At 46.8% G+C, this 57,671-nt stretch carries 52 protein-coding genes and 1 other annotated feature (1 of these 53 running past the window's edge); of the genes, 42 read left to right on the top strand and 10 right to left on the bottom strand.

What is annotated here, in order from left to right:
• Positions 1 to 529 precede the first annotated feature (529 nt).
• Positions 530 to 1,402 carry a LysR family transcriptional regulator gene (locus ACTNEN_RS00005; protein WP_441204013.1) on the bottom strand — a complete coding sequence of 291 codons (873 nt, stop codon included), beginning with the start codon at positions 1,400 to 1,402 and terminating at the stop codon, positions 530 to 532.
• Between the two features lie 122 nt (positions 1,403 to 1,524).
• Here ACTNEN_RS00005 and ACTNEN_RS00010 point away from each other — a divergent pair, with 122 nt between their 5' ends.
• The 5 genes from ACTNEN_RS00010 to ACTNEN_RS00030 are packed head-to-tail and all read left to right on the top strand — an operon-like array spanning position 1,525 to position 4,505.
• Positions 1,525 to 1,740, top strand: coding sequence for a hypothetical protein (locus tag ACTNEN_RS00010; protein WP_024865572.1), 216 nt, complete (start codon positions 1,525 to 1,527; stop codon positions 1,738 to 1,740).
• 20 nt (positions 1,741 to 1,760) lie between these two features.
• A complete protein-coding gene (locus ACTNEN_RS00015) occupies positions 1,761 to 2,762 on the top strand; it encodes an alpha/beta hydrolase (protein WP_441204014.1) in 1,002 nt (333 codons plus the stop codon).
• Positions 2,763 to 2,764: 2 nt separating this feature from the next.
• Positions 2,765 to 3,352, top strand: a complete 588-nt coding sequence (locus tag ACTNEN_RS00020; RefSeq protein ID WP_441204399.1) for a sugar O-acetyltransferase — start codon at positions 2,765 to 2,767, stop codon at positions 3,350 to 3,352.
• Positions 3,353 to 3,365: 13 nt separating this feature from the next.
• On the top strand, positions 3,366 to 3,908 hold the full coding sequence (locus tag ACTNEN_RS00025; RefSeq protein ID WP_441204015.1) for a flavodoxin family protein: 543 nt from the start codon (positions 3,366 to 3,368) through the stop codon (positions 3,906 to 3,908).
• A 12-nt stretch (positions 3,909 to 3,920) separates the two neighbouring features.
• Entirely contained in the window at positions 3,921 to 4,505 is a 585-nt protein-coding gene (locus ACTNEN_RS00030; protein WP_441204016.1) for a cyclophilin-like fold protein, read from the top strand.
• A gap of 59 nt (positions 4,506 to 4,564) precedes the next feature.
• On the opposite strand, the gene ACTNEN_RS00035 is transcribed toward ACTNEN_RS00030, so the two are convergent.
• Both ACTNEN_RS00035 and ACTNEN_RS00040 read right to left on the bottom strand, forming a co-directional pair.
• The gene (locus ACTNEN_RS00035; RefSeq protein WP_441204017.1) at positions 4,565 to 4,780 is read right to left on the bottom strand and encodes a helix-turn-helix transcriptional regulator; all 216 of its coding nucleotides are present in this window, start codon (positions 4,778 to 4,780) and stop codon (positions 4,565 to 4,567) included.
• A gap of 45 nt (positions 4,781 to 4,825) precedes the next feature.
• A complete protein-coding gene (locus ACTNEN_RS00040; RefSeq protein ID WP_441204018.1) occupies positions 4,826 to 5,560 on the bottom strand; it encodes a S24 family peptidase in 735 nt (244 codons plus the stop codon).
• Positions 5,561 to 5,788: 228 nt separating this feature from the next.
• Here ACTNEN_RS00040 and dinB point away from each other — a divergent pair, with 228 nt between their 5' ends.
• Both dinB and ACTNEN_RS00050 read left to right on the top strand, forming a co-directional pair.
• The gene (gene dinB, locus ACTNEN_RS00045; RefSeq protein WP_441204019.1) at positions 5,789 to 7,177 is read left to right on the top strand and encodes a DNA polymerase IV; all 1,389 of its coding nucleotides are present in this window, start codon (positions 5,789 to 5,791) and stop codon (positions 7,175 to 7,177) included.
• Between the two features lie 5 nt (positions 7,178 to 7,182).
• Positions 7,183 to 7,536 carry a hypothetical protein gene (locus tag ACTNEN_RS00050; protein WP_441204020.1) on the top strand — a complete coding sequence of 118 codons (354 nt, stop codon included), beginning with the start codon at positions 7,183 to 7,185 and terminating at the stop codon, positions 7,534 to 7,536.
• Between the two features lie 44 nt (positions 7,537 to 7,580).
• On the opposite strand, the gene ACTNEN_RS00055 is transcribed toward ACTNEN_RS00050, so the two are convergent.
• Positions 7,581 to 8,429 (bottom strand): alpha/beta hydrolase family protein, encoded by an 849-nt coding sequence (locus ACTNEN_RS00055; RefSeq protein ID WP_441204021.1) that lies wholly within the window; start codon positions 8,427 to 8,429, stop codon positions 7,581 to 7,583.
• A 2-nt stretch (positions 8,430 to 8,431) separates the two neighbouring features.
• Positions 8,432 to 9,685 (bottom strand): dicarboxylate/amino acid:cation symporter, encoded by a 1,254-nt coding sequence (locus ACTNEN_RS00060; RefSeq protein WP_441204022.1) that lies wholly within the window; start codon positions 9,683 to 9,685, stop codon positions 8,432 to 8,434.
• A gap of 361 nt (positions 9,686 to 10,046) precedes the next feature.
• Between ACTNEN_RS00060 and ACTNEN_RS00065 the strand changes: the two genes are divergently transcribed.
• From ACTNEN_RS00065 to yaaA, 6 genes are all read left to right on the top strand, one after another.
• Positions 10,047 to 11,096: an aldo/keto reductase gene (locus tag ACTNEN_RS00065; protein WP_441204023.1), complete on the top strand. Its 1,050-nt coding sequence runs from the start codon at positions 10,047 to 10,049 to the stop codon at positions 11,094 to 11,096.
• Between the two features lie 128 nt (positions 11,097 to 11,224).
• A complete protein-coding gene (locus ACTNEN_RS00070) occupies positions 11,225 to 11,833 on the top strand; it encodes an SOS response-associated peptidase (protein WP_441204024.1) in 609 nt (202 codons plus the stop codon).
• 36 nt (positions 11,834 to 11,869) lie between these two features.
• Complete coding sequence (locus tag ACTNEN_RS00075; protein ID WP_441204025.1) at positions 11,870 to 12,046, top strand: winged helix-turn-helix transcriptional regulator; 177 nt, start codon at positions 11,870 to 11,872, stop codon at positions 12,044 to 12,046.
• A 109-nt stretch (positions 12,047 to 12,155) separates the two neighbouring features.
• Positions 12,156 to 12,842, top strand: coding sequence for a DNA alkylation repair protein (locus ACTNEN_RS00080; RefSeq protein WP_441204026.1), 687 nt, complete (start codon positions 12,156 to 12,158; stop codon positions 12,840 to 12,842).
• Positions 12,843 to 12,910: 68 nt separating this feature from the next.
• On the top strand, positions 12,911 to 13,366 hold the full coding sequence (gene bcp, locus ACTNEN_RS00085) for a thioredoxin-dependent thiol peroxidase (protein ID WP_441204027.1): 456 nt from the start codon (positions 12,911 to 12,913) through the stop codon (positions 13,364 to 13,366).
• Complete coding sequence (gene yaaA / locus ACTNEN_RS00090; RefSeq protein ID WP_441204028.1) at positions 13,363 to 14,103, top strand: peroxide stress protein YaaA; 741 nt, start codon at positions 13,363 to 13,365, stop codon at positions 14,101 to 14,103. The genes bcp and yaaA overlap by 4 nt, the downstream gene beginning before the upstream one ends.
• Before the next feature lie 33 nt (positions 14,104 to 14,136).
• On the opposite strand, the gene ACTNEN_RS00095 is transcribed toward yaaA, so the two are convergent.
• Entirely contained in the window at positions 14,137 to 15,486 is a 1,350-nt protein-coding gene (locus ACTNEN_RS00095) for an MATE family efflux transporter (protein ID WP_441204029.1), read from the bottom strand.
• A gap of 174 nt (positions 15,487 to 15,660) precedes the next feature.
• On the opposite strand from ACTNEN_RS00095, the gene ACTNEN_RS00100 reads away from it, so the two are divergent.
• The 11 genes from ACTNEN_RS00100 (at position 15,661) to ACTNEN_RS00150 (ending at position 26,320) form a co-directional block, all read left to right on the top strand.
• A complete protein-coding gene (locus tag ACTNEN_RS00100) occupies positions 15,661 to 16,284 on the top strand; it encodes an esterase (RefSeq protein WP_441204030.1) in 624 nt (207 codons plus the stop codon).
• A 258-nt stretch (positions 16,285 to 16,542) separates the two neighbouring features.
• Positions 16,543 to 17,724 (top strand): GGDEF domain-containing protein, encoded by a 1,182-nt coding sequence (locus ACTNEN_RS00105; RefSeq protein ID WP_441204031.1) that lies wholly within the window; start codon positions 16,543 to 16,545, stop codon positions 17,722 to 17,724.
• Positions 17,725 to 17,876: 152 nt separating this feature from the next.
• Positions 17,877 to 18,653, top strand: a complete 777-nt coding sequence (locus ACTNEN_RS00110) for an ABC transporter permease (RefSeq protein ID WP_441204032.1) — start codon at positions 17,877 to 17,879, stop codon at positions 18,651 to 18,653.
• Positions 18,632 to 19,420, top strand: a complete 789-nt coding sequence (locus ACTNEN_RS00115; RefSeq protein WP_441204033.1) for an ABC transporter ATP-binding protein — start codon at positions 18,632 to 18,634, stop codon at positions 19,418 to 19,420. The genes ACTNEN_RS00110 and ACTNEN_RS00115 overlap by 22 nt, the downstream gene beginning before the upstream one ends.
• Before the next feature lie 54 nt (positions 19,421 to 19,474).
• Complete coding sequence (locus ACTNEN_RS00120; RefSeq protein ID WP_441204034.1) at positions 19,475 to 20,608, top strand: ABC transporter substrate-binding protein; 1,134 nt, start codon at positions 19,475 to 19,477, stop codon at positions 20,606 to 20,608.
• Positions 20,609 to 20,789: 181 nt separating this feature from the next.
• Entirely contained in the window at positions 20,790 to 22,286 is a 1,497-nt protein-coding gene (locus ACTNEN_RS00125; protein ID WP_441204035.1) for an ATP-binding protein, read from the top strand.
• 101 nt (positions 22,287 to 22,387) lie between these two features.
• Positions 22,388 to 23,089 (top strand): response regulator, encoded by a 702-nt coding sequence (locus tag ACTNEN_RS00130; protein ID WP_441204036.1) that lies wholly within the window; start codon positions 22,388 to 22,390, stop codon positions 23,087 to 23,089.
• Between the two features lie 4 nt (positions 23,090 to 23,093).
• Entirely contained in the window at positions 23,094 to 23,918 is an 825-nt protein-coding gene (locus ACTNEN_RS00135; protein ID WP_441204037.1) for a glucosamine-6-phosphate isomerase, read from the top strand.
• 24 nt (positions 23,919 to 23,942) lie between these two features.
• A complete protein-coding gene (gene nagA, locus ACTNEN_RS00140; protein WP_441204038.1) occupies positions 23,943 to 25,088 on the top strand; it encodes an N-acetylglucosamine-6-phosphate deacetylase in 1,146 nt (381 codons plus the stop codon).
• 78 nt (positions 25,089 to 25,166) lie between these two features.
• Positions 25,167 to 25,745, top strand: a complete 579-nt coding sequence (locus tag ACTNEN_RS00145; protein WP_441204039.1) for a chromate transporter — start codon at positions 25,167 to 25,169, stop codon at positions 25,743 to 25,745.
• The gene (locus tag ACTNEN_RS00150) at positions 25,742 to 26,320 is read left to right on the top strand and encodes a chromate transporter (protein WP_441204040.1); all 579 of its coding nucleotides are present in this window, start codon (positions 25,742 to 25,744) and stop codon (positions 26,318 to 26,320) included. Before ACTNEN_RS00145 ends, ACTNEN_RS00150 begins: the two co-directional genes overlap by 4 nt.
• An 87-nt stretch (positions 26,321 to 26,407) precedes the next feature.
• On the opposite strand, the gene ACTNEN_RS00155 is transcribed toward ACTNEN_RS00150, so the two are convergent.
• On the bottom strand, positions 26,408 to 27,601 hold the full coding sequence (locus ACTNEN_RS00155; RefSeq protein WP_441204041.1) for an ROK family transcriptional regulator: 1,194 nt from the start codon (positions 27,599 to 27,601) through the stop codon (positions 26,408 to 26,410).
• Positions 27,602 to 28,037: 436 nt separating this feature from the next.
• Between ACTNEN_RS00155 and ACTNEN_RS00160 the strand changes: the two genes are divergently transcribed.
• The 10 genes from ACTNEN_RS00160 (at position 28,038) to ACTNEN_RS00205 (ending at position 40,877) form a co-directional block, all read left to right on the top strand.
• Entirely contained in the window at positions 28,038 to 29,294 is a 1,257-nt protein-coding gene (locus tag ACTNEN_RS00160) for a glucose-6-phosphate isomerase (RefSeq protein WP_441204042.1), read from the top strand.
• A gap of 79 nt (positions 29,295 to 29,373) precedes the next feature.
• A complete protein-coding gene (locus tag ACTNEN_RS00165) occupies positions 29,374 to 30,537 on the top strand; it encodes a 6-phosphofructokinase (protein ID WP_441204043.1) in 1,164 nt (387 codons plus the stop codon).
• Positions 30,538 to 30,555: 18 nt separating this feature from the next.
• The gene (locus ACTNEN_RS00170) at positions 30,556 to 31,710 is read left to right on the top strand and encodes a class II fructose-bisphosphate aldolase (RefSeq protein WP_441204044.1); all 1,155 of its coding nucleotides are present in this window, start codon (positions 30,556 to 30,558) and stop codon (positions 31,708 to 31,710) included.
• Between the two features lie 121 nt (positions 31,711 to 31,831).
• Positions 31,832 to 33,358 carry a lactate racemase domain-containing protein gene (locus ACTNEN_RS00175; protein ID WP_441204045.1) on the top strand — a complete coding sequence of 509 codons (1,527 nt, stop codon included), beginning with the start codon at positions 31,832 to 31,834 and terminating at the stop codon, positions 33,356 to 33,358.
• A complete protein-coding gene (locus ACTNEN_RS00180; protein WP_441204046.1) occupies positions 33,358 to 34,203 on the top strand; it encodes a triose-phosphate isomerase in 846 nt (281 codons plus the stop codon). The genes ACTNEN_RS00175 and ACTNEN_RS00180 overlap by 1 nt, the downstream gene beginning before the upstream one ends.
• A 196-nt stretch (positions 34,204 to 34,399) precedes the next feature.
• Positions 34,400 to 37,237 carry an EAL domain-containing protein gene (locus ACTNEN_RS00185; RefSeq protein WP_441204047.1) on the top strand — a complete coding sequence of 946 codons (2,838 nt, stop codon included), beginning with the start codon at positions 34,400 to 34,402 and terminating at the stop codon, positions 37,235 to 37,237.
• Between the two features lie 401 nt (positions 37,238 to 37,638).
• The gene (locus ACTNEN_RS00190; RefSeq protein WP_441204048.1) at positions 37,639 to 38,298 is read left to right on the top strand and encodes an amino acid ABC transporter permease; all 660 of its coding nucleotides are present in this window, start codon (positions 37,639 to 37,641) and stop codon (positions 38,296 to 38,298) included.
• Positions 38,279 to 38,980 carry an amino acid ABC transporter permease gene (locus ACTNEN_RS00195; RefSeq protein ID WP_441204049.1) on the top strand — a complete coding sequence of 234 codons (702 nt, stop codon included), beginning with the start codon at positions 38,279 to 38,281 and terminating at the stop codon, positions 38,978 to 38,980. The genes ACTNEN_RS00190 and ACTNEN_RS00195 overlap by 20 nt, the downstream gene beginning before the upstream one ends.
• 14 nt (positions 38,981 to 38,994) lie before the next feature.
• Positions 38,995 to 39,765, top strand: coding sequence for an amino acid ABC transporter ATP-binding protein (locus ACTNEN_RS00200; protein ID WP_441204050.1), 771 nt, complete (start codon positions 38,995 to 38,997; stop codon positions 39,763 to 39,765).
• A 146-nt stretch (positions 39,766 to 39,911) separates the two neighbouring features.
• Positions 39,912 to 40,877, top strand: coding sequence for a cysteine ABC transporter substrate-binding protein (locus ACTNEN_RS00205; RefSeq protein ID WP_441204051.1), 966 nt, complete (start codon positions 39,912 to 39,914; stop codon positions 40,875 to 40,877).
• 211 nt (positions 40,878 to 41,088) lie between these two features.
• Here the strand turns inward: ACTNEN_RS00205 and ACTNEN_RS00210 are convergent, their stop codons facing one another.
• Positions 41,089 to 44,097: an EAL domain-containing protein gene (locus ACTNEN_RS00210; protein ID WP_441204052.1), complete on the bottom strand. Its 3,009-nt coding sequence runs from the start codon at positions 44,095 to 44,097 to the stop codon at positions 41,089 to 41,091.
• Positions 44,098 to 44,341: 244 nt separating this feature from the next.
• Positions 44,342 to 44,541 (top strand) — a binding site (T-box leader).
• A 100-nt stretch (positions 44,542 to 44,641) separates the two neighbouring features.
• Here ACTNEN_RS00210 and ACTNEN_RS00215 point away from each other — a divergent pair.
• The 3 genes from ACTNEN_RS00215 (at position 44,642) to pepF (ending at position 49,881) form a co-directional block, all read left to right on the top strand.
• The gene (locus ACTNEN_RS00215) at positions 44,642 to 46,528 is read left to right on the top strand and encodes a threonine--tRNA ligase (RefSeq protein ID WP_441204053.1); all 1,887 of its coding nucleotides are present in this window, start codon (positions 44,642 to 44,644) and stop codon (positions 46,526 to 46,528) included.
• Between the two features lie 274 nt (positions 46,529 to 46,802).
• Positions 46,803 to 48,071: an HlyC/CorC family transporter gene (locus ACTNEN_RS00220; RefSeq protein ID WP_441204054.1), complete on the top strand. Its 1,269-nt coding sequence runs from the start codon at positions 46,803 to 46,805 to the stop codon at positions 48,069 to 48,071.
• 28 nt (positions 48,072 to 48,099) lie between these two features.
• Positions 48,100 to 49,881: an oligoendopeptidase F gene (gene pepF, locus ACTNEN_RS00225; protein ID WP_441204055.1), complete on the top strand. Its 1,782-nt coding sequence runs from the start codon at positions 48,100 to 48,102 to the stop codon at positions 49,879 to 49,881.
• Between the two features lie 76 nt (positions 49,882 to 49,957).
• Here pepF and ACTNEN_RS00230 read toward each other — a convergent pair whose 3' ends face one another.
• Entirely contained in the window at positions 49,958 to 50,407 is a 450-nt protein-coding gene (locus ACTNEN_RS00230) for an Lrp/AsnC family transcriptional regulator (RefSeq protein WP_441204056.1), read from the bottom strand.
• Positions 50,408 to 50,550: 143 nt separating this feature from the next.
• Between ACTNEN_RS00230 and ACTNEN_RS00235 the strand changes: the two genes are divergently transcribed.
• The 4 genes from ACTNEN_RS00235 (at position 50,551) to ACTNEN_RS00250 (ending at position 55,227) form a co-directional block, all read left to right on the top strand.
• Positions 50,551 to 51,975: an aspartate ammonia-lyase gene (locus ACTNEN_RS00235; protein ID WP_441204057.1), complete on the top strand. Its 1,425-nt coding sequence runs from the start codon at positions 50,551 to 50,553 to the stop codon at positions 51,973 to 51,975.
• A gap of 186 nt (positions 51,976 to 52,161) precedes the next feature.
• A complete protein-coding gene (locus ACTNEN_RS00240; RefSeq protein WP_441204058.1) occupies positions 52,162 to 52,875 on the top strand; it encodes a VTT domain-containing protein in 714 nt (237 codons plus the stop codon).
• A gap of 174 nt (positions 52,876 to 53,049) precedes the next feature.
• Positions 53,050 to 54,333 carry a precorrin-6Y C5,15-methyltransferase (decarboxylating) subunit CbiT gene (gene cbiT, locus ACTNEN_RS00245; RefSeq protein WP_441204059.1) on the top strand — a complete coding sequence of 428 codons (1,284 nt, stop codon included), beginning with the start codon at positions 53,050 to 53,052 and terminating at the stop codon, positions 54,331 to 54,333.
• 3 nt (positions 54,334 to 54,336) lie between these two features.
• A complete protein-coding gene (locus ACTNEN_RS00250) occupies positions 54,337 to 55,227 on the top strand; it encodes a hypothetical protein (RefSeq protein ID WP_441204060.1) in 891 nt (296 codons plus the stop codon).
• Here ACTNEN_RS00250 and ACTNEN_RS00255 read toward each other — a convergent pair.
• Complete coding sequence (locus tag ACTNEN_RS00255; protein WP_441204061.1) at positions 55,206 to 56,159, bottom strand: carbohydrate kinase family protein; 954 nt, start codon at positions 56,157 to 56,159, stop codon at positions 55,206 to 55,208. The two genes, ACTNEN_RS00250 and ACTNEN_RS00255, sit on opposite strands and share 22 nt — an antisense overlap.
• 212 nt (positions 56,160 to 56,371) lie before the next feature.
• Between ACTNEN_RS00255 and ACTNEN_RS00260 the strand changes: the two genes are divergently transcribed.
• Positions 56,372 to 57,671: the 5' portion of an amidohydrolase gene (locus ACTNEN_RS00260; protein WP_441204062.1), read on the top strand. It continues 29 nt past the right edge of the window; only the first 1,300 of its 1,329 coding nucleotides appear in the window; its start codon is at positions 56,372 to 56,374; its stop codon lies beyond the right edge, outside the window.

The raw sequence follows: 57,671 nt of genomic DNA on the forward strand, positions 1-57,671 counted from the left end.
GCATATCGGCATCTATCCGGGACCTGGGGCAGTGGAGCATTTTGCGGACCAATTCACGAAACGCGGCCTGAAATTCAGCAAGGGCGCGGTTCAGGTTCCATATGGGGAGAACCTTCCTCTTGATCTGATTGCAGAAATCGCGCACTGGTGCGGAGAACATCATTCTGATTGATCATGCAGCTATAAAATAATGGAAATTCTAGTCATGCTGACCATCGTGGTGAATAAGTAAGAAAAGGATGTGTCTATGGAAATGACAACAAAGCGTCTCATTTTCAGATCCTGGGAGGAGAATGACGCCGCCGATTTATACGCACTTGCGAGTGATCCGCAGATCGGATCGGGCCGGCAGCGGGCTGGCCGCCACACAAATCGGTGAAAGACAGTCTGCAGATTATCCGTAATGTCTTGCAGCTGCTGAGGTGCAGGTATGGATTGATGTGGCTACAGATTTGTTACGTGACGTATAAGATTAGAACACTATACTATAGCAGGTCATAGCTTTATTATGCTGTGACCTGCTTGAAAATTACTTGAAAGTCTTTTTTATCTGCTCCAGAAACTTACCAGCAATAGGAGTAAAGGTCTGATATTTATTCCATATGAGATATAGTTCTGACTTCAGTTCAGGTGAAAGTGGTCTGAATACCATGTCAGTTCCTTCGGTATTTATCAGATCCTTAAATGTAAGAAGTATTCCAAGGTTTTCTCTTGCAAATACAGAGCCGTTATAGGACAGTCTGAAAGAGCCTTCAAGCTTAAGTTCCTGATATCTGTCTTTCGCCCACACTTTGATCTCATTGTTCCAGCTTTGCTCAGAGACAAACAGAGGCTGTCCTATCAGGTCAGAGACATGGATGGATTTTTTCTTTGCAAGGGGATGAGATGAAGATATGATTGCTCCCCATACATCGGCTTCCGGAAACTTAACATATTCATATTTATTGCTGTCAGGTGTTTCACATAGTACAGCAAAGTCTAAAATGCCTTTATCAAGCTTTTCAGTAACCTGTTCAGTATCTCCGCTGGTTATATGATAAGTGAAGTTGGGGTATTTTTCTTTTAACTTATAGATCTCTCTGGCAAGGTATCTGATCTGATAGCTTTCTGCCAGTCCAAAATAAATATCCCCACCTGTTATATCATTCAGGGAACTAAATTCCTGTTCTATCTTATCTGACATAGCCACAAGATCCTGAGCACGGTCACGTAGAAGCATCCCTTCATCAGTGAGTGAAATACTGAAGCTGTGCCTTACAAACAGTTTCTTCCCAAGTTCTTCCTCTAATGATTTTAATGTCTTTGAAAGAGTAGGCTGTGATACATGAAGCTGCTCAGCAGCCTTTGACATATTTTCTTCCCTTGCAACTGCACGAAAATATCTGAGATTTTTAATTTCCATGAAAGCCTCAATGAAGTTGACAATTAAAGTGTTATTCCAAAAACGAATATCATGATATTTATTTTATTCATTAGCGAAAACCTGGTCAAGGATTTACTATGAAATCAGAAGGAGCAAAAAAGATGGATACCAAAAAGATTCTTGAAAGCCTTACTGACATGGGCTGTGATGAGAAAGAAATAAGCTTTATGAAAAAAATGTATGAAGAAGGGGATACAGATACGCTTCTTCGAGATCTTAGAAAATGCCGGTGCCATCTGATGGACGAACTTCATGACAGTCAGAAGAAAGTTGATAACATGGATTTTTTGATAAGACAGATCCAAAAAGAAAAGTAATTAAAACGGAGGAATGTAAAATGATCAGAAAAGAAGAACTGAACCTTGTAACGGAATGGGATAAAACCTTTAAGAAAAGTGATAAAGTAGACCACAGCAAAGTTACATTTGTAAACAGATATGGAATCACTCTTGCGGCAGATATGTATGTTCCAAAGAATGCGGAAGGAAAGCTCCCTGCAATTGCTGTATGCGGGCCATTCGGTGCAGTTAAAGAGCAGTGCTCAGGTCTTTATGCTCAGACAATGGCAGAAAGAGGATTCTTAACAATCGCTTTTGATCCTTCTTTTACAGGTGAGTCCGGAGGAAATGTAAGATACATGGCATCTCCTGATATCAACACAGAAGATTTCATGGCTGCAGTTGATTTCCTTTCACTTAATGAAAAAGTAGATCCTGACAGGATTGGAATCATCGGTATCTGTGGATGGGGTGGCATGGCTGTAAATACAGCAGCTCTTGATACAAGGATCAAAGCTACAGCTGCAGTGACAATGTATGACATGACAAGAGTAAATGCCAAGGGATATTTTGACTCCGAGGACAGCGAGGAAGCAAGGTATCAGAAGAGGGCTGCCATGTGCGCTCAGAGACTTGAAGACCTTAAGGCAGGTGAGTATAAGCTTGGCGGCGGTGTAGTAGATCCACTTCCGGAGGATGCACCTTTCTTTGTGAAAGACTATTATGATTACTACAAGACTGACAGAGGTTATCACAAGAGAAGCCTTAATTCCAATGGAGGCTGGAATGTGATCGGTTGTGAGTCTTTCGTTAATCAGCCAATCCTTAAGTACAGCAATGAGATCAGAAGTGCAGTATTACTTGTCCATGGAGAAAAGGCACATTCATGTTATTTCTCAAAGGATGCTTATGCAGATATGATCAAAGACAGCAAGTATGCTGATAATAAAGAACTTATGATAATCCCTGATGCGGTGCATACAGATCTATATGATGGCGGAGATAAGGATTATATTCCTTTTGACAAGATGGAGAGCTTCTTTAAGGAGAATCTGAAATAATGATAACGGTTGAGGAAATACTGGAATATCTTAATTCGGACAGAGTAGAAGATATGACAGAAGAGATGCATGAATGTTCCATGAGGCAGAGCCAGGCTGCTATAAAGCAGACCATGGAATTAAATACAAAGTATCACACACCGGAAGAGATAGTCAGGATCATGTCTGAACTGACAGGTGAGGAAGTGGATGAAAGCTTGAGATTGTTCCCGCCTTTTTATACGGATTTTGGAAGAAACATTCACATCGGAAAAAATGTATTCATCAATTCTGGATGCAGCTTCCAGGATCAGGGCGGCATATACATTGGTGATAACACCCTGATTGGGCACAGGGTCGTCCTTGCTACTCTGGATCATGATTTGAATCCTTATGACAGGCACCTTCTGTGTGCTCCTATACATATTGGAAACAGGGTTTGGATTGGAGCAGGAGCAATTATAACCAGAGGAGTTACAATCGGTGACGGTGCTGTAATTGCAGCCGGAGCTGTTGTAACTAAAGATGTAGAGGAAAACACAATTGTGGGAGGCGTTCCCGCAAAACTGATTAAGAAGATAGAAAATGTCGTGCCAATAGAAAAGAAATAAAGGATGAGATGATATGAGCAAAGTATTAGTAATTTCAACAAGCCTTCGTGCAAATAGCAATTCAGATATACTTACTGAAAAGCTTATAGAAGGAGCAAAAGCATCAGGTCATGATGTGGAGCATATAAGTCTTAAAGGGAAGAACATCGGTTTTTGTATAGGATGTCTGGCATGTCAGAATACTCAGAAATGTGTCATTAAGGATGATGCTGCCACGATTGCTGATAAAGTAAAGAACGTAGATACATTGGTATTCGTCACTCCGATTTATTACTATGAGATGAGTGGTCAGATGAAGACTCTTTTGGACAGGCTCAATCCTCTATATCCTTCAGATTATAAATTTAGAAATGTATATATGCTCTCTGTAGCAGCTGAGGATGAAGAGTTTGTGCCTAAAAAGGCAGAAAGTGGACTTCAAGGATGGGTTGATTGCTTCGAAAAGGCTCAGTTTTCAGGTTCCTTATTCTGCGGTGGCATAGGTGATATGGGTGAGGCATCCGGGAAAACAGAAGAGTTAAACGAGGCTTTCGAGTTTGGAAAGTCTTTAAGATAAAGGATGCTTGATATGAAAGAAAAAATGATTGTGATAGCATTCTGTATGACAATCATGTTTTGTATGAGCGCCTGTTCAGGAAATACAATAAACTCCGGTGATAATCAGAATGCAGTAACTGAAATATCAACATCAGAAAATGTTGAAACAGAAAGTTCAGAAGAGAATGTCATGTCGGAGGGAACGGCTATGTATCAGCTGGCAGAAAAAGATGAATCAGCAGATGATGAAGCTATTGAAGATAGTACTATGATAATGATGATTGATGGTACAAAAGTTAATGTGGAGTGGGAAGACAATCAGGCTGTAGAAAGATTGCGGGATATGGCTAAAGATGGTGATATTACCATTCAGATGTCAATGTATGGCGGTTTTGAACAGGTGGGTTCCATAGGACAGAGCTTGCCACGAGATGATAAGCAGACAACAACGACTTCAGGTGACATTGTACTATACTCCGGCAATCAGATGGTAGTGTTCTATGGCTCCAACAGCTGGTCATACACAAGGCTTGGTCATATATCTGATAAGGATGAGGCAGAGATGGCAGATCTTCTTTCACAAGGAGATGTTACGATAACCATCAGCACGGAATAGTTTTTTTTAGAAATGTCTGCAAAATGTCCGCTTGCTGTCTGTTTTCAGGCGTTTTTTCTTCAGATCCCGCTTCTTGGCGGGAACAATTCTTTCACGGTCCGGTGATAGTAATCGGAGAGCCGGATCGCCACATACACATTCGGGCACTGCGTCCCGTTTTCATAGCGATAGAGCGTTTTGGGATCGACGTTCAGATCCTTGGCGGCTTTGTTCCGGGAAATCCCGGCGGACTTCCGGGCTTCCAGCAAATTGTTAGGTGTTTCTGTTTCTCTCAAGCTGCATCACCTCCCCATAAGACTCTGACTGACATATTGTGATCCTTACCAGGCAGCTCTGCACACCTTCCCGAAGATGCGGAAGTCATCGCGGTCAAGATGCACCGGGATCGGATCATATTTCTGATTCAGCGAAATCAGGAATGTCCCGTTGCTGTCATTTTTCAGTTTCTTGATATACGCGTTGTCGTTTAGCGAAAAAATACCGATTTCCCCGTCATCCAGCGTTTCCTGCTGGTGCACATAAACCATGTCATGATCATGAAATGCCGGTTCCATACTGTCTCCGCTTACCGTAACGGCAAAATCCGCGTTCTTTGCGTCCCTGGCGGGCACTTCGATGGTCGTGTAATAATCGGAATCAAGAAAATCTCCGTGTCCGGCGGATACTCTTGCGTCGTAAAGCCGGAGTCGGGTCATGGAAGGACTGTCCGCCGGAGCTGCCGGATGTGGGATCACGTTCGTCTCCTTGACGTAGCTCACCGGGTGTGCCAGCATGCCAATATAGGAGAGCGCTTTCTGTTTTCCTTCGTCATTCAGCATGGCTAACGGATCCTTCGGGTTGCTCCCGAAATATTCCTCCAGGCAGTCCGGAATCTCCAGAATCCGGCAAATATGCAGGAAAACCCGCGCGGAGACTTCATTCCGCCCAGTCTCCCATGCGGAAACGCTTTTCTGAGTGACTTCAATTCCTTCCTCTTGCAGCCTTCCCACAAGTTCGGTCTGGGATATGTGCGCCTTCTTCCGGTAAGATGAGATGATTGCGCCGATATTATCCATAAAGCACCTCTTTCTGACGTGTCTGATTATGTTCCGCAGCGGGTATCCCGCTGCATGCAGGTCCGTATCCTCTCCCCTACAGAATAGCATCCTGTACAGCAAAGTCAATAGAAAAACCACTATTAAAAGTAAAAACGGGCTAAAACGTCTATTTTCAACCATTCAAAATAGCGATATACTGGTCATACAGAGAGAAACCACGATGCCACGTTTCTCTTTGCAGGCCCTGTGATCAGCAGGGACAGAACAGCTGCCGGTGCAGTCTCCGGCGGAAGGCAAGGGAGAGAGGTGAAAAAGATGTCGGATCGGATCATACTGCATGTGGACTGCAACTGTTTTTACGCTTCAGTGGAAATGCTGTACCACCCGGAGCTTGCCGGAAAGCCGCTTGCGGTCGGTGGAGATCCGGAAGAGCGGCACGGTATTGTCCTTACGGCAAACTACATCGCGAAGCGCCACGGCGTGAAGACCGGCATGGCACTCTGGCAGGCGAGGCAGTGCTGTCCGGAGCTTGTCTTTGTTCCGCCGAGAATGTACCTGTATCTGCGGTTCTCCCGCATGGCAAGAGCTATTTATCAGGAATATTCCGAGCAGGTGGAGAGTTTTGGCCTGGATGAATGCTGGATCGACCTCACGGACAGCTGCGCGCTCCTGGGCGATCACACGCAGACCATCGAGAATGGATACCGGATTGCGCAGGAGATCAGCGCGAGGATCCGCCGGGAGCTCGGCATCACAGTCAGCATTGGCGTCTCCTGGAACAAGATCTACGCGAAGCTCGGCAGCGACTATAAGAAACCTGACGCAATTACGATTTTTGACAGGAACAACTACAAGAAGTTGATTTACCCGCTTCCAGTGTCGGATCTTCTGTATGTCGGGAGGAGGACAGAGGAGAAACTGGAGAAATACGGCATTCGCACTATCGGGGAGCTGGCGGAAGCGGATCCGCGTTACCTTCAGAACTGGTTTGGCAAGATCGGCCCGATGCTCTCGGTATTTGCAAGAGGGGAGGATCGGACGCCGGTGAATGACCTTGGCGTGGAAGCACCAATCAAGAGTATCGGAAACAGTACGACAACGCCGCGGGATCTGGTAAATGATGAGGATGTACGGCTTGTCCTCTATCTTCTTGCGGAGAGTGTATCAGAGCGCCTCCGGAGGAATCACTTTGAGGGGCAGGTGATTTCTGTGTATGTGAGAAACACGGATCTCTGGGGATTTCATCAGCAGAAAAAGATTTCCGCGCCGACAAATATTTCCGGAGAGATTGAGGAAGCGGCATTTGACATCTTTCAAAAGCTGTACCGCTGGGAGAAGCCGGTCCGGAGCATTGGGATCAGCGTTGGAAACTTAAAGCCGGAAGGGCAGCCAAGGCAGCTCACCCTGTTTCTGAACGAGCAGTACCGCGAGCGGCAGATGCGGGCAGATCGGATGGTGACGCTGATCCGCAGCAGATATGGATATGCGGCGGTGAAGCGGGGTATTATGCATGAGGATCGGTATCTATCCTCCTTAAATGCGACGGCGGAGGATCACATGATCCATCCGCATTCGTATCTGGAACATGGAAACCGGAGCGGCTGTGAGGCGGTTCTTTGCACGGAAGGCAGGTGAATTACATGGGCGTTTACGACTATCATCATGATTCCGGGAGACCGGACCGCCCGGAGGTGCAGAGTGATGCGCCGCTTACAGAACACGCGCAGGAAACCCTTACCGTCAGTCCATATAAAGCCTATGTTGAGGTGATCGCGGATTTTTCCTCCGACGGGAGGATGAAACCGCTCCGCCTCATCTGGGAGGATGGCCGCAAATACGATGTGGACCGCATCCTCCGCGTGGACCGGTGTGCCAGCCTCAAGGCAGGAGGTGCTGGGATCCGGTATGTCTGCCGGATTCTCGGGCAGAGAGTCGAGCTGTTTTATGAGGAGAACGGCTTCTGGTTTGTGAACCGGAAGACACCGAGGGCATAGGAAGACTGACCGAACGGATCGATGATCCGGATCCATACTATGTGCTATCGGATGAGGGAAGCCATCCAGCGGCCCATATCCTCAGCAAGCTGCAGACGGCAGGAATCAAATCCATGCTTTCCCGGATAACGAATCAGCCGGTGACTGGCTGTTGTGGGTAGCGACTCCAGTTTCTTCCAGAGATCAGCGACATTGGTCTTTTCCGGAGCATCGTCATCATAGAGGCCTACCTGGATCAGGAGATTTCGGTCCTTAAGCACTTCTGCTTTATTTGCAAAATCCCAGTCTGCCATGTGCGCTTTACTATCTTCAAAGAGTGCCGTATCAGAAGCTTTGTGCAGCACATGCCCGAGCTCTGTGCAGAATTGAGCGACGGCCTCTTCGTGTGTCTGCCCTGTAGGGATGTCATATTTCCAAAGGGAGGCATGATTGAATGGAGCCATTACGACTGCCCCACGTACCCAGGGAAGCTGAGGAAGAACGTTCAACACGGTGTTGCCTCCGTTGGAATGTCCGGCAAGGAAGATGTTGTCCGGGTCGATGTTTAGATCCATGGCGTGATTTCTGGCATAAATCGCAGTTGCCATCGCATCATCTATGCAATGGGAAAATGAATAGGTTCCTTCAGATCCCCAGGCACCGCGATGGAAGATCCGGATCACTTCAAAGCCAATCCTGCGCAGATCTTGCGCAATATCATCATTCACTGTTGTGCCGGGGATGCCATGAAAGAGCAGTACCAGGGGATGAGGGGATTCATAGATTGAACCAGGCAGATAAATTTCTCCGTAAACGGTACTGCCGTCTACTTTTTCCTCAAATAAACGAGCGTCGGGCTGACCGTCTTGAGGATATGCAGGATCTTTTAATATTGTATCTGGATTTAAACGCATATTTAACCTTCCACTTTATCTAAACTCTCTGTTGTGTGCTTATACCAGTCTTTACCATAAACAAAACGAGAAGCGACCATGGAAACCACAGTATCACCGCAGGAATTCAGCAGTGTGCATCCCGGATCAAAGAGCTCGATGATCATGAGAAGGATAGGCATTGCTGCATCCGGCAGACCAAATACGGAAATGATCATCGTTTCGCCTGCCGCACCACCACCGGGAACAGAAGAAGTAGCCACAGAGGAAGCAACAGCCACAAATACGGCCAGAGCAATCTGGCTTGCTTTCAGCGGCATGCCAAACATGGTCGTGGCCAAAACAATGCAATATGTCATGGCGATGCAGGCACCGTCCATGTGACATGTTGCACCGAGTGGAATGACGACAGAATAAATATCATCCGGGACACCCAGTGTCTTGCAGGCATCCATCTGAAGCGGAATAGTAGCTGCCGATGAACGGGTTCCAAGGGCAGTCAGTGCAGCTGGCAGTATACTCTTAAAATAATGCTTTACACCCCAGGAGCCTGCTCCGATATAGGCATAAATACCCAGGAAAATGAAGAAGTAGGCAAAGACGATGCCATAGAATGTGAGCATGGCAAATCCGTAGGTCTTGAGGATTTCAATGCCATAGGTTGCCGTTAAGTCTGCAAAGTAGGCGCCCAGACCGATAGGAGCGAGCTTCATCAGTTCAGAAACCATCTTGTACATGATGGCAGAGCCGGAATTCAGGAATTGTTTCATTGGTTCAGCTTCTTTACCGACGAATGAACAGCAGATGCCAAAAAAGATCGTCATGATGATTAATGGCAGTACATGATAACGCGAAATCAGATCCGGAAAATCTCCCACAGTAAAGGTGCCAACGATTTGATCGGTAAGTGAAGTCTTTGCTGCATCCGTGGTTTCCATATCTACCTGAAAATTCGTTGGTACTCCGACGAGGCTGGTGACACCCATGGTGATTAAAGAAGCCAGGGTTGCTGTTGCGATAAAAAAGACCAGAGAGATGATCAGTGTTTTTCCAACCTTCCTGGTATCATTAGTGTTGGCGATAGAACCCGCGATCGAAAAGAAGATCAGAGGAACAATTGTGCAGAACAGAAGGTTCAGAAAAATGTTGCCGATTGGTCGGACAATATTGGAAATAGAAGGTCCTAGGACAAGTCCCAGAATTGCTCCGATGACACAAAAGGTGATGAGAATGACGGACGTCTTATACGTTTCCCACTTGCTTTTCTTTTTAGACATATGTAATTTCCCCCTACAGAGCCGCTCGCAGCAGATCTGTTTATATTATTCTTATAGCACTTTTACAGATTAGTGCAATAAAATCTTGAGGATTTCAAGATATTCTCTGCTTGGAACTAATGCATATTCTTCTTTTACGGACTTCTTCATAAGATTCTATTGATCTATGCTCCTGTGTAAACGCTCAGTATAGAAGAGCAAATACAATTGTGGTATACATGAAGGCTGAGATATATAATATAAAATGTGGAATTAGTAAGACTGCTGGCAAACACATAAAACTACGTAAACATAGTAGGGACGGGTGTATAATCTGATCTATTTTGTGATTTATGCTTTTGTGAGACAGAAGGAGTGAATCATGTATCAATTTAATGAGTATCAGGCGTCGGAGCATCGCTATGATGATGAAAAAATTTTATATAAGCGCTGCGGAGCTTCCGGTCTGAGGCTTCCAAAGGTGAGTCTTGGGCTTTGGCATAATTTTGGCTCTAAAGACAACTATGACAACATGAAGGCGCTGATTTTTACAGCATTCGACCATGGCATCACTCATTTTGATCTTGCCAACAACTATGGACCGGTCTATGGTGCGGCGGAGGAGAATTTTGGGCGGATTTACGAGCAGGATCTGAAGCCGTACCGTAATGAGCTGATCATTTCCACCAAGGCGGGCTATGATATGTGGCCGGGCCCTTATGGAAACTGGGGCAGCCGGAAGTATCTGATTTCTTCGCTGGATGAATCCTTAAAGAGGATGCATCTTGAGTATGTGGATATTTTTTATCATCATCGCATGGATCCGGAAACACCGCTTGAGGAAACTATGCTTGCATTGGATCAGATCGTGCGTTCGGGCAAAGCGTTGTATGCAGGCATTTCCAATTACAATGGGGAGCGTGCCCGGGAAGCGCAGAGGATTGCGAAGGAGCTGCATTTGCCGCTGATCATCAACCAGAACCGCTACTCGATTTTTGACAGGACAATTGAGGAAAATGGACTTAAGGCATGTGCAAAAGAGGACGGCATGGGTGTGATCTGCTTCTCGCCGCTTGCGCAGGGGGAACTCTCGGAAAAGTATCTGCATGGGATACCGGCGGATAGCAGGGTGGCAAGAGATGGGAGATTTTTGCATAAGGAGGATGTGATACAGCCGGAGAAGCTTAAGGCAATCCAGGCGCTTAAGGATCTTGCGGGGGAGCGGGGACAGACGCTGCCGCAGATGGCGCTTGCCTGGGTACTCCGGGATCCGGAGATTACGTCGGTGCTGATCGGCGCGTCCAAGCCGGAGCAGATCGTGGAAAATCTGGGTGTAGTTGGGCATACGGAGTTTTCTGAGGAGGAGCTTCAGCGCATCGATGCGATTTACCAAAGCATTGCGGGACTTCTGGACGGACACCGGCATGTATGAGCTGCAGGGCAGAAAAGGACAAAATCTGCTTGGGTATGCGCTGATGATGGCACGTGAGAGACTGTAATCAGCCTTACTAACGGAGCCAGCAAGATAAGCGCAGGCTAAATATAAGTTGGGGGAATCGTATGTGCTGCAGATATTGGATCGATGATTCTCCGGAGCTTCGGGAGATTACTGAGGAGATGAAGCATTCGCCATTGATGAGCAGGTGGCAGAGGAGAAGTGAAATCAAGACGGGTGGAGAGATCCGTCCTCAGGATATTGTGCCGGTGATTGCACCTGACCGTTCCGGTGAAAGGGCAGTATTTCCGATGAAGTGGGGGTATTCCGGGAAATCACTGCTGATTAATGCAAGGGTGGAAACCGCAGCTGTTAAAGCGACGTTTCAGAATGACTGGCGGAAACATCGCTGTATTGTCCCGGCGTCCTGGTATTTTGAGTGGGAGCATGTTGTCGGAAATGATGGAAGGACGCATACCGGCAAAAAATATAAGATCCTGCCTAAGGACAGTTCCATCACGTGGCTATGCGGATTGTACAGGATTGAGGAGGGAATGCCGCATTTTGTGATTCTGACAAGAGACCCTGCTACGGAAATACGATTTATACATGATAGGATGCCAATGATCCTGCCGGAGAACAGGATCATTGCATGGATCCGCCCGGATAGTCAGCCGGAGCAGCTTATAGGTGAAGCACTCACAGCAATGACGTATGCGCAGGTGCCGCGTTGATGGAGTACAGTTTGTGCTGAAATCGGATTCTGCGCATTGGATTTAGTTTATACCAAAGGCATATCCGGTCATTGCGATAGCACCGAGCTCGCAGTGATTGTTAAATACAAGTATAAGCTGACAGATATCGGACGGGAGTTTGAACCGGTGCTTGAGAGTATTAAGGTCTGGGGAAATAAGTATATCCAATACCTGCATGATAAAAATGCGTGAGACAATTTTTTGCACATACATGGTGATAGTATTGATATAAGAAGTAAGGATTTGGAGAGTTCAAAGGAAGTGTGCTTAGAGTGCTTCATGTGCTGGGAGTGGCAGATGTATGGGGATTGATATTCAGAAGGAACTATTTTTACTTAAGGATCCGAAGTACGCGGTCTTTCAAGCTCGTTTAACGCCGGGGGTGTCCCGAGACCGCATTATAGGCGTCCGTATCCCGGCGTTACGGAAGCTTGCTAAAAAATATTATAAGGATCCGGAACATATACAGTTTTTAAATCAACTGCCGCATCCATATTATGATGAGGATCTGCTTCATGGACTTTTGATTTCGGAGGAACGGGATTATGAGATCTGTATGCAGCAGATGGAGGCATTTCTGCCGTATATTGATAACTGGGCCGTCTGCGATTCAATATCGCCAAAGGCATTCGCAAAGCATAAAGCGGAATTGATCGTAAAAATCAGGGCATGGATTGTGTCCCCGCACACGTATGTCTGCCGCTTTGGGATAGGGATGCTGATGAAGCATTTTCTGGATGAGGATTTTAAACCGGTATATCTGGAGCTTCCGGCGGCAGTGCGTAGCAGTGAATATTACGTAAACATGATGATCGCCTGGTTTTACGCAACGGCACTTGCAAAGCAGTGGGATGAAACGATCCCATATCTTGAGACAGACAGGCTTGATCTATGGAAGCACAACAAAACGATTCAGAAAGCGATCGAGAGCTATCGCATTACGGCAGAGCAGAAAAATTATCTCAGAAGTCTGAAAAGAAAAGTCTGAAAAATGTATTATGAAATTATGGTAAGATGATTTAAGAAAATCAGCGCATATAGTGCAAGGAGGAAAAGATGTTAGAGGTTGGAACCAAGGCACCGGATTTTACGCTGCCGGATCAGAACGGAGAAATGAGAAGTCTTGCAGATTATAGAGGACAGAAGGTCATCCTTTATTTTTATCCCAAGGATATGACTGCCGGATGTACAAAACAGGCATGTGGCTTTGGTGAGCTGTACCCGCAGTTTCGCACAAAGGGTGCTGTTGTGATAGGCATCAGCAAGGATAGTGTTGCATCGCATAAAAAGTTTGAGGAGAAATACGGTCTGCCGTTTACGCTGCTCGCGGATCCGGAAAAGGAAGTGATCCAGGCATATGATGTCTGGAAGGAAAAGAAAAATTACGGCAAGGTCTACATGGGAGTGGTAAGAACCACGTATCTGATTGATGAAAACGGGTTTATCATCAAAGCCATGGATAAGGTAAAAGCGGCGGAGAATCCTCAGCAGATGCTTGGAGCGCTGGAATGAGAGTCATTATATCTCCGGCCAAAAAGATGCAGGTGAATGCAGATACCTTTATATGCACGGAGATGCCGGTGTTTATGGATAAGACTACGATCCTTAAAAACTGGATTTGCAGTCTTACGTATGAGGAGCAAAAAAAGCTTTGGGCGTGCAATGACAAGATTGCGAAGCAGAATACCGGGCGGTTTATGCATATGGAGCTTTATACAAATCTGACACCGGCGATCCTTTCCTATGACGGAATCCAGTATACCTATATGGCTCCGGCGGTATTTGAGGATGGGGAGCTTCAATACATTCAGAAGCATTTCCGGATTTTATCCGGTTTTTACGGTGTCCTGAAGCCTATGGATGGAGTGGTTCCTTATCGACTGGAAATGCAGGCTAAGGCTTGTGTCGGCGGATACAAAAATCTTTATGATTTCTGGGGTGATGCGCTTTACAAGGAAGTGATGGATGACAGCAGGACCGTCGTTAATCTGGCATCCAGGGAATATTCCAAATGCATTGAGAAATATCTGAAGTCCGGCGACCGCTATGTAAGCTGCATCTTTGGTGAGCTGGAAGGTGATAAAGTGATCCAGAAAGGTGTATACGCCAAGATGGCCCGGGGAGAGATGGTTCGTTTTATGGCAAGCATCCATGCGGAAACTCCGGAGGAGATCCGGAGCTTTGACTGGAGCGGCTACCATTTCGACGAGAGACATTCGACGGATACGGAATATGTCTTTCTGCGGTAAGAAGAATAAGCTATGGTTCTGGTCTTATCAAAGTCAGGCAGCAGCTGTGCGGCTTAGGTATTGGTGGTAAAGATAGATCCAGAGGAAAAACTGGCAGATAATCGCAATGATCCAGCTTAGTGGAAAGCACAGATATAGTACATTCAGAGAATGGTGGGTTTTAAACCAGGTCAGGATAAAGAGAATCCGGCTTCCGCAGATGGTTGTCAGGGTTACGAGGGTAGGTCTCGTGGAGTAGCCCATGCCACGCATGGAACCGACAAAGACATCGATTGTTCCGTTAAGAAATAATAAGGATGCAACATAATGTAAGCGATACATGCCCAAGCGGATCACAACGACCTCATTGGTAAACAGTCCAAGCAGCTCCGGGCCGAAATGATAGTCCAGAAATCCAATCAGATATCCGGAAATTCCGCTTAAAATAAGCATTGTCACTAGTATTTTTGGAATGCGTTTTGTTTTACCGGCGCCTGCGTTTAGTCCTGTAAAGGTAACGGTAGTCTGGTTGAATGCAGATGATGCTACATAAACAAAATCTTCCAGTGTCAGTGCCGCGCTGTTAGCCGCAATGGCGGCAGAGCCAAAGGTGTTGATACTGGACTGCACGATGATATTGCTGATCGAGAACATAATACCCTGAATAGAGGATGGAATGCCGATTGACAGTATTTTTCTGAAAAATTTAGGATCAGGACGGATCTTATTAAGGTACAGTCTGTCAGGACCAGCTCCACGGCAGAGGTATAATGTGACAAGTGCTGCGGAAAATAACTGAGAAATTGCGGATGCAAATGCTGCACCGGCAACCTGCCAGTGGAACGTCACAACAAAAAGCAGGTCCAGGACAACGTTAAGCAGTCCTCCCAGAAACAGAAAAAATGTGGGCCGTCTGGTATCTCCGGCGGAACGCAGTATGGAAGCTCCGAAATTATAGATTGCTGTAAAGATGAGTCCGGTAAAATAGATCTGGCAGTAATGCTGCGTTTCCGTAAAAGTATAGTCCGGTACAGACATGAGACGGAGTATTACTGGTGAGAGTAAAATACCTGCAAGCGAAAAAATCAGTCCTGAGATGATGGCAAGGAAATAGATGCAATGCATAGCGCGGAAAAGATCCTTATGGTTGCCTTCTCCGATCAGTGTGGAGATGACAACATCACTGCCCACGGAGAGACTGATCAAGCCCCAGACAAAGAAATTGATCATCGGACCGCCGGCACCGACAGAGGCGAGTGCCTGAGATCCGCAGAAATGACCGACGATCAGGGTATCGGTTGCATTAAAAAGTCGCTGCAGCAGGATGGAAATCATGAGCGGCGGTGTAAATATAAGAATATTTTTTAGTAAAGATCCATGGACCGGATCAAAGCTTCTATTCATGTGGTGCCTCTGAAGTGTTACCCTATTCATACTCTGATAAGGGCAAATATAGCACAAGTGCAGAGGTAAAACAATTAACGCCTCGATACAACAGACATTAACGACTTAAACTTAATAAGATAGATAAGGCAAAAGATAAAATAAAAAATCCGGGAGAGACAAGGTGGTATAGAGATGGAAATTTTAAAATACGGCAGCGATGCAGCGGTAAATATATTGATACAGGCGGTGGATGAGCATGACCTTGAGCTGATCGAGAGTGAAATTGCCGGGATTAAAGAGGAGACGACAGAGAGGTTTTGTTTACTGGCAGTTAAGATTCAGGACTGGAATCGGGAGCTCTCTCCCTGGCAGGCACCGGCGGTTTTTGGTAAGGAGGATTTCGGTGCGGGTGCTGCGGAAACACTTAAGGAGATAGAGAAGCTTTGTGCTGATCCAATGAAAAATTATTATATTGGAGGGTATTCGCTTGCCGGTCTTTTTGCGCTTTGGGCTGCATATCAGACAGATCTTTTTAAAGGCGTGGCAGCGGCATCTCCATCTATGTGGTTTCCGGGTTTTATCGAATATATGTCATCCCGGCAGATCCGCTGCGGGAAGGTATATTTAAGCTTAGGTGACAGGGAGGATCGCAGTAGAAATCCGGTGATGGCGTCGGTAAGTGAAAAAATCCGTGCGGCAGAAAAGATCCTTAAAGAACGCGAGGTGCAGTGTACTTTAGAGTGGAATCCCGGAAATCATTTCAGGGCCTCGGATCTGCGGACGGCAAAAGCATTCGCATGGATCCTGCAGCAGTGAGTACTGTTTTTGCAGGTGAAGGGATTGTTAAGAGCATATACATGATCAGGCTTGAAATATGCGGCCACATATACAATATCAACAAAAATATTGATAAATATAATTGAAATAATAATTTCTGGTTTACGCTTTGATCATTGCATTGTATAATAAATATGATTATAGCTTTACCTTAAGTTGAGAATAGAGAGATCATAGATACTGACAGTTCAGCTATTTTCATATAATAACAGTATTATATTATAGAGGAGGAGTATATTGATAGATGACTCTGGGTCCGGTAAGGTGGGAGATCTGACGGACCGTAAACATTCACTATACAGAAAAATCGCAGACTGGATTCATCCTCAGGTTCCGAAGGAGGTTTTCCGGGAAATTATTAAAAGCAATGTCTGTAATCTGCAATGGATAGCCGCGGCAGTTTCCATCCTGGAGATGTTTATCCTTGTCCTGTATACCATCAGACAGGCGGATCATCTTGCGGATGAGCTTGACAGTCTGTTTAGTGTCTTGTTTTGCATTGTCTTAAGCATCGCAGTCGCCGTACATTTAAGCAAAGTGACCAGATCGGAAGAACTGCTGGAGCAAAAGCTATATCGTGAGAGGGGAGTCCTCATTGCGTATTATACAGTGCTTATGATATGGGGCATGGCTGCATCGTATCGTCATTACGTAGCCGGTGAGCAGATGATTACCTTTTTTATCGTGGAGGTTGTTTTTGCAAGCTTCGTGTCCATGGAACCGATGATCAGCTTTATCCTGCTGCTTACAGGACATACCATCTTTTTTTATATGATTTTTATGATTGATGGGGCATGCCGGCTCAATATCCTCAATTATTTTGCACTTGGGGTCCTGCTTTGGCTGGGTATGACCCTGCATTATCGTATCCTTGCACGTCAGATCTCACAGAGACAGGTTGTCGAGCATTTGAACCGGCAGCTGAATGAGCTTTCTCTTACGGATCCGCTGACCGGAATCGGAAACAGACTTGCGCTGAAATCAAAACTTAAGTCTGTACCGGGATGTCATGTTACTGTTATGATGGCGGATATTGATCATTTTAAAGAAGTAAATGATACATTCGGTCATGAGGCAGGGGATCAGATACTTACCAGAGTTTCGGAATATCTGAGGCAGTCTTTTCCGCGAGACTGCTGTTTCCGGTATGGAGGAGATGAGTTTCTCGTTCTGATGCAGGATATATCGGAGGAAGAATTTAACAGGAGGAGAAACCAATGGCTCTCCAGGATTTCCAAAATTGAGCTTCCTGAGAGTTCTATGACGATCAGTTGCAGCTCCGGATATATTACCGGCAGTCCTCAGACAGATATAGAGGTACAGGAGCTCATCCGGGATGCGGACCTTGCGCTGTATTGTGATAAAAAGAATCATCATGAAATGAATAATATGCAATTTTCAGGGGGGGGGGGGACTTGAGTATTTGATCTCTTCCCTGCATAAACATGAAAACAGATAAAACGGATCCTGCGTTTTTTGTAACTACAGCCGGCTGATAAGTATGATAAAAGTTCATACTTATCAGCCGGCTTTTAAGTGCGTATGATGAAGCTACAGGAAAGGAGTTCGTGATGAATAAGAAAAAAAGCGTATGGGATAAGATACCAAATGGCGTGTGGCTCCTGATTTCACTGGGAGTTGCCATCGCACTTTGGCTGTTTGCGGCATACCGTTGGCCGATTGTATTCGCAGGACCTAAAAAGGTATGGGCTGCATTTGTATCTAAAGGTATTGAGTCTACAATCCTCTGGGAGCATGTTTGGGGTTCTCTGTCGAGAGTGCTGACCGGATTTGGCATTGCCTTTGTGCTTGCCATACCGACAGCGTTTCTCATGGCATGGTATGAGCCGTTCTGCAGAATCGTTGAACCGTGGATCCAGTTTGTAAGAAACATACCACCTCTTGCGTATGTATTTCTTATTACAGCGGCGCTTGGTGTCGGAAATATAGGCAAGGTTACAGTCATCGTGATTGCCTCCTTCCTGGTACAGGTCGTGACGGTATATCAGGGTGTCAAGGGTGTAGATGCTACACTGATCAAGGCGGCAAGAGTGCTTGGTGCGGGAAACAGAGATATCTTTTTTAAGATCATCATCCCGGCATCAACTCCATATATTCTGGTAGCGGCAAGACTTGGACTTTCCACCTCGCTTACAACCTTGATGGCTTCGGAAATTGTCGGTGGTGATCGCGGTCTTGGTATGATGATCCAGAAGGCGAGCGGCTATTATCAGATGGATGTGGTGCTTCTCGGCATCATCTTACTTGGCATTATCGGTATCACATTTGAGAAGATCGTTAAATTCCTTGAGAGGAGGTTTACAGGATGGCAGGAAACAGTCCAGTAAAAGTTAAAATCGATCATGTTGTCAAGAAGTTTAACGGCAGAAATGGCGAGATGATTGCACTCAATGGTGTGGATCTCGATATCCATGAAAATGAGTTTGTATGTGTGGTAGGTCCATCCGGCTGTGGTAAGTCAACTTTACTGAATATCATCGGCGGACTTGCAACCCCGACGGAGGGACATGTCTATGTTGACGGCAAGGAGGTTGATGGACCGAGTCCTGAGAGAGGCATTGTATTTCAGCAGTATGCATTATTTCCATGGCTCACAGTAGAAAAAAACGTTATGTTTGGACTTCTGCAGCAGGGGATGGAAAAGGAGAAGGCAAGAGAGATTGCACATATGTATCTTAAGATGGTAGATCTTGAGGACTTTGCCAAGTCGTATCCCAAGGAGCTCTCCGGTGGTATGAAGCAGAGAGTCGCCATTGCAAGAGCCTATGCAGTAAATCCTTCTGTACTGCTGATGGATGAGCCGTTTGGTGCATTGGATGCCCAGACCAGAACACAGCTGCAGAGTGAGCTGCTTGTGACTTGGGAGAAGGAGCAGAAGACCTGCTTTTTCATTACGCATGATGTAGAGGAAGCAATCATCCTTGCGCAGAGAGTTGTCATCATGCATGCCCGTCCGGGTCGTGTAAAGGAAATCGTAGATATTGATATTCCATATCCGAGAGATCAGGCGACCAAAATGACACCAAGATTTCTGGAGCTTAAAAATCATATCTGGAAGCAGGTATATGAGGAGTATCTTGCAGTTCGTAAGTAATTTATCCACAGTAGTGGGTGTGATAAACGTAAATCCAAAATAGGAGGGATCATTATGAAAAGAAGAGCATTGGCTGGTCTACTGGCAATCGGTATGGCTGCATCTCTTGCAGCATGCGGAGGCTCCAAGCAGACATCAACGACAGCGGCAGCATCCAGCGCAGCAGAAACCAAGGCTGCAGCATCATCAGAGGCTGCGTCAACAGCTGCGGCAACTGAGGCTGCGTCCTCTCAGGCAGAGTCCCAGGCTGCTAAAAAGGACTATGAGCCGGTAACGGTAAGAGTTGCCTATATGCCCAATATGGGTTCTGCAGCATCGCTCTTTGTAGGTATCGATCAGGGTTACTTTGCGGAATATGGTATCACAGTTGAGCCGGCAGAGTTCCAGGGCGGACCTGCAGAGATCACGGCGATGGCGTCCGGAGACATTGATATTTCCCAGATCGGTCATGGCGCACATGCACTCTGCATCGAGGGTCAGGCAAAGATTTTCCAGATGGATACCACGACATCTCTTGCAGATGAGGTAGTTGCCAACAAGGCGCATGGCATCGAGAAGGCAGAGGATCTCAAGGGTAAGACCATTGCGGTTGCTTCCGGTACTTCTTCTGAAATTATACTGCATCAGGTGCTTGCCAAGGCCGGACTTACCGATAAGGATGTAAACCTTGTGGAGATGGCAGTGGATGGTATGACAACAGCTATGGTTGCAAATCAGATTGATGCCTGTGCTACATGGAGTCCTAACACGGTTACGCTTAAAAATGCTTTAGGCGATAACTACCTCTCTCTGGGAAGCAACAAGGATTTCCTGGATCAGGCGATTTTCCCGTCAAGCTATATTACCACTGATAAATACGCTTCCGAGCATAAGGATGTGCTTGTAAGATTTGCTGCAGCTCTCGATAAGGCGCATGATTACCGTGCAGCACATACCGAGGAGACTGCCAAGGCACTTGCCAAGAAGCTGGATGCTCCGGAAGACACCATGCTCGCTTCCATTAAGGAAGGTGACTGGGAGACCATTACGCAGGTGGCAGGTGACATGGATGCTATTAAGAAGATCTATGAGACACAGCAGAATGTATTTATCGCTAACGGACGCATCAAGGACAAGGTTGATACCAACAACTATGTGATGTATGATGTGATGAAGGATGGATATGATCTGTACTCCCAGAACAAGTGATGTGATTACGCAGCTTGCACGTTGGTTTTATAAGACAGGACATGCTTCCATGATTTAGAGATCACGAAGCATACGCTGGAGTACTCTGAAGATCGTATTACCAAAATACAGAAGGGATAGTACTCAATGAGTGAGGCCGGATGCTCTGAAACAGGGCTCCGGCCTTTAAGGTACCTGCTATATGCTGATTATTACACTGATTATCTCGGCGCTGATCTTCCTTTTGATCGGAATTGTAAAACGAAATGACAGATCTATCTCCCTGCTTCTTTTAAGCGCCTCGGAAGCGCTGATGCTCGGGGGTATCATCGTTTACATTGCGATGATGGGAGGTACGGCAGCGAAGGAAGTGAAGCTTCTGTTCCTCACATCATCGATACAGCATAGTCTGCGAGCTATGCCGATTCACCTGGATAAGCTGGGATATCTGGTGGCAGTGACAAGGCTTCTGTTTCCATGGTTTCTGCTACTGGTGTCTCTTGGATTTAGCAATACGCAGAGGATCAGGCGCAGAAGCAGGTGGATTAAGTTACTGACGGCGATTCCGACAGGATTGTTTCTCGTTTATTATTATCCGCCGGTTTTTAAAAGCATTGCAGAATATCGCTTTGAGATGCAGGTCATCATGATGAAGATCGTATATTACTGGATCTTTGTGATGATTGCCTTATCCGCTGGGCTCTTGCTTCTGGAATATTTCCGGACGACAATTCCAATATTCCGGAGGGACTTTTTATATATCCTGCTGTATCTTTTTGCGGCGACAGCCTTGTATCTTGTCTATGCCACCAAGGATCCATCCCAGATTTACAATATGTTTATCTCGGAATACATCCAGCTCGGCATCAGCAATTACATCAGTTCGACGCTCAGTTCACGGGGATGGAATCTGCTGCTCATGATTACCGCTGCTTCTGTCCTTGCCGGAACCTATGGACTGCTTCACTATGTGCGGGTGGAGTATACGGAAAACCAGGAGGACCTCCGCCTTGAACGGCAGTTTGATCTTGCCGGGATGGGCGTATCGGTTTTTGCGCATGGTATGAAAAATCAGGTACTGTCAGCACAGGTTCTCCACAAGAGGATGAAAAAGGAGCTTGCCAAGGAATCCCCGGATCTTATGCTGATCCGGCAGTACGAGAGTGAGCTAAGTGACCTGAACAGCAGCATGAAGACAAGACTTGAGGAGTTTTATTCCACAGTCCGTAATAATGCATTGACGCTGGTTCCGGTTCCGGTAAGGGATGTGGTGGAGCTTTCGGCAAAGCGCTTCCGGGAAAAATATCCGGAAGGGAAGCTTGAAATAGAGCTTCTTACAGACCGAAAGGTGCTGGTGGACGTATCTGCTATTTCAGAGGCGGTTTATAATCTTTTAATCAATGGATATGAGGCTGCGCTTGCTGCAGGCAGAGCGGACCCGAAGGTTCAGCTATCGGTGCGTGCCGAACGGATCTGGACGGTATTTGCCGTGACAGATCATGGCAAGGGAATTTCCAAAGAACAGCGGCTCAGGATTTTTGAACCGTTTTATACGAGTAAAAGCAAAAATACCAATTGGGGTATGGGGCTGTTTTACGTGCGCAGAATCGTCCGTAAACACTTCGGACATCTAAAGCTGGAGTCCATCGAGGGCAGGGGAAGTACGTTTCTTTTAATGCTTCCCAGGTATGGCGACTAGGTTTAATAAAGGTAAGACGATATTTACAATAAGGATTATACTTAAAGTAAAGATGTAACTTATACCATGCAAACAATTGATTTGGATCAGGAGGGCAGGACATGGAAGACTTGAGTCATCAACTGATACGGGTCATGGTCGCTGAAGACATTGATATCCTGAGAGAGGATTTCTGCGAGACTATTAATGGCGAGGAAGACATGGAGGTGATCGGGGACGCGGCTACCGGTGCGGAAATCACAAGACTTGCGCTGGAACGGAAGCCGGATATCGTCCTTATGGATATTGAAATGGAGGATCTCACTTCGGGAATCACTGCGGCAGAACACATTCACAGTAAGGACCCGGAGATTAAAATTATATTTATGACTGCGCATGAGACAGATGAAATGATCCACTCCGGGATGGGAACCGGTGCGGTGGATTATATCATCAAGGGATGTGATGATGCGGTGCTTCTGGAGCATATCCGGAGAGCCTATGAAGGTAAAACGGTGCTGGAGAGCAATGTTCAGCAGTCTATTATCAAGGAGTACAACCGGCTTCGTAAAAGTGAGCAGTCTTTGGTGTTTTTTATTAATAATGTTTCCCATCTCACGCATTCGGAGCGGGAAATCATCCGGCTTCTCCTGGAGGGAAAAAAAGTCCGGGAAATTGCGGAGGCAAGGAGCGTTGAGATCGTGACGATTAAGACGCAGATCAAGGGGCTTTTACACAAATTCGGCTGTTCCCGCAGTAAGGAAATTGTCGAGCTGATTCACCAGCTGGGGCTGGAAAAATTATTTATGCAGGAAAAGGAGTAAGACAATGAAGGATAAGAGTTATTACAATATTTCAGCGGAAGATCTTGGCAAGGATGCCAACATCCCGATTTTAAAGCTTGGTGACTCCGGTGAGGTTTTTTATGAGATGGCGCTGGAGATGGTGAATGTGATCAAGGAGCATAATGCCGCCGGGAAGCATACGGTATTTATCTGTCCGGTGGGGCCAGTCGGTCAGTATCCGATCTTTGTCCGTCTTGTAAACCGGGACAGAATATCGCTTAAGCAGTGCTGGTTCATCAATATGGATGAATATCTTAACGATGACGATACCTACATTTCCGAATCGAGTCCGCTGTCCTTCCATGGATTTATGAAGCGCACGGTGTATGAAAAAATCGATCCGGAGCTTGTAATGCCGGAGGAGCAGAGGATCTTTCCGGACCCGGAGCATCCGGAACGGATTCATGAGATTATTACGGAGCTTGGCGGGGTAGATGTCTGCTTTGGAGGTATCGGCATAAATGGGCATCTGGCATTTAATGAGGCGGATGACAGGCTTACGGCGGAAGAATTTGCCAAGCTTCCTACGAGAGTGCTGACAATCAGCCGGGAAACCAGGACCAGCAATGCGATTGGAGATTTAAATGGCGCGATCGATGCAATGCCGCATAAAGCGATTACGATTGGTATTTCGGAGATTCTTGCTGCCCGGAAGGTCCGGATCGGCGTATTCCGTGACTGGCATCGTGCGGTGATCCGGCAGGCAGCCTATGGGGAGGTCAGTGCGCATTTCCCGGCAACGCTCCTGCAGCGGCATCCGGATGCGATGATTATTACCAATGCCAATGCGGCGAAGCAGCCATTTTAAGTGAAAATCAGGAGGTGGTACGATATGCTGCTTAAAAACGGAGCGTTTTATCTGAATCATGGTTTTGTAACATCGGATCTCCGGATTACTGATGGTCGTATTGAGGCATACGGCAGTCTGGAGGCTGAGCCGGGCGAGGAGGAGCTGGATCTCAACGGAAAGCGTGTGGTACCCGGATTTTTTGACATTCACACGCACGGCGCGCATGGGACGGATGTGAATGCAGCGTCCCCGGAGGAGCTCGAGGATATCAGCTGCTTTTTTGCAAGCCAGGGCACCACAAGCTGGCTGGGTTCCATCCTGACGGATACGGAGGAGGCGACCAATCGTGCGATTGATGCATATCTCGGCTGGAAAAAGCTGCCGCATCATGGAGCTACGCTGGAGGGCATTCATCTGGAAGGCCCGTTTTTATCAACGGATTATAAGGGGGCGATGCCGGAGCAGCTTCTGCGTATGCCGGACATTGCGCTGATCCGCCGGTATCAGGAGCGTGCCGGAGGCGATATCCGCTATATTACGATTGCTCCTGAGCTTCCGGGGGCTGTTGCCATGATTCCGGAGCTTAAGGAGATGGGGATTCAGGTCGCCATAGGACATTCCGGCGCAAGCTACGAGACTTCCATGGAGGCAATCCGGTACGGCGCGATGGCATCGACACACACCTGCAATGGTATGAAGCTGATGCATCAGCATTTTCCGGCGATTCTGGGAGCGGCACTGGAATCCGATGAGCTCTACTGCGAGATGATCTGCGATGGCAGACATCTGCATCCCGGTATGGTCCGGATTCTGATTAAGGCCAAGGGACTGGATCGTGTGGTTGCAATCACGGATTCCATTATGGCTGCAGGTCTTCCGGATGGACGGTATAAGCTGGGCGTCAATGATGTCGTTGTGGAAAAGGGCGATGCCAAGCTTGTAAGTGACGGAACCCGAGCCGGCAGTACTCTCACCACCGGGCAGGCGTTTCGCAATCTCCATCGGTTTACAAAGTATTCCATGGAAGAGATTGTGCCGGTACTGACGGAAAATCCTGCAAAGCTGATTGGGCTTGACAAACGGATCGGTTATCTGAAGCCGGGGATGGAGGCAAATCTCCTGGTGCTTGAGGACTGGCATGTGACTAAGACCATGGTGCATGGGCGTTTTGTCTATGAGGAGAGCTGAGTTCAAAGAAGAATTGATAGGATAGGATGGCATTGCCTGGATAGTCTGGAGGCAGAGAAGGGAGAGTCGGAGAAAGCTATGGAACAGATGGATCGTAAGCATGTGCTGCGCAAATTGTTTTTTTCTACTTTATATCTCAGTACATTTACCTTTGGCGGCGGTTATGTCATTGTGACGCTGCTCAAAAGCAAATTTGTGGATGAGCTTCACTGGATTGATGATGATGAAATGCTGGATCTCGTCGCCATTGCGCAGTCTTCGCCGGGAGCCATAGCTGTAAATGGTGCTATTGTTGTCGGATATAAGCTGGCAGGAATTCCTGGCATTTTGTGTTCAGTATTTGGAGCAATTATCCCGCCATTTTTGATCCTGACTGCCATTTCCTTCTTTTATGATGCCTTTAAGAGTAATTTTGCAATCAAGGCGTTGCTCTCTGGCATGACAGCAGGAGTTGCAGCGGTAATCATGTCGGTTGTATATGACATGGGAGGAGACGTCGTAAAGACCAGAGACTGGGTTCGGATCCTTGCAATGATTCTTTCATTTACAGCAAACTACTTTTTCCATGTGAATGTCATCCTGATTATTCTTGTCACTGCAGCGGTGGGTGCTGTGCGTACGATTGTGAGAGAGAAACGAAAGGGGGCAGGGCAATGATATTTCTAAAGCTTTTTCTTGCCTTTCTGCAAATTGGAGCGTTCAGCTTTGGAGGCGGCTATGCTGCAATGCCGCTGATTCAGGCACAGGTGATTGATCGGTACGGCTGGCTTACTATGTCGGATTTTACGGATCTTGTGACCATTGCCGAGATGACACCGGGACCGATCGCCGTAAACTCCGCAACTTTTGTAGGAAATCAGGTTGCAGGGATACCGGGGGCGCTTGTGGCAACTGCCGGAGTTATCCTGCCTTCCTGCATTTTTGTAACAGGACTTGCCTGGCTTTATAAGAAATACAGGAATCTTGTGTTACTCCAGGGGATTCTTCAGTTCCTTCGTCCGGCAGTCGTAGCAATGATTTTTACCGCCGGTCTTAAAATTCTGATCCCCGCGGTATTTACCTCCGGAGCCATTTCCTTTGCTGCAGGTGATGTAAACATCCGTACGGTGGTCTATTTTATCGGTGCATTGATTGCGCTCAGGAAATTTAAGATCGGACCGATTAAGGTTATGGTTGGCTGCGGCTTGCTGGAATTCATTGTGCGTTGGGGACTTAGGTTCTTTGGGGCGTGAAACGAGCCATAAGGCAGCCAACATCCCCAACTCAAATTAAATTTGCATGGGGGGTTCATCTAAAAAAACCTAAAAATTCCCGGGGGATCAAACCTCCAGGAATTTTTTTAGTATCACGTAATATGCGGCGCCCTTGGCACCACGACTCTGATCAAAGGGAACAAAGCCGACCTTTACCTCCTCCTCATTGAGACCGTAGAAATTTTTATGTGCGGCTTCCAGCAGGTAATCGCGGTTCATTGGCTCCTGCATCATGTAGGCGTCTACAATGACAAGCTCCGGATTCATCAGATTCACGACATTTGCAAGAGCGATACCGGCGTAGTGCAGAGTTTCCTTAAAATTTCTGGTGATTGCCGGGACTTGTTTACGTTCAAGCTCCAGGAGATTATCGAGATCAAATTTTCCGTATTTATTGAGAATGTCCCTAAGCTCCGGAGCCTCTCCTTTAAGCAGATCCTGCTGGCACCGCTCCATGAGTGCCCGTTCACTGGCGAGATCATCAACCGACAGAAAGGTCCCTGTGGTGGAATCCGATGCCATAAGCGCATGTCCAAGCTCTCCGGAACCATAGGAGTGTCCGGACAGGACCTGACCACCGACCATCAGAGGGCAGGCAATACCCTTGGATATATAAAAATATGCAAATGTATCCGATCCGGCGTTTTGCAGGTTCATGACCTGTTCCAGAGCGCGCAGACGCACGTTATTGTCGATCATCACCGGGATCCCGAGTCGAGCCTCAAGATCCGCTGCCAGAGGATAACCGCTCCATCTGGCACGAGGCGTTTTGCGGATCAGCCCCTGCTCATTATTGATAAATCCGGGCAGACCGATTCCGGCACCCAGGAGATGTCCGGTATCCTTGGGCAGAAGCATCCGGATCATAGCACAGAGCTGCTCCAGCATGATATCATAGGATACATTTGGTGGCTGTTCTGAGACGGCAGTGCGAATGTTTCCTTTTAAGTCCATCAAAACCGCTTCTGTTGTATAAGGTCCAAGCTCGACGCCAATGGCAAGACCTGCATCCGCGCGAAATGCAATGGAACTAGGATGTCTGCCGCTTGTCTGCTTTAACTTATCCTCCGGCAGTGGAATCTCCTCAAGGATGCCCTCCTGCAGCATTTCATTGACACTGGTGGTGATGGTAGGCTTGGTAAGATGCAGGATTTCCGCCATTTGCGTGCGGGTAGCATCCGGCGTACGGAAGATCAGATTTTTAAGTAGTGCGCGGTTTCTACGGCGCGTTTCAATCAGGTTGCTGCCTTTATCCTGCATAGATCATCCTCTTATTATAGCTGTTTATATATGTTTATATCTGCTTACATCTGTTTCGTTATGCTGATAGTGTATATCCGTTTATTTCTTCTGAGAGTTGTATCTCTGATTTTGCAAAGTACATATCTACATATATGCATGAGATACCATCAATTGATCGTGTTCATGAGATATATAGGATCACAACACTGAGGATAGTATAGTAGATTTACAACGTTCATGTCCAGTAAAGAGACAGAATAGGGCAGTTTAAACAAAATAGCGGGTGAAGATTTGATAGATTTACTATTGTTAAAACTTTTAACTTAATGTATGCTTACAACAACAAAGAGCCCGGCCAGCTGACAATGCCAGGATCCGGAAGGATGCTATACCGGGTTATAAAGACAAAAGATTTCAATAATTTGTTAATAGTTTTAACAATATAGGAGCTGAAATGATTCGTTTTGAAGTAAATTCCGATCTTTCGGATCAAGAAACCACTTTAAAGCAGATGATGCAGGAGCATACGGAGATGCTGGCTGAGGCTCAGGCGGGAGAGGAAAAATATAAGGACTCCCAGGACTGGCTGGATACAGATATTGAGGCAGGAGAGGAACAGCTGCTCCGGATTGAACGGAAAGCGCAGGAAATCCGCAGAAATGCCGATGCCTTTGTGTTGATCGGTATCGGTGGGTCCAATAACGCTGCTCGTGCCGTTGTGGAAGCACTGAAGCCTTTAGACGGATGCGAAATCATCTATGCAGGTAATACACTGCACCCGCATGAAGTAGAAAAAATGCTGCAAAAGCTTGCTGGAAAAGATTTTTACATTGACTGCATCGCTAAAAACTTTGAAACACTGGAACCGGGGGCAGCGTTTCGTGTCCTTAGACAGTATATGGATGAGCGTTATGGCGATCAAGCTCCGGAGCGTATCATTGCAACCGGTACACCGGGAAGCACACTCTGGCAGCTCTGTCAGGAACAGGGATATGATTTCTTTGAGTTTCCTGTGAATGTAGGCGGCCGCTATACCGCCATGACCAACGTGGGATTGCTGCCTATGGCGGTTGCAGGTGTCGATGTAAGAGCACTGGTAAAGGGAGCGCATGACATGCAGCTGCAGCTTCATAAAGAGCCTGCGGAAACAAATTCCGCATATCGCTATGCGTGCCTTCGCAATCTTTTTTACCAAAATGGTTACAGAGTGGAAATGCTTTCCTCTTTTGATCCCAGATTCCATTATTTTTATCTCTGGTGGAGACAGCTTTTTGCGGAGAGTGAGGGCAAGGACAATAAGGGTATTTTCCCGGTGACAGGAGAGTTTACCGAGGAGCTGCATTCCATCGGACAGTTTATCCAGGACGGATCCCCGATTATGTTTGAAACATTTCTGGATGTAGTTCATCCGGAAGATCATGTAGTCATCAAGCCCGATAGCCGAAAGGATTATTTTGATTATCTTAACGGCAAGGATTTTGCTGAAATCAATAAAGCGGCATTTCACGCGACAGTCAAGGCGCATAGCGAGAAGCTGCCGGTAATGACATTCACACTGGATGAGCTTGATGCATATCATTTTGGTCAGCTGTTTTATTTCTTCCAGTTTGCATGCTATCTCTCCTGCAAACTGATGGGAGTCAACCCGTTTGATCAGCCTGGAGTAGAGGCGTATAAACACTGGATGTTTGCAGCGCTTGGAAAGTTATGATGACAGCTTTCCGGCAAAAGAGTTTACACCTGCGATGCTACGGTAACAGATGCCTGATTTTTAGGATGGAAGATTTCATATGAAAGAAAATTTACTGATTGTGCATGGGGGAGGTCCGACAGCAGTTATAAATGCTTCTCTATATGGCGCAGTAGAGGAAGCGCGGAGGAGCGGACAGGTCGGCAGGATTCTGGCTGCTAAAAATGGCACGGGCGGTCTCCTTAAAGAGGAATTTATTGATCTTACAGATGTGCCGGAGGAGAAGCTTCGATTGCTTTTACAGACACCGGGCAGTGCGATCGGCACCTCCAGGGATCAGCTGGAACAGCCGGAATACGAGGCTATGGCACGGATCCTTGAGAAGCATGACATTCACAAGGTACTTATGAATGGCGGAAATGGTACCATGGATACCTGCGGCAAACTGTATAAGACCTGCAAGGCGATGGGAAATGATATCCTTGTGATGGGGATCCCCAAAACCATGGACAATGATCTTGCCATTACGGACCATGCTCCCGGCTATGGCAGTGCGGCAAGATACGTGGCAGAGAGCACCAAGGAGCTGGTGCAGGATGTCAAGGGGCTTCCGATCCATGTGGTTGTCCTGGAGGTATCTGGAAGAAATGCTGGCTGGATTACCGCTGCCAGTGCTCTTGCAGCCGATGGTAACGGAGAAGGTCCGGACCTCATTTATCTGCCGGAGCGTCCTTTTGACGAGGATCGCTTTATCTCGGATGTAAAACGGCTTCTGGAAAAGAAAAAGGGCATTGTTGTGGTAGCCAGCGAGGGACTGAAGGATAAAGACGGTAATCCGATCGTAGAACCGATTTTTAAGGTTGGCAGATCTACGTATTTTGGAGATGTGGGAACGCATCTCGCCAACGTCGTCATTCGCAGGCTTGGATATAAAGCCCGCGGTGAAAAGCCGGGACTGCTCGGGAGATGTTCTATCCTCATGCAGAGTACGGTGGACCGCGAGGAAGCAAGGCTTGCCGGTGAGCTTGCCTGTCAGGCGCTTCTTAGAGGAGAAACCGGTAAGATGGTAGGGTTTAAGCGCATTTCTACAGAGCCCTATCAGGTTGAGCCGATTCTTATAGATATTGATGAAGTCATGCTGCATGAAAAAACTTTGCCGGAGGAATTTATCAATGCAGATGGCAACGGTGTGACCGAAGCATTTAAAACATGGGCAAGACCTCTCATTGGGCAGGGACTCGATGAGATGATTTCATTTAATTAATTGAAGGAGGATTTCACGATGCTTGTACCAATGAGAGCAGTGCTGGAAGCAGCAGATAAAGGTAATTATGCACAGGGAGCATTTAATGTTAATGCAGTCTGCCAGATCAAGGCAGCGATTGAAGTGCATGAGATGCTCAGGAGTCCGGCACTTCTGCAGGGCGCAGATCTTGCAAACGGATTTATGGGTGGCCGAGCAGATTTTAAAAATTCGACACTGGAAGATAAGAAGCGTGGAGCTAAAAACATTGCGGATGCAGTAAAAAAGTATGGAGCGGACAGCACAATCCCGGTAGTGATTCATCTGGATCATGGCAAGAATTTTGACTCCTGCGTTGCTGCTGTAGAGGGTGGATATACCTCCGTAATGATTGACGGTAGCTCACTTCCATATAATGAGAATGTTGAGCTCACGAGAGAGGTCGTAAAGTATGCGCATGCAAGAGGCGTCACGGTAGAGGGAGAGCTTGGCGTGCTCGCCGGAGTTGAGGATGATGTATTTGCAGATAACTCTACATATACCAATCCGCTGACAGCGATTGACTTTTTCCGCAAGACCGGATGCGATGCACTTGCCATCAGCTATGGCACAAAGCATGGCGCCAATAAGGGTAAGGATACCAAGATCCGTAAGGAGATTGTGATTGCCATCAAGGAATGTATGCGGCATGAGCATATCAACGGATTTCTGGTAAGCCATGGCTCCTCTACGGTTCCGGCTTATATAGTTGAGGAACTGAATGCCCTCGGCGGAAAGATTACCAACGCCTATGGCATTGATGTAAACCAGCTGGTTGAGGTATCTCACTGCGGCATCAATAAGATCAACGTCGATACGGATTTACGACTTGCAGTCACCAGAAACCTGAGAGAACTGTTTACAGAGGATACCGCCCTGCGTAACAGTGCATCCATCGGACCGGTATATGAGCTGCTTGAGAAGTATCCGGAGCAGTTTGATCCAAGAGCCTTTTTTGAGCCTATCATGGATACGGTTATGTATGGTACAATAGGAGATGATGATATGGCACGGCTTGTCAAGGTTGTTGAGGCAGGTGTCAAGGAAGCGCTTGCTCCACTGATTGTCAAGTTCGGAAGCTATGGCAAGGCACCGCTGGTAGAAACGGTAACTCTGGAGGAAATGGCTGAGCGGTATCGGAAGCAGGGCATCTGATGTTCTGGTATTTTGTGCCGGTATTTAATGCAGAGCTTATCGCAGAAGCTTACTAAAAAAGAACTGCAAAAGCGTATTGTATCGTGCAGCATGAAGCATGTTTAGCAGTGTGGAGGAAAACATGAAACATTTTGAGTTTGAATATGGACAAGGAACTTTAGGCGCGGATCTGCCGGATTCAACAGATGTATTTATTCCTGGTGAGACTGTACCGGATCCTCCGTATATCCCGGAGGATCAGCTTGAGTCAGCATATAAGGAGAGTCTTGCACATCCGATCGGGATGCCTCCAATCAAGGAGCTGGTTCATAAAGGCTCTAAAGTAGTATTTGTCGTTCCGGATCGTGTCAAGGGCGGCGAACAGCCAACGAGCCATCGGAAGCTTTCCATCCGGTATATCCTGGAGGAGCTTTACAGCGCAGGCGTAGAGAAGAAGGATATCCTGTTTATCATCTCCAATGGTCTCCATCCGAGAAGCAAACCGGAGGATGCCAAGGCAATCTTTGGACCGGAGCTTTTTAATGAGTTCTGGTATACCGGACAGATTATGAGCCATGATTCCGAGGATAAGGAACACATGGTGGATCTCGGAACTACCAGGCGTGGTGACAAGGTGCATATGAACCGCTATGTGTTTGAGGCGGATCTTCCCATCCTGATCGGACATGTACAAGGTAATCCTTATGGCGGCTACTCCGGCGGATATAAGCATAGTGCAACCGGTATTACGGACTGGGAGTGCATCGGCGCGCATCATGTACCGGATGTTATGCATAAGCCGGACTTTACCCCGGTCAACAACGGTTCGCTGATGCGGCATAAGTTCAATGAGATCAGTATGCATATGGAGGAGAAGATGGGACATCCGTTTTTCTGCTGTGATGCTGTACTGGATTCCAAGTCCCGCCAGATCGCCATTTTCTCAGGCTATGCCAAGGAGATGATGCCGGAGTCCTGGAAGATCGCGGACAAGCGTACTTATGTGCACTGGGCAGAGAAAAAGTATGATGTACTGGTATTTGGTATGCCGCAGAAGTTCCACTATGGTGATGGTATGGGTACCAATCCGATCATGATGATGCAGGCACTGTCCGCACAGGTGCTTCGTTTCCGTCGTGTGATGAGCGATCACTGCGTCATTATCTGCTCATCTATCTGCAATGGTTACTTCCATGATGAGCTCTGGCCGTATCTGAGAGAGCTGTATACGATGTTCCAGAAGGATCATATGAATGTGCTCCCGGATATGAACCGTTATGGTCAGTACTTTGCAACCAATGAGGAGTATATCCGTAAATACCGTTTTGCCAATGCCTTCCATCCGTTCCATGGCTTCTCCATGATGAGCTGCGGACATATTGCGGAAATGAATACGAGTGCGATCTACATTGTCGGAGCTGAGGAGCCGGGTTATGCAAGAGGCATGGGACTTAAGACAAGAGCTACCTTTGAGGAGGCACTTGAGGACGCTAAAAAGAAGTATGTGGGTGAAAATCCAAACATCCTTGCGCTTCCGAGAACCTTTAAGACTGCTTCCGTGCATCTCTGCATGAAGGATCAGAACCTGGACTGCATGGACGCATATGGCAATCATCCGGGAGAAGCTCAGTTTGGTACCGGTAAGGCTGCGACAGAGGATATGATCTGATGAAACATATTTTACTAAATTTAAAACGTTTTGATGTGCCGGAGGAGCTGGGCGGTGTAAACCGCCTGGCACCGGTAAATGAGTGGGGTGCACGTGTTGTTGAGGGTACCCAGCAGGCACTGAAACAATATGATCCTAAAGAAACCGAGTTTATTGACTTCCTGCCGGAAGCTCATCTCCTTAATGCGGTCAACGCGCGTAAAGACGATAGCCCGGTACAGATTGGAAGCCAGGGCGTGTATCGCATGGATGTTGCCCCGGGCGGAAACTTCGGTGCGTTTACAACCAATCGTCCTGCAGCAGCAGTAAAAGCGCTGGGCTGTACCGCGACATTAATTGGTCATTGTGAGGAACGTAATGACAAAAAAGGCATCCTGGCGGATGCAGGCGTTACCGGAGAAGCAGCAGCTTCTGTAGTAAATAAAATCCTCAACGAGGAAATTTTATGTGCACAGAGACAGGGACTTAAGGTGGTGTACTGCATCGGAGAAACTTCTGAGGAGCAGGAGCACTGGCAGGAGGTACTGGGTGCGCAGCTTGCGGATGGTCTTAATGGAGCTGACAAGTCAAGCATTATCGTTGCCTATGAGCCGGTATGGAGCATAGGTCCCGGCAAGATACCGGCAGATCAGGCGTATATCACCAAGATTGCCCGTTTTGTAAAGGAACAGACCGGCGGCATGGATGTTGTCTACGGAGGTGGACTCAAGACAGATAATGCGGCAATGCTCGCATCCATCCCGGAAATCGACGGAGGACTGATCGCGCTTACAAGATTCCAGGGTGCCATCGGCTTTTATCCGGAGGAGTATCTGGATATCATCCGGATTTATCTCGGAAAGTAAGAGCATTGGACGCAGGTAAAAAAGAAAATCGCAGATTCAGGTATTGAATGATAAATGGGAGGAGCAAGTGTAGAAATGCACTGACCCTCCTGTTTTGCAATCACATAAGCAAAATATTGCAGAGAACTATTTAAAACTATAAGAAAAATCTCGGGAGGTCTTGACATCCTTTTAAGGCTGACTGATACTATGAGTCATGAAACTTTCAAAGTATTTAAATAAGATTTTGGATCTTGGCATTAATATATCAGCTAAGGATCCGCGGGTCCGGGAGGATTTTTATCGTTCCAACCTGTTTTTTAGTCTTGCGGCAGGATTGCTGCTGTGTATTCTTTCTCTGATTGGACTTTTGGGTACGGATGACCCGCTGGAAGCCGGGTTTATTGTGCCTGAGATCAATGCATCCTTTGTGTATGCACTTATATTTGGCGTTAATCTCGTTTTTCTTATTTTGATTCATAAGAAGCGTCGGCAGGTTCCCTTAAAAATATCAAAATACGGAGATAATCTCTTTTCTGTCTTTCTCGAGAGCAATATGCTGCTCGCGAGTCTTACCTTTTTTACGACAGAAAAGGGCAGCAGCTTTTTCTTTGAGTACATCCTGGTGACATCCATCATTTATCTTGTACCGAACTCGGATCTCTGGCTTTTTTTGAGATTGGCATGCATAAATCTGATCTCTGTTGTGATCGTATTAAATTCCTTTCATCGTGAGCTTGCTTGGCAGGATTTTACAGATATTATATTTCTGCATATTATGTGCGGCATTGTCAACTGGTTCCGCTGGATCGCTTTTATGCAGTCGGAAAACCAGAAGGCTTTACTGGAGCAGAAGAAGGATGAATTTTATGGTAAGAGCCGAACAGATGAATTGACTGGACTTTTAAACAGAAATGCACTGAGGGAAGACTTCGACCGGCTGGTGCATCATACCCTGTGTGTTGCTTTGGTGGATCTGGATTCATTTAAACAGTTTAATGATACCTTTGGTCATGCATACGGAGATGATATCCTGCAATTTGTGAGTCATAATCTGCGTGATACCTTTCATGATCAGAGAGATCAGTGCTATCGATATGGTGGGGATGAATTACTGATTATTTCTACGGACCATAATGTGGAGCGCTTTTATAAGAAGCTGAAGCAATTTCAGAAACAAAATTATGATTACAAAAAACAGGAGGAAGTACACATAACTCTGAGCATCGGGTATTTCCGGGGAATACCGAATTCAGAAAAAGAGCTCAGGGCTCTTATCAAAATTGCAGACCGTTATCTTTATCAGGCAAAATCCAGTGGTAAGGGGCAGATCTACGGTAGTTTCACAGAGACAATTGATATGCAGGAGTTTACCGAACAGATGTCTATACTGGAGACCTTAAAAAGCATGGATGAAGCGGCTGAGGTGTTTGGACAGCGTAAGCTTCTACAAAAGGACTGGACACTGGCATATCTTGATGTCAATCGCTTTGCAGAGCTTAATGCAGAATTTGGTTACCGTGAGGGACAGAATATTCTGGAGCAGATCAGCCGGAGTATTTTGAAACATTTCCCGAATGCAGTTCTTGTGAATCGTGAAGTGGATCATTTTGTGCTGTTTTGCGAGTGCCCGATGGATCACTTTATAAAGAATATCCGAGAAGTCCAGATAGAAAGTGCAGATCTGGAAAGTCAGCTTGCGATTGTGCTTCGCGCGGGGATCTATCATCATAATGCGGCGGATGCACCGGTGGATTTCCTTACCGGCATGTATAATGCCAAGTATGCCTCAGATCTTGCGCGGGATGTGACAAAAAGCGACAAATATCTCCTGATCTATGATGAAGCCATGCATGAAGAGAGAGTGAAGGAGAGCTTTGTCCACCATAAATTCCATCAGGCACTGGAAGCCGGGCAGTTTGTACCATATTATCAGCCGATTGTCGGTTCCCTCAGTGGAACCACCTGCGGCTTTGAGGCGCTGAGCCGCTGGATTGATCCGGAAAAGGGACTAATCTCTCCTAATGACTACATTCCCTATCTTGAAAAAATGAATGAAGCCTATGCACTGGATCTTTATTTCCTGGAGAGGGTATGTCAGGATGTGTATAAGCACCGGGAGCTTTTTAGAGATGGAATTTTTGTCAATGTAAATCTCTCACAGACGGACTTTGAGATTGTCAACATACCGGAAGAGATCGACCGGATTATCAAAAAATATCAGGTACCGAAGGATGTAATACAGTTTGAAATTACAGAATCCGCTTTTGCCAATACAAAGCTTTTACATCAGGTAGTGACAGATCTCAAGAACCGGGGATATAAGGTGTGGATGGATGATTTTGGAGTAGGAGAGTCATCGCTCTCTGCTTTCCACAATTATCAGGTGCAGGGAGTGAAGCTGGATCAGTCCTTCTTTGCTGATGTCACAAATAAAAGAACACAGATCATTATCCGAAGCATTGTGGACTTAAGCCACGATACGGGCAGTATGATGATTGCGGAGGGAATTGAAAATCAGGATCAGCTATGGTTTGCACGGCAGTGGGGGATCAACTATATACAGGGATTTTATTACAGCAGGCCCGTACCGCTCGATGAGCTGCTGAAAAGTCCGTTTGCCGAAAATCTTACCAATGAGCATATTGACTATGTTTACCAGCATGCTGCAGATCTGAGTCTGCATAGCGCAATTAATATGCAGCGCCTTCATTTAACAGTAGAGAAGCCGTTACTATACTGTAAAGCCGTATTGGAATTATCTGGAGAGCTTTATCTTCTGCGTGCTGACGATGAAATGGTGGATCTTCTTAAAGAGAACATCTATACGGAAAACTCGAAATTAATTTTCAGGAAGGATGCACCTATCACCGCAGTTCTTAAAGATGCCATGAGAAGTTTACATTCAACAGGAAACATTACGGAATTTCCGATTACCCTTGCTCAGATACGACTTCGCGGACGCGTTTCGTATCTGACAGGCTTGCCTGATCATTCCAAAATCATTTATGTTCTGGAACTATCGGATTTTCAGATGCATTTTATCCCTGCGTAAAAAGGCGGATGGCAGATAGGAAGCTTTCAGACTATGTCTTAAATTAAAAGCAAGCAATTTAGTAGGAATTATTGACAAAAGTCTGCTGTGGTGATAGAGTTTCTGTAAATTCCTTAAATCCTATGGGAATTGTAGACTTTAATCTTAACAGGAGGAAATGGTCATGCGAGCAAACAGTAGTACTGCAAATATGAATCAGGCTTGTTGCTGCTGTTGTTGCTGTATGGATATCCATATAGCCGCTTTGGCATGCCGATGATTCCTGAGCTGTGATACAGTTGATAAGAGAACGGGTGCGCCAAGGCTGGCGGCCCGTTTTTTTGTTTCTTGGGATAAGAGAGGGGACATCAGACTGTATATCAATTTGAGCAAAAGATAAGTCAGGAAGGAGCCATATCATTTTGGATTGGACATTTATTCAGGAATATATCCCGATGTACGTTGAGGCGGGGAAGCTTACGTTGACCATAGGAATCCTTGGTATCATCCTCTCGATTCTGATCGGTATGATTGCAAGCGCAATTGAGTATTATAAGATCCCGGTGCTTCGGCAGATTGTATCAATTTATGTTGAGTTAAGCCGTAATACACCGCTTCTTGTACAGCTTTTCTTTTTATATTTCGGGCTTCCCAAAATCGGCATTCGCTGGTCCTCGGAGCTGTGCGGAATTGTCGGTCTCAGCTTCCTCGGAGGGTCCTATATGACAGAAGCATTCCGCTCCGGACTTGAGACTGTCGAGCCAATTCAGAAAGAGTCCGCGCTGAGTCTTGGATTTACGCCTCTTGAAACGATGATAGATGTTATACTTCCGCAGGCACTTGCGGTTACTGTTCCGTCACTCGTTGCCAATGTCATCTTTCTTATCAAGGAAACCTCCGTTTTTAGCGGTATCGCGCTTGCGGATCTGATGTATGTAGCCAAGGATCTGATTGGTCTTTATTATAAGACGCCGGAGGCGCTGTCGATGCTGGTTCTTGCTTATCTCATCATTTTACTGCCGGTTTCCATTATTGGAACATTACTTGAAAGGAGGCTTCGCTATGCTGGTTTTGGCAATTGACGCGGCTAGAGAACCTGCCATTTCCATTTTGTTCCGCGGCAATAATTTTGTAAGACTTCTGGGAGGACTTTGGGTTACCATCCGGATTTCACTGATTTCTGCGGTACTTTCGATTCCGCTCGGCATTTTGTTTGGTATGTTTATGATGCGCAAAAATCCTGCAGCAAAGGCGGTAAGCCGTGTCTATCTTGATTTTATCCGTATCATGCCGCAGCTTGTGCTTCTCTTTATTGTCTATTTCGGTACGACACGTGCATTTGGTATAAATCTGTCGGGTGAGCTCAGCGCGATTATCGTCTTTGTGCTATGGGGCACGGCTGAGATGGGAGATCTTGTGAGAGGTGCGCTCAGCAGCATTCCAAAGCACCAGTATGAGAGCGCTGCAGCACTTGGTATGACACCGATGGAGATCAATATCTATGTTATCATACCGCAGACTCTGAGGCGGCTGATCCCGCTTGCCATCAATCTGATTACGCGTATGATCAAGACGACCTCACTGATTGTGCTGATCGGTGTTGTGGAGGTACTTAAGACCGGGCAGCAGATCATAGATGCCAACCGTTTTGCATTTCCGACAGCGGCACTGCCGATTTACGGAGTCATATTTTTTCTATACTTTTTTACCTGCTGGCCGATTTCTTTACTGGCGAAATATCTTGAGAAACGCTGGAAAAACTGATGGGAGGAGATAAGATGGCTGAAGTTCAGCTTAGCATAAAAAATCTGCATAAATCCTATGACAGACTTGACGTTCTTAAAGGTGTGGATCTGGATGTCCATAAGGGCGAGGTTGTAGTATTGCTCGGGCCCTCGGGCTGCGGTAAATCCACCCTGCTTCGATGTATCAATGGTCTTGAAACGATCAATGAAGGCACGATCACTCTGGATGGAGAGGTGATCTCCGGCAAAAGCCAGCCAGAAATGTCAAAGTACCGCCAGAAAATCGGTATGGTGTTCCAGAGCTATGATCTATTTCCGCATAAAAACATTATAGATAACATTACAATGGCGCCTAGGAAGGTACAGGGCAGAGATAGGGTGTCAGCAGAGAAAGAGGCAAGAGATTTGCTTGCAAGGGTCGGACTTCTTGACAAAGAGAAGGCATTCCCACGGATGCTCTCGGGTGGACAGAAGCAGAGAGTCGCGATTGTGCGGGCACTTGAGATGCATCCGGAGATGATGCTTTTTGACGAGGTTACAGCGGCACTGGATCCGGAAATGGTCCGGGAGGTACTGGATGTCATGCTGGAGCTCGCAGGACAGGGACTTACGATGCTGATTGTGACACATGAAATGGCATTTGCGAGAGCGATTGCGGATCGCATTATCTTTATGGATGGCGGTCATATCGTAGAGCAGTCCGATCCGGAAACATTTTTTACACATCCCAAAACGGATCGGGCTAAGGAATTTCTGGAAAATTTTGAGTTTGTTGCCAGAAAAAGAAAAAACGATAATGTGTAACTCCCAGGCTGTCCGGAAAGCCGTGGAGATGCATATAGATGCCGGAGCACCGGCGTTACAAAGATCATAAAAACAATGATGCCCATGGATGGAAGCCAATAAAGCAAACTCTATGAGGCAGGTGAGTTTTGAGAGGAGTAATTATTATGAAAAAATCATTGACAGTTATTGCAGCGGTACTGGTATCTTTAGGGCTTGCTGCATGCGGCTCCCAGGGAGCAAAGGACGCATCTCAGGCTTCGACAGCGGCAGCTTCTTCTGATGCAGCAGTAACAGAAGGCGCATCCAAGGCTGAGGGGACGTCTGCTTCCGCGCAGGAATCCAAGGCAGCAGATGCTAAGGACAGCGGCGCAGCAAGCAGCTTCCGGACAGTAGATGAAATCAAGTCCTCCGGCACCATCAAAATCGGCGTGTTCTCGGATAAGGCACCGTTTGGCTATGTAGATGACAAGGGTGAGTATCAGGGATATGACGTATACTATGCGCATAGAATTGCAGATGACCTTGGCGTGAATGTCGAGTTTACCTCACTGGATCCCGCTTCCCGTGTGGAATATGTAGCTACCGGAAAGGTTGATATCACACTTGCAAACTTTACCGTTACGCCGGAAAGAGCAGAGCAGGTTGACTTTGCGCTTCCGTATATGAAGGTTGCACTGGGAGTAGTTTCTCCGGACAATGCTGTAATCAAGTCTGTAGATGACTTAAAGGGTAAGACATTGATTATTGCCAAGGGGACAACGGCAGAAACCTATTTTGAGAAAAACTATCCGGATATCAAGCTCCAGAAGTATGATGCTTATGCAGATGCATATAATGCGCTGCTGGATGGCAGAGGTGACGCTTTTTCAACAGATAATACAGAGGTTATTGCCTGGGCTAAATCCAATCCGGGATTTACGGTAGGTATTGAAACGCTTGGCGATTATGATACCATTGCAGCTGCTGTAGCTAAGGGAAACACCACTCTCCTTGATTTCCTAAACGATGAGATTAAGACTCTCGGAGAGGAGAAATTCTTCCATAAGGATTATGAAGAGACTCTGAAGCCGGTATTTGGTGATAATACAGATCCGGACTCCATGGTAGTTGAGGGCGGCGTTATAGAGTAAAGTGGGGTATTTCATTATAGATGCCAGTGAAACAGATATCTGAGCCAGATATCTGAGCCGACATAGAAAATAAAAAGGGGCTGTTGCTTGCACTGATTGATATGCTCCCTTCTAGGTAGACAAGAGAAATAATAAAAATCTTGTCCTGCTTGGAAGGGAGCATATCAGAACTTTTGTCAGTGAGCGGCAACCCCTTTTTTAGTATCAGGAATCATCCGGCAGTGAAATCATCATAAGCAATCTGATCCTTGCCGCGGTTTTTAGCGAGATACATGGCATGATCTGCATGTTTGATCATTTCCTGTGTGTCAGCCACTTTATCGGTATATCCGATCGAAGCGGTGAGAGATATGCTTGTACCATCCTCCAAAGTAATTTTTGTGTTATGAAGCTCTTCTATCAGCTGTGCGGCCAATTCCGATATATTTAAAGATGGATTCTGGATAAGACCGATAAATTCATCTCCTCCATATCGGAAAAAGGAAACATGATTGACAATACCGAAATCCAGCAGCTTTTTGCCTAGCTCATGCAGACACTGGTCTCCGGCAGCATGTCCGTATTTATCATTGGTTAATTTAAAATTGTCAAGATCCAGCATGATCAGGGCAGTAATCGGTGCTGTCTTGCCCTGCTCGGCATTTTGCAGTACATCGTACAGATTGAGGCGGCTGTAGAGCCCGGTTAGAAAATCGTAACGACGGTCATGATCTGCCTTGGAGTAAAGATCTCGAACCTTTTTCACTTCCTCCTGCAGATGTTCAGTCTCCAGCTGGCTCTGCAGTTTTTCAGTTTCCAGCTCCTCAATATGTTTTTTCTCTTTAGAGATGTCTACACCGTAAATTATACTCTCTACATGCCCGTTTCCGGGATTATCGATAAGCTGTGTAGTAATCCTGGACCAGCGGATAGAACGATCATCATAGTAGGATTTCGTCTCCAGCACAATCTGCCGGCGGTTATTCTGATAGGCATTTAATTGCGCTCCCCGTGAAAAGGTCTGGAAAAATGCTTTTTGTCCGTCCTCGTCTGGTACAAAAGAGCCAATCCTTAAGATCAACTCATCTACATTTTTAACGTTTTGAATGTTTCTTGCATTTTGAGCGGGTCCTCCGGAGCTGATCCACTTATCTGCCGTGAGATCCATATGGAACACACCCTGCCCCTCGGGGATGGACTCCAGAATTGCGCGGATCTGGCTGGCATACCGGAGCTGCGCCTCTTTTGTATTGGTAACTTCTCTGCCGTACTCTATAAATACAGGTTTTCCATTCCAGTTAGTAAGGCGGGCAGTGAGTGCAAAAACATGATTTCCGTCATCCACTTCGAGACTCTTTTCGGTCTCGGTCCCCATCTGCTTCAGTGGGCAGTGTCCGCAGGGAGCATTCAGACCCATCATATACTCATAACATTTTTTGCCCTGATATGGCTCATCCGGATGACCCGAGACTTCCCGTGTCAATTGGTTGGCATAGATCATATGGTAATCCTCGGGCGAGCATGCCTGGATATACTGCCCGTCATGGTCTATGAGATCCAGAAGATTATGCAGATCGATATTTTTTTCCGGATACTCCTCTTTTACATTTTGAGTTTTTTGAATCGCATCCTGGGAGGCTATGAGATACTCACGGAATCTATCCGCATCCATAGGCTTGGCATAAAAATATCCCTGGATATAGTCACAATGGCAGTCCTTCAGAAAGTCATTTTGCTGGAGATTTTCCACGCCTTTGGCGACAGTCGCAAGCCCAGCTTTATGGCACATCTCGATAATCGACGCGACAATAGAGCGCGCAATCGGCTGGGTCTCGATCCGGTCGATAAAGCTTTTATCAATCTTGATTACATCCAGGGGATAGCGTCCGAGCATACCTAAAGAGGAGAAGCCTGTGCCGAAATCGTCGAGGAGGATTTTAGAGCCGTTTTTCTGAAACAGCGAGAGATAAAAGAAACAGCTCTGCTTTAAAATAGCAACCGAGGTTTCTGTAACCTCATAATTTACGGCACCCTGCATGAGTCCGCTTTTATTACTTAACAGAAAGATGTCATTCATGAGATCATCATTATAGAAATCCTGTCTGGACAGATTAATGGAGACGGGAATATATTTCTGATGGAGCTCCTGCATGCTTTTTTGAAACTGATATACCTGTTTTAATACATAATGGTCCAGTTCAGAGATCAGACCATTTTTTTCCAGAGCAGGGATAAAATCCGCCGGAGAAATTAAACCAAGCTCAGGGTGATGCCAGCGGATCAGGGCTTCCGCAGAGCTGGGCTTGCCGTCCTGGGTACGGACGATCGGCTGAAAATATACTTTTATATTTCCATTTTTCAGGCTGCTCTGAAAGGAAGATAGTATTTCTGCCTGATTGACATATGCGTTATGCATAGCAGAATCAAATATAGCCACGCTTCCTTGCTCCTGAGAATCTACGGTTTCATTCGCGAGGATAGTTCTGTCGATCATGTGAGACACATCAATGGAAGTATCGTCGATCAGATAGACACCGCATCTTAGATGCAGATGTACATTGCGGCTGCCGTTTTTCCATTGCTGCTCCAGCAGGCTTTCCAGACGATTATTATTAAGATTTGTTTTTTTTGTGAGGAAAAGAAAGCAGTCAGCATCCAGACGGGAGGAGACTACTGGCTTGATCCAGCTTTCACGTAATGTATTAAAGATGAACTTTAAGATTTCGTCTCCGCACTTAATGCCAAAAATATCATTTAATGCCTTGAAATTACGGAGATCAAACAGGACCATGGCATAATCTGTTGGATTGGCATGCTGGAACAGAAGTTCCGTATCCCGGATAAAGCCTTTCCTTGAGCAGCTGTCAGTCAGAGTATCATAGTATTCATGTTCCAGAAGCCTTGTGAGTTCATCATGATTGCTGGGAAGCCGTGTGGATATCATGGCACGCTCCCCTACAGTACTGAGTACAAGAGCATGACCCTTTCTGCCATCCTCCAGTTCCATATCTACAGCATCAACCGTTTCATTTATGCCACGGATCGGATCCATATAGGTCTTAGGACCATGGATGTGATTGGCAACCGGGCAGGGTGGGCAGGGTTCATCCAGGTTCATGAGGCAATGATAGCATTTTTCGCCCTTTTTAAGCTGTGGATAAAGAGACTTTATGGTATCATTACAGCTAACCACATTATAATCTTCATCAATAACATATACACCGGAGGATTTTTGTTTCATAGGCTTCATCATTTTTCCTTTTGCCACAGGGCTGCCATGATATCAGACCACCAGAGCAGTGACTTTTTTCTTATGAAAATACTTATATATTATCATGGATGTGTAATAATAGCAATGCAGCGATAGATTCTCTACTTGACAAAAAGGTGATGCCTTACTACTTGAGATGCAGAGCTTCCAGTAATTAAGAGATTCCAGCTTGACAAAGTCTGAGAACGAGATTAGAATCAGGAAGAAATTAATAAAGAAATCGTTGATGAGGAGAGTAACCCGAGCTTAAGCTTGAGAGAGGAGCCGTATGGTGCGAGGCTCTGCGGAGGTTCCGGTGAAGACCACCTCGGAGAGATCCTTAATCGGATACGTTGATTACGTTACAATCTTTCAAGCGGCTGGATCTGAGCATTCAGCAATTTGGGTGGAACCGCGAGTGATATCGTCCCAATCTGTCATAGTTTATAGACAGATTGGGATTTTTTTATGAAAAGAATTGCAAAGTGACAGTAAGCTTCCCCAAAGGGCTTTTTGTTGCGGTGAGGAGTATCATATGGAGAGAGAAGAGTATTTACAGGTTTACCGGCATTCTCTGGCACACATTCTGGCTAAGGCTGTGATTGAGCTGTATGGTAAGGATGTTCAGTACGCGATCGGACCTCAGATCGAGGATGGCGCGTACTACGACTTTGTACTTCCGGAGGGAAAGAGCATTACCGAGGCTGATTTCAAGACCATCGAGAACAAGATGCACGAAATCATCAAGAGAAGGGAAGCATGGACCCGGAAGGAGGTTTCCAGAGAGGAGGCTCTCGAGCTTTTTAAGGATCAGAAGTTCAAGACAGAGCTGATCAAGGAGCTTCCGGAGGGGGAGACCATCACCGTATATTACACAGGCGATGATTATGTGGATCTTTGCCGCGGACCTCATGTAGAAAATTCACAGGAGCTTATGAGCGCCGCTTTTCAGATTCACAGCTGCTCCATGGCATACTGGAGAGGTGATGAAAAGCGGGAGCATATGCAGCGGGTTTACATGTATGCATATCCCAGCAAGGACGAGCTGAAGCAGCATGTTAAGATGATTGAGGAAGCAAGAGAGCGGGATCATAAAAAGATCGGCGCTCAGCTTGAGCTCTTTATGTTTAACGAGACTGCTCCTGGTATGCCGTACTGGCTGCCTCGTGGATGGCAGATGTATCAGGCACTTCTCAAGTACAGCCGTGAGGTACAGAGAAGACATGGCTATACAGAGATTGCCGCGCCGCTCATCAATAATAAGAAGCTGTGGCTGATTTCCGGTCACTGGGCACATTATCTTAACAACATGTTTATTGTTCCGGGACTGGATGGCTATACCAGTGCGGATGCCAATATTGAGGATGTAGTAGAGGATCTTAAGGACGCGGATGCTGCCAAGAAGCAGGTAAAGATCCAGGCAGGATCGGTTGTATATAACCGTGAAAATCCGGATACCATGGCTGCAAAGCCGATGAACTGTCCTAACGCAATGCTTACCTATAAGAGAAAGAATCGTTCTTATAAGGAGCTGCCGATCCGCTACAGTGAGTACGATGTACTGCACCGCAAGGAGAAATCCGGACAGATGAATGGTCTGTTCCGTGTACAGGAGTTCCGTCAGGATGATGACCATACCTTTGTCATGGAGTCTCAGATCAAGGAGGAGATTGCAGATATCATCTCCATCGCAGATGAGGTTTACAAGACCTTTGGCGTAACCTATCGTGCAGAGCTGTCCACAAGACCGGATGACTTTATGGGGGACATTGAGGTCTGGAACCGTGCAGAGGCAGATCTCAAGCAGATCCTTGACGAGCAGTATGGCGAGGGCGGCTATGAGATCAATGAAGGTGACGGTGCATTCTACGGACCTAAGATTGATCTCCAGATCAAGGATGCGCTCGGCCGTGAATGGCAGTGCGGTACTATCCAGCTTGACTTCCAGCTGCCGCATAATTTCGGTCTTACCTATACAGCAGAGGATGGCAGCCAGCAGATGCCTGTTGTAATTCACCGTGCAATCTACGGCTCCCTGGAGCGGTTTATCGGCATCGTCATTGAGAACTTCAAGGGCAACTTCCCGTTCTGGCTGAATCCGTATCAGGTTGGACTGGTTCCGATCCGTGAGGAGCACAACGCTTATGCAAAGAAGGTAGAGGATCTGCTTCTTAAGAATGGTGTACGTGTCGAGGCGGATTATTCGGATAAGAATATGAAGACCAAGATCAAGAACTTTAAGAACTTTAAGGATCCATATATCTTAGTCCTTGGAGATAAGGAAGCGGAGGAGAACACCGTTTCAATCAATGTACGGGGCTCCAACAAGCAGATTCAGAATGTACCGCTGGAGAAGTTTGTCGAGATGTGTAAGGAGCTGAATGAAAAGCATAGCCTGGAGCTGATCCAGTCACTTGACTGAAAGTCAGCAGCTGTAAGCTGAGATACTGGAGCTGCTTTTCTTACATCGGCGGGTCATTGGTATGGATCATTAGTGTTTACAGAATTTAATATTCACTGTGATCCAAACAGAAAACAAAAGTCAAAAGCGAAACCGGTAACCACTCCCCGGTTTCGCTTTTTCTATAATCTGCAATGATTCCCGGGTATAGCTAAAAAAACATGTACTTTTTTATCAGGCTCGGGTAATATAGGCTTGTTATCGTTTTTACTATTTTAAAGGAGTATTTTATTTTATGTCGCAAGGGACCGGCGAATTGATCATCGTCTTGTGCGTTATTTTATCGGCATTTTTTTCGGCAGCGGAGACTGCCTTTAATTCCCTGAATCGTGTCAAGCTGGAAACCCAGTCAGAGCATGGAGATAAAAAGGCGGCAGAGATCCTGAAGCTCCTGGATCAGTATGACAAAATGCTGTCTACAATTCTGATCGGCAATAATCTTGTAAATATCGGAGCAACTTCCGTTGCAACCGTGCTCCTGGTGGAGCAGTTCGGTGAGCAACTGGGATCCGGCTTATCTACGATTCTTACCACGATCGTCCTTCTTGTGTTTGGAGAGATTTCGCCGAAATCCATTGCCAAAAACAATGCGGATGCATTTGCACGGTTTTCCGTGTCCTTTGTAAGAGTGCTGGTTTTCATCTTCACACCGCTCAATTTCCTCTTTGGATTATGGCAGAAGCTGCTCCAGAAGCTCTTCCGCCCGGCTTCTGAGGAAACGGTCACCGATGAGGAGATCCTGAGCTACGTGAAAGAGGCGGAGCGCGGAGGTGAGATTGACCGGCAGGAATCAGGTCTCATCCGTAATTCCATCGATTTTAATGAAACAACAGCAGAGGACATCCTGACACCGAGAGTAGATATGGAGGTCCTGGATATCAATGCCTCCAATGAGGAAGTGGCGAATGCTTTTAAAGAGACAAACTTCACCCGGATCCCGGTGTATAAAGACAGCATCGATAATATCCGCGGTATCATCAATCAGAAGGATTTTTACAGTAAGATTTACGGAACCAATCATACGATCAAGGAAATCATCAGACCTGTAATCTTTATGATCCCTAAAAAGCCGATCGGGGAGCTGCTCCGTACCTTTCAGAAAAAGAAAATGCATGTGGCAATCATCCTGGATGAGTACGGCGGTACCGTCGGAATGGTGACGCTTGAAGACATTATAGAGGAGCTTGTCGGAGAGATCTGGGACGAGCAGGAAGAAGCGGTCGAAGACATTCGCAGGATCGACCCCAAGGCATATGTGGTTCGGGGTACGGTCAAGATGGAAGACCTTTTTGATACGATTCATTTTAAGCCGAAGGAGGAGATGGAGTCGGAGACGGTAAATGGATTTTTGATGGACCAGCTTGGGCATCTCCCGAGAGAGCGGGAAACGGTGCGGCTGGATCATTTGAAATTTACGGTGCTTAAAACCGGTGACCGCAGGGTGAAAGAGGCGAGAGTGGACATCTTCCCGGCAGCGGAAGAGGATAAGGAACACAAGGATTAAACCCCAAGGTGGAGAATTGGAGATAACCATGGAAATAAAAGAACGTAAGGATATGGATCCTGCTTATATGTGGGATCTTAGCACACTGTATGCTTCAGATGAGGCATGGAAAGAGGATCTTGGAAGTCTTAAGGAGCTGCTGGATCACGCCGCAGCGTTTCAGGGAAAATTAAAGGATGCCGGGAGCATTGCGGAGTATTTTAAAGCGGAGACCGAGCTCGAGCTCAAGCTTTCGGATCTTTACTGCTATGCAGAGCTTAGAAATACGGAGGACATGCGGGACGAGACGGCGCAGACGATGTTGTCGATGATAGAAGCCAGGTATGCAGAGGTGGTTTCCCGGATTTCCTTTGCGGAGCCGGAGATCCTGGCACTTCCGGAGGAGGTATTGTCCGGACTTGCATCCAGCCCGGAGCTTAAGGACTATGCCTTTACGGTTGAAAAATTGATTACGGAAAAGCCGCATGTTTTGTCCAAGGAATCAGAGGCATTGCTTGCAGGCTTTAGTGAGGTTTTTCGTGCGCCTGCTAAAATTGCGGAGAATCTCCAGAATGCGGACCTTTTATTTCAGGATGCAGAGGATCGGAAGGGTGAGAAGCATGAAGTGACACAGGCAAACTATATCCTTCTGCAGCAGTCCGGAGACCGGACACTGCGGGAAGGCGCATTCCGGAGCTTCTATCAGGGATATCAGCAGCATATCAATACTTTTGCGGCTGCATACAGTGGCTGTGTCAAGGCGGCTGTGCAGGAGGCAAGGGTACGGCATTATGGGTCCTCGCGTGAGATGTCCATGGCGGGGGAGCACATCCCGGTGACGGTATATGACAGCCTGATTGAAGCAGTTCATCGTTTTATGCCGGCAATGCACCGGTATGCGGCACTTAGAAAAAAGCTTCTGGGACTGAAGGAACTGCATTACTATGATCTTTATGCACCGCTTACACCGGGTCTGGATCGTACCTGGACGTATCAGGAAGCGCAGGATATGGTGCTCTCTGCAGTAGCACCGCTTGGAGATGAATATGTGGAGAGAGTACGGGATGCCTTCCGGGATCGCTGGATTGATGTATATCCTAATAAGGGAAAACAGGGAGGGGCATTCTCCTCGGGTACGTATCACTCCAATCCGTTCATTCTGACGAGCTTTACCGGTGATTATAACAGCGTAACAACGATTGCGCATGAAATGGGACATTCGCAGCATACCTGGCTTGCAAACCATCATCAGCCTGCACAGTATGCGGAGTATACGCTGTTTGTGGCGGAGGTGGCATCTACGGTCAATGAAAATCTGCTGGTGGAGCAGCTTCTCAAGAAGACCACGGATCGTAGGGAAAGGCTGTTTCTGTTAAATCAGTATCTTGAGGGATTTAAGGGGACAGTATACCGGCAGACCATGTTTGCGGAATTTGAAAAGCTGGCGCACGCTATGGCAGAGCGGGGAGAGGCACTGACACCGGGAGCACTCAATACACTTTACCATGATCTTACGGTAGAGTATTTTGGACCCGCGCTTGTGATGGATGATGAGGTTAAATACGAGTGGGCGAGAATCCCTCATTTCTACCGTCCGTTTTATGTATATAAGTATGCGACAAGCTACTCTGCAGCGGTTGCGATATCAGAAAAAATCCTTAGTGAGGGCAGCAGCGCCGCTCAAAAGTATCTGGATTTTCTGAGCCTCGGCGGAAGTCAGTATCCGCTGGATGAGTTAAAACAGGCAGGCGTGGATCTTACAACTTCGGCACCGGTGGAGGATGCACTCCGGAAATTTGAGAGCATCCTTGACGAAGCGGAAAATTTGTGAATAGGCAATAAACAACAGGTAATATAAGTGAAGCAAAGCCGGAAACCAGTAATATAGATGGTTTCCGGCTGCTTTTTTAAATTTCTGATAAGGGGACGCTTCGGTGCTCTACATTGGTTGTAAATACAATCTGGGTTTTGGTACGTCCAAACTGCTGCAGCTCATTGATCAGATGATCCATTTCCTCTGTATAACGGAATACGACCTCGATCATCATGGAGTAGTCCCCTGTCACGCAGCTTGACTCGATGACATTGGGGACTTTTTCTATAAAGCTGTAAAATTCCTGCTTCCGCTTGGGATCTACCTGCAGATTGATAAAGCCACGGATATTGAAGCCGAATTTCTGAAAATTGATATCTGCATGATACCCGGTGATAATCCCCGCCTTTTCCAGTCGCTCAATCCGGTTGGTAACCGCAGGAGAGGACAGAAATACCTGATTGGCGATTTCCTTCACCGGCATACGCGCGTTGTTCTCAAGTATTTCCAGGATTTTAAGGTCAATTTTATCGAGTTCCTTCATACATTTCCTCTGAAACTTTATTTTATTAATCAAATATAGCATCCAGATGAAATTAAACAAGGTCTTTACTTAAAAATATTTACTCGCTGCCTTTGAAACCGTATATTGCCTTCAGAAGGTTAAAGCTACAAGGAGGCAGTGACATGGAGATGAAGACCATTTCGTATCGTACAGAGCAGGACTCGATCGGGGAGATGAAGGTACCAAAGGATGCATATTACGGTGTGCAGACGTTTCGCGCCTGGCAGAACTTTCAGATGACTGGAAACAGGATGCATCCTGCTTTTATACGAAATCTTGCAATGATCAAAAAAGCAGCCGCAATTACCAATCATGGATCCGGCAGGCTCTCATCGGAAAGGATGCTTGCCATTGTCCGGGCATGCGATGAAGTGATGGAGGGAGCATTCGCGGATGCTTTTATCGTGGATCCGATCCAGGGCGGCGCAGGTACCAGTATGAATATGAATCTTAACGAGGTGATCGCAAACCGTGCCGGTGAGATTTTGGGCGATGCCAGGGGAAGCTATCAAAAGGTGCATCCTAATGATCATGTCAATATGTCACAGTCGACCAATGATGTCATTCCGACAGCCGGGAAGCTTACGGCGCTGGATCTACTGGCAAAACTCAATCAGAGTCTTGCATCGCTCGAAAACGCTCTTCAGAAAAAATCGCTGGAATTTGATGATGTACTGAAGATGGGGCGGACACAGCTGGAGGATGCGGTACCGATGCGCCTGGGACAGGAGTTTCACAGCTATGCGACCATGATTTTGAGAGTGCAGAAGAGATTAAAGACGGCAGCGGAGGAAATGCATGTCGTAAATCTGGGAGGTACAGCAATCGGTACCGCGATTAATGTGGATCCGTACTATTTTATGCATATTGTACCGGAGCTTCAGGAGCTTAGCGGCTATCCGTTGAAGCAGGCGGAGGACCTCTTTGACGGGACGGAGCATCTCGATAGTTTCTCTGCGGTTTCCGGTGCGCTTAAGGCAGGCGCTATGAGCATTTCCAAGATGTGCAATGATCTGCGGCTCCTGTCCTCAGGTCCGAGAACCGGATTTGGGGAAATCACACTTCCTGCAAAGCAAAACGGTTCCTCCATTATGCCGGGTAAGGTCAATCCGGTCATTCCGGAGGTCGTGAATCAGACTGCGTTTCAGATCGCAGGACTGGATGTGACCATTTCCATGGCAGTGGAAGCGGGACAGCTGGAGCTTAATGCATTTGAGCCGGTCATCTTTTATGATCTTTTCCAGGAGCTTGACATGCTTAAAAATGCGGTGGATACACTGACAGTTAACTGCATCGAGGGCATTACGGCAAATCGCGAGAGATGTGAGCAGCTTATGGACAGCTCTGTCGGGATTGCCACAGCGCTTTGCCCGTACCTTGGCTATCAGCAGTCAGCAGAAATTGCCAAAACAGCGTTAAAAACCGGCAAGACTGTCCGGAGTCTTGTACTGAGCAGACATCTTATGAATGATCATGAGCTTCGGGAGGTCCTGAATCCGGACAGGATGACGCTGCCGCCGGAGACAAGAGCAAGAGTTCGTGCCTGAACGTTGTAAGCTTCTGGCTATTAGAATAATGCAATGCAGACTGTACATGGAAAGGGACGATATCCGGGAATGCGATATCGTCTCTTTTATATATCCGGAAATTAGGGTAAAATAAGATACATCAGATCTGAAGTGAAGCGAGAGCCTCAGATGTGAAATGCGATGAAAAACAGGGACACGGTATGTATGAAAACCAAAATCAAAAATCAAGTGACCGGGTTAGTGATTGCAGCTCTTATGATTGCCCTGATGGTGCTCCTGGTTTACTATATCTTCAATACCTTTTTCCCGGGATTCTGGCCGCTTCTACGGAGGGGTGACGAAAAGGGGATCGCAGAGTATCTCTATCAGGTGGGAGAATGGAAGGGCTTTCTTATGGTGGTGCTTATGTGCATTGTTCAGGTCATGAGTATCTTTATCCCGGGGCTTCCGATCCATGTGGCTGCCGGACTGATCTATGGCTGGTGGAAGGCAACGATTTTCTGCTATTTTGGCTTTGTGCTTGGAAATCTCCTGGTGTTTATACTGGCACGTAAGGCAGGCAGAAAGATCGAACGCTATATCCCCGGGATAAATCAGGAAAGCTGGATTACAAGAGAAATCAACTCCAGCCAGCCGGAATTTGTCATTGCGCTTGCATGCATGATTCCGGGTGTGCCCAATGGCATCCTTCCGTATATAGCCGCGAGAACCAGTCTTAAAGAGAAAAGCTACGGAGAAGCCATTGCCGCTACCTCCTGGCTGCAGATATTATGTAATTGTCTTTGCGGTCATCTTTTTATCCGGGAGCATTTTATACTGAGTGCACTTGTTATGGGAGCGCAGCTCATGCTGGTGGTGGTGCTTGCCAGGAACCGAGTCTGGATCCTTAAGATGCTCCGCACCAGGAAGCAGGCATAGGATAGGGTCAGATCAGCTAAGAGCAGCCAAGATTAGATACGATCAGGTAAGCTGTGAAGATGCCTCTGCTATAGAGGATCTGTTAAGGATCATGTCTTGAGACTGGATATCAGTAATGACGCAGATAGAGAAATCAAACAGATAGAAAAGCAATATAAACAGGAGAGAAGATATATGAGAAAGGTAAATGTAATCGGTGTTGGTCCGGGAAATCCGGATATGGTTACTTTGGAAGCGCTCCAGGCAATCCGTGAATCAGATGCCTTAATTGGTGCCGGACGTGCTGTTGCGACGGCAAGAGAAGCCATAGATCTGCTGGGCGAAAAAAAGACGAAACCTACATGCGAAACCTTTAAGACAGAGGAAATCATAAGCTATATGGATATGCATCCGGAGTATCAGAGCTTTGCCTGTGTCTTTACCGGTGACACGAGTGTTTACTCCGGTGCTGTACCTCTGCGTAAGGCTCTCAAAGCACGTAAGGAGGAAATGCCGGAGACAGAGGAATTTATTGTCAATAACTATGCAGGTGTTTCCAGCATACAGTATTTCCTCTCCAAACGCGCCATTTCCATGGCAGATGTCAAGCTTGTAAGCCTGCACGGCAGAACGATGGATCTCGTCCCGATTATCCGGGAAAACAGATTTGTCTGTGTGCTTCTGGGAGATGAGGATAGTGTAGCAAAAATATCCGAGAAGCTTGTGCAATTTGGACTTTGCGATGTAAATATTACGGTTGGCGAGAGATTAAGCTATCAGGACGAATGCTTCACAAGTGGAAATCCACGGGAGATCCGTCTTAAAAGGTTTGATCCGCTTGCCATTGCTCTGTTTGAAAATGATGCTTACCGCCCCAGAGTCAATTCCTTTGGCATTGCCGACGATCATTTTGCAAGGACAGATGGCATTCCGATCACCAAGAGAGATGTCCGTGCGCTCTCGCTTTGCCGCCTTGCCATCCATGCCGACAGCATCATCTATGACATTGGGGCAGGCTCCGGAAGTATTGCCATCGAGGCGGCGCTTGCATGTCCTGAGGGGCGGGTTTATGCCGTCGAATGCAATGAGGATGCCGTCAACACCATCGAGCGGAACCGGTATGCATTTCAGGTAGATAACATTCGCATCCTGCAGGGAATGGCGCCTGCCTGTCTTAACCCGCGGGAAAATCCGGATGCGGCAAGGCTTCCAAAACCGGACTGTGTTTTTATCGGAGGCAGTAAGGGGAGACTTTTTGAGATTGTAGACTGGGCACTTGGCAGAAATCCTGATGCCATTATTGTTATTAATACGGTTACGCTTGAGACGCTGGCAGAGGTCCTGGAAATTGAAAAACGGCTCACGGAGTATAAGTTTGAAATGGTAGAGGTGCAGGCTACCGGTATGGAGCGGCGCGGAAGCTATCACATGTATCGTGCGGAAAATCCGATTACGATTACAAGGATCTCCAAGCGGTGAAATATGAGCTTGAGTGCGTTTCAATCTATAAAAAATGAATTTATCATTGAAAATGCGTTTCGGGACTGGGAGGAATACCGCCGGCAGGTTACGGACAGGGTTTTACAGGAGGGAAGACGTTTTGATCATGCCGGAGCGGAACGGGAGCTCCTGATTGTCGGAGGAGGCAGGTGCAATGATGTGGATCTTACGCGCCTCATCGAAGGTTTTGATCAGATCCGGATTCTGGATACAGATCTGGAGGCCATGCAGTCGGGACTTCATCAGTACGGGCTCACAGGCTCTGGAAGGATCCGCTTACAAAAAGCGTCGCTGACCGGCGTTGAGGAGGCGGATATCCGCAGCTTTTTTGAGAATCTATATCAATGGGCGATCGCCCTTAACAGGAGTATCACAGCGGATCGCTTTATAGAGAGATCGCTGGAAGAGTTTGTGGGTATCTCCCGGAAGACCAGAGCCTTATCGTCAGAGCTTTTACGCAGCATCCCTCCGGAGAGCGCAGATGTTACGCTCTGTATTGGGGTACATAGTCAGCTTTTTACACTCTTGTCCTATTGTTGGGAGGTACTTGCAGGAAATATCTCACAAACGATTCTACATGGTGTCCGGATCCCGGAGGATGCGCTCCATGCAGCCATTCGCGAGTTAAATGATGAAATCATCCCGACGATCAATAACAGTCTCATTTTATCTGCACGGCATTGTGTGCTGATTGGTACGGAATATGATATGGAGCATCCCGTAGAGGGTGCCTGGCAGTGCCAGCAGGATCTGATGCAATGGAAGAAAGTTCTTGGATTTCATGATACTAAGATCCACTGGCCTTTTTATATCGCCGGAGGCAAGGAGTATGAGATGATACTCACATCACTTTATACAGATGGAGATGCATGATCCGACGGAAGATCGGCGAGATATTTCCGCGCGATTTCCTGAATCGTATCGTCCGGCAGAGTGGAACCCTCTATGCTTACGACAGCAGCACTGATTTCCGATGCAAAGGAAAGTGCCTGCTGCTCCGTCATACCTAAGGAAAGTCCCGAGAGGAAGGCTCCGCAATGAGAGTCCCCGGCACCGATGGTATCGCGTACGCTGGTTTTTACTGCGGGCAGATCATGGGAGCGGCCATCGGCGGAGCGCCAGTAAACGCCGCGTTCCCCCATCGTAACCACTACGAGATTTTGCGTATCCCTGTAAAGCTTTAACGCTGCTGAACTTATATTAAAGTGAGAGCCAAGCTCCAGTACTTCCGTTTCATTAAGATGCAGGATCGGATGCAGCTGAAAGATCCTCCGGGTAAGATCAGCGTCTACCTTGACACCTCGGGGACCGGGAGCATAGATGACGGTTCCGGTGGCTTCCTTATGGCGTTCCAGCCAGGAGACAAGGGATGCTCCGGTGGGCTCCTCTACCTCTAATCCGCAGATATAGGTATAGTCAAAGACTTCGGATTCCAGGGATTTCATATATGACGGATCAAAGCTGTATTCGATGCCATGCACAGAGACAAAGGTTCGTTCTCCGCTTTTTTCCACGAAGCAGTAGCAGCATCCGTTCTCAGCGTTGTCGACCCTGACCGGACCCCGGAATCCCTGCTGTGAGAGCTTCTGCCATACAAATCCACTGAAGACCCCTTTGGTGCCCACAGGTGTCACAAGACAGGGGTTAAGCCCTAAAGCCCTGGGAATCTGCGCTGCATTATAGGCACAACCGCCCATCGCAAAGTGCTGCCACTCCGGATGGAGATCCTCCCCTGTTTTAGGGAGATGATCCAGCTTAATAATGACATCCACACAGGTGGAACCAATGATCAGCAGTTTTTTCATTTTGCACACTTCCTTTACGTACTGAATGTTTTTATTACTCTCAAAATTTTGCCGCTCAAAATTTTGTTAAAAACTTTTCCTTTTCTTCACAAAAGATACTATACTACCTATAGCTTGTAAATTGCAAAATACAAAATGGCGACGTCTGCCGGCATAATTTCAAGAGCTGGAGCAGCAGATGTCAGAACACGGACAGAAGCTTGGAGGCATACATGCGGACACTGATTTACAATACGACCTTACTCACTATGGATTCCGATGGAAGTATCCTTAATAACGGATGGATCCTCACGGAAAATGACAGGATTCTGGCACTGGGCAGTGCAGAGACAGCGGAAGATCTCTCCGGGCTGTATGCAGATCAAAGAATTGACGGCAAGGCAGGGATCCTTTTGCCCGGCTTTGTCAATGTCCATTGCCATGTATCTATGGTTCCGTTCCGTACGATGGGAGATGACTGTCCGGATAGACTCCGGCGTTTTCTGTTTCCGCTGGAGCTTCAGGCAATGAACCGGGAGCTTGTATATCTCGGTGCACTCTATGGGATCGGGGAAATGCTGCTCTCCGGCATTACCACATTCCTTGATATGTACTATTTTGAGGATGAGGTTGCCAGAGCGTGTCTTGATACCGGTATCCGCGGATATCTTGGAGAAACCCTGATCGGACAGAAAACCTGTGACAGTCCGGAGAAGGAATATGGCGGGTTTGCGTATCAGAAAGCGTTTCTTGAGAATTACCGTTCAAGTGACCGTGTGATCCCGGTGATTGCTCCACATGGTACAACAACCTTAAATCCGGAGAAGCTTGCGGAGGCGTACCAGCTTGCGGAAAGGTATGATACGATTTATACCCTGCATACAGCAGAACAGGATTATGAAATGGAGCATTTCCGCAAGATGGGTATGACGCCGGTCAGCTTCCTTGACTCGATCGGAGCATTGGGGAGACATACACTTGCAGTGCACTGTATCCATATGACGGAAGATGACCTCATGCTTATGAAGGAAAGAGGAAGCAGAATTGCGCATTGCGTAGGAAGTAATGCAAAGGCTGGTAAGGGCGTTGCACCGATGCAGGATGCAGACCGGCTCGGAATTCCATTCGGACTTGGTACCGATGGTCCATCCTCCGGCAACACGCTCTCGATGTATGATCAGATGCGTATTATGCCGTATGCGCAGAAGACAAGATACCATGACCGGAGTCTGTTCCCGGCAAAACGGGTTCTGGAGGCTGCAACGCGAGGCGGCGCTGAGGCACTGTATAATACGGAGATTGGAGTTCTTGCCGCAGGCAAAAAGGCAGACCTGCAGCTTGTGGAGACACAGTCTGTAAATATGTTCCCGCTTTATAATCCGTATTCCGCACTGGTTTACAGCGCCAATGCTTCCAATGTATCACTCGTCATGGCAGATGGTGAAATCCTTGTAAGAGATGGCAGACTGGTGAAGCTTGACATTGATAAAGTGAAGGCAGATCTTATGCAGGAGATGAAGGCTTTTATGACTT

Source organism: Oribacterium sp. HCP28S3_H8 (assembly GCF_052064775.1).
In the GTDB taxonomy this organism is placed as follows: domain Bacteria; phylum Bacillota; class Clostridia; order Lachnospirales; family Lachnospiraceae; genus Oribacterium.

Bases quoted from the DNA above. Each gene is read 5' to 3' on its own strand.
- ACTNEN_RS00005 (WP_441204013.1), bottom strand. From the start codon at position 1,402: ATGGAAATTAAAAATCTCAGATATTTTCGTGCAGTTGCAAGGGAAGAA.
- ACTNEN_RS00010 (WP_024865572.1), top strand. From the start codon at position 1,525: ATGGATACCAAAAAGATTCTTGAAAGCCTTACTGACATGGGCTGTGAT.
- ACTNEN_RS00015 (WP_441204014.1), top strand. From the start codon at position 1,761: ATGATCAGAAAAGAAGAACTGAACCTTGTAACGGAATGGGATAAAACC.
- ACTNEN_RS00025 (WP_441204015.1), top strand. From the start codon at position 3,366: ATGAGCAAAGTATTAGTAATTTCAACAAGCCTTCGTGCAAATAGCAAT.
- ACTNEN_RS00030 (WP_441204016.1), top strand. From the start codon at position 3,921: ATGAAAGAAAAAATGATTGTGATAGCATTCTGTATGACAATCATGTTT.
- ACTNEN_RS00040 (WP_441204018.1), bottom strand. From the start codon at position 5,560: ATGGATAATATCGGCGCAATCATCTCATCTTACCGGAAGAAGGCGCAC.
- ACTNEN_RS00050 (WP_441204020.1), top strand. From the start codon at position 7,183: ATGGGCGTTTACGACTATCATCATGATTCCGGGAGACCGGACCGCCCG.
- ACTNEN_RS00055 (WP_441204021.1), bottom strand. From the start codon at position 8,429: ATGCGTTTAAATCCAGATACAATATTAAAAGATCCTGCATATCCTCAA.
- ACTNEN_RS00060 (WP_441204022.1), bottom strand. From the start codon at position 9,685: ATGTCTAAAAAGAAAAGCAAGTGGGAAACGTATAAGACGTCCGTCATT.
- ACTNEN_RS00065 (WP_441204023.1), top strand. From the start codon at position 10,047: ATGTATCAATTTAATGAGTATCAGGCGTCGGAGCATCGCTATGATGAT.
- ACTNEN_RS00070 (WP_441204024.1), top strand. From the start codon at position 11,225: ATGTGCTGCAGATATTGGATCGATGATTCTCCGGAGCTTCGGGAGATT.
- ACTNEN_RS00080 (WP_441204026.1), top strand. From the start codon at position 12,156: ATGGGGATTGATATTCAGAAGGAACTATTTTTACTTAAGGATCCGAAG.
- bcp (WP_441204027.1), top strand. From the start codon at position 12,911: ATGTTAGAGGTTGGAACCAAGGCACCGGATTTTACGCTGCCGGATCAG.
- yaaA (WP_441204028.1), top strand. From the start codon at position 13,363: ATGAGAGTCATTATATCTCCGGCCAAAAAGATGCAGGTGAATGCAGAT.
- ACTNEN_RS00095 (WP_441204029.1), bottom strand. From the start codon at position 15,486: ATGAATAGAAGCTTTGATCCGGTCCATGGATCTTTACTAAAAAATATT.
- ACTNEN_RS00100 (WP_441204030.1), top strand. From the start codon at position 15,661: ATGGAAATTTTAAAATACGGCAGCGATGCAGCGGTAAATATATTGATA.
- ACTNEN_RS00110 (WP_441204032.1), top strand. From the start codon at position 17,877: ATGAATAAGAAAAAAAGCGTATGGGATAAGATACCAAATGGCGTGTGG.
- ACTNEN_RS00115 (WP_441204033.1), top strand. From the start codon at position 18,632: ATGGCAGGAAACAGTCCAGTAAAAGTTAAAATCGATCATGTTGTCAAG.
- ACTNEN_RS00120 (WP_441204034.1), top strand. From the start codon at position 19,475: ATGAAAAGAAGAGCATTGGCTGGTCTACTGGCAATCGGTATGGCTGCA.
- ACTNEN_RS00125 (WP_441204035.1), top strand. From the start codon at position 20,790: ATGCTGATTATTACACTGATTATCTCGGCGCTGATCTTCCTTTTGATC.
- ACTNEN_RS00130 (WP_441204036.1), top strand. From the start codon at position 22,388: ATGGAAGACTTGAGTCATCAACTGATACGGGTCATGGTCGCTGAAGAC.
- ACTNEN_RS00135 (WP_441204037.1), top strand. From the start codon at position 23,094: ATGAAGGATAAGAGTTATTACAATATTTCAGCGGAAGATCTTGGCAAG.
- nagA (WP_441204038.1), top strand. From the start codon at position 23,943: ATGCTGCTTAAAAACGGAGCGTTTTATCTGAATCATGGTTTTGTAACA.
- ACTNEN_RS00145 (WP_441204039.1), top strand. From the start codon at position 25,167: ATGGAACAGATGGATCGTAAGCATGTGCTGCGCAAATTGTTTTTTTCT.
- ACTNEN_RS00150 (WP_441204040.1), top strand. From the start codon at position 25,742: ATGATATTTCTAAAGCTTTTTCTTGCCTTTCTGCAAATTGGAGCGTTC.
- ACTNEN_RS00155 (WP_441204041.1), bottom strand. From the start codon at position 27,601: ATGCAGGATAAAGGCAGCAACCTGATTGAAACGCGCCGTAGAAACCGC.
- ACTNEN_RS00160 (WP_441204042.1), top strand. From the start codon at position 28,038: ATGATTCGTTTTGAAGTAAATTCCGATCTTTCGGATCAAGAAACCACT.
- ACTNEN_RS00165 (WP_441204043.1), top strand. From the start codon at position 29,374: ATGAAAGAAAATTTACTGATTGTGCATGGGGGAGGTCCGACAGCAGTT.
- ACTNEN_RS00170 (WP_441204044.1), top strand. From the start codon at position 30,556: ATGCTTGTACCAATGAGAGCAGTGCTGGAAGCAGCAGATAAAGGTAAT.
- ACTNEN_RS00175 (WP_441204045.1), top strand. From the start codon at position 31,832: ATGAAACATTTTGAGTTTGAATATGGACAAGGAACTTTAGGCGCGGAT.
- ACTNEN_RS00180 (WP_441204046.1), top strand. From the start codon at position 33,358: ATGAAACATATTTTACTAAATTTAAAACGTTTTGATGTGCCGGAGGAG.
- ACTNEN_RS00185 (WP_441204047.1), top strand. From the start codon at position 34,400: ATGAAACTTTCAAAGTATTTAAATAAGATTTTGGATCTTGGCATTAAT.
- ACTNEN_RS00195 (WP_441204049.1), top strand. From the start codon at position 38,279: ATGCTGGTTTTGGCAATTGACGCGGCTAGAGAACCTGCCATTTCCATT.
- ACTNEN_RS00200 (WP_441204050.1), top strand. From the start codon at position 38,995: ATGGCTGAAGTTCAGCTTAGCATAAAAAATCTGCATAAATCCTATGAC.
- ACTNEN_RS00205 (WP_441204051.1), top strand. From the start codon at position 39,912: ATGAAAAAATCATTGACAGTTATTGCAGCGGTACTGGTATCTTTAGGG.
- ACTNEN_RS00210 (WP_441204052.1), bottom strand. From the start codon at position 44,097: ATGAAACAAAAATCCTCCGGTGTATATGTTATTGATGAAGATTATAAT.
- ACTNEN_RS00215 (WP_441204053.1), top strand. From the start codon at position 44,642: ATGGAGAGAGAAGAGTATTTACAGGTTTACCGGCATTCTCTGGCACAC.
- ACTNEN_RS00220 (WP_441204054.1), top strand. From the start codon at position 46,803: ATGTCGCAAGGGACCGGCGAATTGATCATCGTCTTGTGCGTTATTTTA.
- pepF (WP_441204055.1), top strand. From the start codon at position 48,100: ATGGAAATAAAAGAACGTAAGGATATGGATCCTGCTTATATGTGGGAT.
- ACTNEN_RS00230 (WP_441204056.1), bottom strand. From the start codon at position 50,407: ATGAAGGAACTCGATAAAATTGACCTTAAAATCCTGGAAATACTTGAG.
- ACTNEN_RS00235 (WP_441204057.1), top strand. From the start codon at position 50,551: ATGGAGATGAAGACCATTTCGTATCGTACAGAGCAGGACTCGATCGGG.
- ACTNEN_RS00240 (WP_441204058.1), top strand. From the start codon at position 52,162: ATGAAAACCAAAATCAAAAATCAAGTGACCGGGTTAGTGATTGCAGCT.
- cbiT (WP_441204059.1), top strand. From the start codon at position 53,050: ATGAGAAAGGTAAATGTAATCGGTGTTGGTCCGGGAAATCCGGATATG.
- ACTNEN_RS00250 (WP_441204060.1), top strand. From the start codon at position 54,337: ATGAGCTTGAGTGCGTTTCAATCTATAAAAAATGAATTTATCATTGAA.
- ACTNEN_RS00255 (WP_441204061.1), bottom strand. From the start codon at position 56,159: ATGAAAAAACTGCTGATCATTGGTTCCACCTGTGTGGATGTCATTATT.